This window comes from Isachenkonia alkalipeptolytica (assembly GCF_009910325.1).
GTDB classification, from domain to species: Bacteria; Bacillota; Clostridia; order Peptostreptococcales; family T1SED10-28; genus Isachenkonia; species Isachenkonia alkalipeptolytica.
In genome coordinates, this window is sequence record NZ_SUMG01000007.1 from 115344 (window position 1) to 173014 (window position 57671).

Here is a 57671-nt window from a genome sequence, read left to right on the forward strand (position 1 = left end):
TTGTATGGTGCTTTGCTCTTTTGATACTTCCATCTTTTTTGCTAACGTACTTTCTGACATAAAAAAACCTCCTTTGTATGTTGTATACAAGGAGAAGTCCTGTTGCTCTTCTCCTTTTCCGGCCTCTCGGGACCGATTTAAAAGGTGAACAAGATATTCACTTTTTTACTTCTATTTATACTAACACAGAAAAAGACCCTGCACAACAAAAATTTTTCCGTCAGGATCTGCCGGAGAAAATTCGGCGCAAAGGCCCTGCGCCAAAAGCTCCCGCAGAAAAACACCCGCGGAAAAGCTCTCGCAGAAAAGCTCCCGCCAAAACCACCCGCGGAAAACCACCACACCAAAGCCTGCGCTGCCTTCCTCCTGGAGACGCTCCCATGCAAAAAGCCCCCGGGGGTTTTCCGGAGGCCTCTGCTATGTCTTATTGCAATAAGGAGGCTTGGATCCAAAAGCCCTTTGCTAAGGGATGGATCCTCGCCCCAAAACACTATGTCGATTTTAGGGTGTTCATCAGGTGTTCAGTTTTCTGCAGGTGTTCAGTCTTCTGCAGGTGTTCAGTTTTCTACAGGTGTTCAGTCTTCTACAAGTGTTCAGTTTTCTGCAGGTGTTCAGTTTTCTACAGGTGTTCAGTTTTCTACAGGTGTTCAGTTTTCTACAAGTGTTCAGTTTTCTGCAGGTGTTCAGTTTTCTACAGGTGTTCAGTTTTCTATGAGTAAACAGGCTCGGTTGCCTTGGATTATCTTCATTATTATTACCGTTGGATTATAATCGTTGTACTAAAACAATTAGACTATAACCGTTGGCGTAAAGCCGTTGTACTAATACCATTGTACTAAAACAATTGGAGTACAACCGATGCACCAATACAATTGCAGGCTTACAATCTATGGGTTACAGAAAAACCATCGGAACCTTTGATCATATCCACGGCTTGTCCCTGCTGTACATGGGAAGCGTCGTGGGTGGTGTCGATGATTACCCAGCGACCTTCATCGGCCAAATACACTTCGTTCCAGGCATGGTATACTTCTCCATTGCCCACGGCATCAGAGTATCCCTTGACCATTCGGATGGGAATCCCCCGACTTCGAAGCATGGCTGCAAATAAGGATGCATAGTCGTAGCAAATTCCTTTTTGGTTCCGGAAGGTCTCATTGATATCCGGCAAGTAAAAAGTGTTTAACTGATCCACTTTATCATGGTCGTAGGTTACGTTTTGCACCATATAATCATACACCGCCCGTACTTTCTCCCGATCGGAAGACTTGCCTGCGGTTAAACGGGCCGCTTCCTGAATTGCGGGATCCGAGGTGCTCCAGTTGATCTCCTGAATGGAGTTGAGGTATACGGCGTGCTTTTGTTGACTTTTCAGAGTTACTTCCTTACGGTGCAGTTCCCGGTAGCTGTTGCCCTCCGTATTTTCCATGATCCGCACCAGATAGGTTCCGTCTCCCCGTTCCAGGGGATACGTAGCGACGGCATCGGCGTTTTTTGTTCCGTCATGCAGATTGTAGGCCGACCGTTCTCCGCCTTTTTCAACCAGTACCCGCAGGCGCTTTTCAGAAGCCCCGGGATAAACCACGGTTACAGCCCCTTCATCATTATGATGGATCCCTACCCGGTCCACACTGTAGGAGGGGACGTTGGGAGATCTGGGCGGTGTTACGGCTACGGTTTCAATTTCCTCCGCCGCTTCGTCATTGCTCTCACTTTTGTTTTCTTCCTTGGTTTCAGACCCACTCAAATTTTTCGATTCGGAAGAACTTGAGGCACTGTCCTCCGAAGAATCCTCGCCGGAGCCGTCAGCGGAAGTATCAGTTCCTTCAGCAACTTCACCTTCAGCGCTACCTGGGTCTTCCTTCCTTTCCTCTTGTTCTTTATCTGATTCACCATCTGATTTATTCTCTAATTGAGCCGCTTCATCTTCCCGACTTTCCTTTTCAGCCTTTGAATCGTTGATAATATGCCAATTCCCCTGGTCATCCTTCAACAGGGTTCTGTTATCAAAATGAGGAAGGCTTCGGATTTCATTGGCCCCTCGCTGGATTACTCCCTCCGGAGAATTTTCTTCTATTAATTCCTCTTCGCTGTTTGCAAACAGGAAAGAGGTGGTGGTCAGCAGTGCCCCTATGGTCATTATAATCAGTAATTTTTTCAAAACCTACTCCTCCTTTGGTAGCTGGCTGCCTTCTCAGACCCTATAGCTTTGCGTCCCAATATTCCTATTGGTTTGCCTTTATCAGCGAAAAGTATTCGGGGTTTATCCCAACAAAAAAACCGGTCGTTCGGTAGCTGGCTGCCTCCTTAGGCCCTATAGCTTTGCGTCCCAAGATTTCCCTTGGTTTGCTTTTATCGTGAACAGTTGCTCTTTTCACATATTAAATCAGCAAATAATTATTCTTCTTTATATTATGTAAATCGATTATATCATATTATCAGAAAAATGAAAGGGGGTTTTATGAATTCCTTTATCCCTTCAACTCTTCAAACCCTTGATAACCCAAATTTGTAGGTTTAATTGCCCAGTCGGTTGTATCCAAAACTCTGGGTATTCTTCCTGGAAAAGGGAACCTAATGATTTTCGATCCATGGGTTCCGGCGCCTTAAAAATCGGATTTCCCAATATCTGTTTTGATTCATTGTCAGAATTGAAGTATAATGTGTTTCAGCACACGAAGTATAGTATGTTTCAGCACACAAGGAAGAATATTGAAAAAAACCGACTTTCATAATTCTTATAACATCGGCAATCCTATGAGCTTGGTAGGATTCCCCTTAAACAGCTCCGGTTTGAATCGAAAGGATGGTTTGCAATGGATTTATCTATCTATGAAAAAAAATGGACCCGACGGATGCTCAACTATCTTTGGGTGGCGGTTACCATGGCGATTTTCTCTCCTGTTGTCAATATTTTCTTTACGGAATTTCAGCGTTCCTATTACCTGGTTTATCGAGTAGCCCTTCCCGCAGCGGTGACCCTTTCCATGATGCTCTTCGCCGAATTTCTGGTGGCAAAGCTTCCGAAATATAAGGACTATATTTTGATTTTACATACCCTGCTGATCTCCATAAGCTTAATGCTGATTCACGATACCATTCCCATGGTCCTTTTAAGCCTTTTTCTAATGCCCATATTCATGGCCGCCATCACCTTTCACCGGCAAAAAATTACCTTTGCCCTGATCATCAGTTTATGCGCCTTCATCGCATTTTTGCTATGGTATCCTCCCTATGGGGACTTTACCCAAATTATGATCATCAACTTTCTCTTTCTCATCTGCTCCGTGTATTATTTAAGCATTCAGATCACCGCCAAGGGAAAGGAAATTATTCAAAAGCTGGAGGCCTCCCTGGAAAATGAAAAGGATTTATTCATGAAAAATGTGGTCATGGAGAAAATGTCGAAGATTGATCTCCCCACGGATCTTTACAATCATAAGACCTTCCATGAATACCTGCATCCCCTGTTGGAACAGCTGGAAAACCAGGAATTCCCTCTGTACCTGGCCCTTTTGGACCTGGACGATTTTAAATCCGTAAACGACACCTACGGCCATTCCACCGGGGACCGGGTGATCCAACAGACAGCAACCCTCATTAAAGAACACCTGGGCAGCGATGATTTCGGTGCCCGCTACGGCGGGGAAGAGTTCGGAATCATCTTCACCGACAAGGAGCCGGCGGAAGTCTACCAACTGTTGGAGAGCCTGCGGACTTCCATGGCCGATCACGGTTTTCCCGATATGGAGCATACATCCGTAACCCTCAGTGTGGGCCTTGCCGAGGCGGTCCCCGGCGAGGATAAAGACACCCTGTTTCAGCGGGCGGACCGGTACCTCTACGAGGCTAAACAGCAGGGGAAAAACCGGATTTCCACAGGGACTTCCACCGGGACTGCCGCCGGGACTTCCACCGAAACTTCAACCGATACTTCCGATGAAACTGCCGCCGAAACTTCCGACACTACACCTTGTTCCGTAACATCAGCTCCTTAGGATGGGGGTTTAAGTACCGCTGTTTTTTCAAATAGGTCTTATCGTATTTGTTGATAAAATGATTCAATAGCGTCATGGGCACAATCAGGGGTACCTGTTTCTCATGATACCGGTCCACCAAACCTAATACCTCTTGCTTTTCCCAGGCACTGATATCCTCTTTAAAGTATCCCAGAATATGATGCAGTACATTGGTGTTTTTCTTCACCGTAGCATGAAAGGTCAGAGCTTCCAGGAATAGCTCCTCGAATTTTGAAAACAGCTCTTCCCTGGGAAGATCTCCCGCCTGGGCCGTAAGTTTTCCCAGACTTCGGTAATGCTCCACACTGTGGGCCATCAACAACAGTTTTTCCCGGGTATGAAACTCCACTAAATCTCCTAGAGAGGGCTCCCCGGCTAAAAATTCCTTCCAACGATGATGGGCGAAAACCCGAACAATAAAGTTCTCCCGAAGATGGGGGTCGTTCAGTCTCCCTTCTTCCTCCACGGGAATGTTGGGGAAATGCTTCACAAAAGCTCCGGCAAAAAGACCGGACCCCTTTTTTTCCCCAACGCCCTTATCATTGTAGACTTTTACCCGGTATAACCCGGAACTGGGAGAATCCTTTTTAAAGATAAAACCGTGAAGATTTTCCTCTTCCAGTTTTTCCAGTTTATTCTTCGTATATTCCAGCATACGCTCGGTATGGTCCATATGAGTTTTGTTGGTCACCAATCGGGGGTTTTCTACATCCCCAACCAGTCGCATGGCCTCCCGGGGCGTGGGCAGTCCGCACTCCACCTCGGGGCACACGGGAACATAATCAAAATACTCCCCTAACACGTCCCGTACAAATCGATCCAGCTTATGCTGTCCGTCGTATCGTACCTCCTGGCCAAGCAAACAGGTGCTTACTCCTACCTTAATTTGTGTCATCAGCATTTTCCTCCATTTTTTCAGTATCGTAAATCGCTTTTTCAAAACCTTCGATAAGATCCCGACCGTCTTTAAAGCTCTTTCCCTCTTTCACAAATTCTTTCCCGGTAAGAATCAATACCCGTTCCACTTTCACTCTTTTCTCAAGATCCTTGATGTTTTCTATGTCCTCCACCTTGGCGTCTCCCACGATCCTTCGAATAATTTCCAGTCCCGCCATAGCCATGCTTTCCCCGAGAATTCGGTCCAAATACCAATCCCGATAAGCCTCTTGTTTATACAAAGAGTCCGTAACCCTGCTTTCGTAGAGCCGTTTCCACTTGTGCACAAATCGATCCACCACCGCCACAATGGTTTGCTCCAACCACACGAGAAAATCCATTTCCCGGGTCAGGTTCTTCTCCTCCTCCAAATTGACCAAGCGATGATAGGCCATGGGAAAAAACAGGTTCCCCAGAAAATTTCCAAGATCGTAGGCGATGGGACCATAAAAAGCAAACTCCGCATCCAGCACTCGGGTGGATTCCTCGGTAACAAAGATCGACCCCGTATGAAGATCCCCATGAATCAACGCTTCTCCCCGATTCATAAAAATCTCTTTCAACTTTCCCGCTTCCAAATGGAGATCCCGGTCTTTATAGAGCTCCCGTTCCACAAATTCCATGTTTTCGGGAAGCACCACATTTCGCCCCTTATAATCCGTAAAGGGCTCTGTGAATACCAAATCCTCGGTGATATCGCACATGTCCGGGTTCACAAACTCCCGTTGGCTTTTCTTTTTCTCCTTGGGGTCCATGGCCAGATCCGATGTCAACAGCGTGTTACGAGCAATAAAAGTGGTGATGTCCTCCGACAGTTGAGGGTACACCTTCGCCGCCAGAAGGCCCTTTCGAAGATTTTCGTGGTCATAAAGATCCTCCATGGCAATAAGGGACATTACAGGATCGAACTGATACACCCTGGGAGAAAGGCCGATGCTCCGCTTATCATAACCCATTAAGGCCTTGGCCTCAATCTCGGTTCGCCGGATATCCAGAGGTCTTCCGGAGCTTCTCAGGAGACTGTCCCCCTGTTTTAAAATAATGGATCTCTTCTCCTCCCCTCCCTCTTCCCAGACCCGAAACACATAGTTGATATTGCCGTCTCCGATTTCTTCTCCCTTTAACTTAGCATCCTTCGAAAAAAAATCCAGCACCTCCCGGGTATAGGCTACCGCCCCCTCCAGGTCCAATCGAAAGTGCTGATCATACTTGTTTTCCCTTGACTCTGCCATATATCTCTCCCCCTTGTTTCCATGGTTTATTGTCTTGTTGTAATGGTTTATTTTCTTGTTATCATTGTTTTTTGTCTTGTTGTAATGGTTTATTTTCTTCCGGAACCTAATTATCCAGGTTGTACCGACTATCGATCACATAAAAGATTATTGATTCACATAAGAGACTATTGATTCACATAACAGACTATTGATCCACATAAGAGACTATTGATCCACATAAGAGACTATTGATCCACATAAGAGACTATTGATCCACATAACAGACTATTGGTCCGTCTGCAGGGATGCCGTTGCATCCCTTAATAATATCCCGCTTCTCCCTGCTTAAAATAATCCCTGATATTATAGGGGGTGTAGATACCCCGATCGGTTACTACAGCGGAAACATAGGCCGGAGGAGTGATATCAAAAGCCGGGTAATAGCCCTTAACCCCCTCCAAGGTGGTTTTCACCCTTTGAAATTCCAGAACCTCTTTGGGATTTCGCTGCTCAATGACCAGATCCTCAGTGGAGGTCTTCCCCTGATCGGGAATGCCCGTGACGTAATAGGGGATCCCGAAATGCTTTGCCACAAGGGCCATCTGCATGGTTCCCACCTTGTTTACCACATGACCGTCGAGCACAATAGAGTCCGCCGCTGAAGTAAACACATCGATCTTTTTTTCCTTCATGGTAACCCCCGCCATATTATCGCTGATTACCGTAACGGGATATCCCTGATCCTGAATCACACTGGCGGTAAGTCTCGCCCCTTGCAGGTAGGGCCTGGTTTCCGGACAGTAAAACTCCAGATTCAGCCCTCGCCTCTTGGCTATGCGAAGCATCATTCCCACGATGGTTTCTCCGAAGCATTGGGTCATGATTTTCCCATCTTCGGGAAAGAGATCCACTAAATGCTCCGCCACTTCTTCCATTTTGCTGTACCTTCGGTTTAAGGACTCCAAGGTATGATTGAAAATCATCTCATCCGGGGCCCCGCCCCAGCGAAAACCCTCCTCCGCCGCCTCAATGCAGCCTCTTACCACCAGACGCATTCGATTGGCCGTGGTAGGCCGGGCGTTGGCCAGAGTTTCCCCGGCCTTTTCCAGTTGTTCCAGCTGTTTTTCCATGGGCTCGTGTTCCACTTCCTTCGCCGCCAGGGCCATGCCCATACCGGCGGCGGTAAAGGGCCCCGCACTTTGGGTGACCATATCGGCGATGGCCTTTGCCACCTCCTGATGGGTTTTGCAAACCTCGTAGCGAACCACTCGGGGATAGACTCTCCGGTCTAAAATTTTTACCTGTCCCTTTTCATACCAGGCCACATTTTCATACTGCAACAAAAAAGCTAAGTCCCAGTCTTTTCGAATCATAACTTTTCCTCCCCTCCCTGACCATAGCTGCCGAAACGCCAAACCATCTTTTCCATCTCTTCATCGGAGAGCATTCTGGGCTCCCCTAGGGTTTTGGTGCGGTAATATACTTCGGCGCAAAATTCAATTTCCTCCGCCTTGGAAAAGGCACTGTCCAGGGTATTGCCTCCGGTTAGCAGTCCATGGTTGGAAAGCAGTACCGCAAAGCGCTCCTTCATACTTTCATAGGCCTTTTCCGCCAACTCTTCGGTGCCGAAGGTGGCGTAGGGGGCAACGGGAATATTACTGCCTCCCCCTACGGCAACCAGATAATGCATGGCGGGGATCTCCCAGCCTAAGGTGGCCAGGGTGGTGGCGTATACCGAGTGTACATGCACCACCGCCCGGATATCCGTCCGTCTTTGATAAAAGGTTCGATGCATACCGTATTCACTGGAAGGCTTATGCTCCCCTTCCACCACATTTCCCCGAAGATCCATCACCAGAATATCCTCCGGTTGCAAGGAAAAATAATCCATTCCGCTTGGGGTGATAATCATCATTTCTTCCTTTGGAATATATATGCTGATATTGCCTCCGGTACCCTTTGTCAGCCCTGAGGTAATGAGTTTTCTTCCATATTCGACAACCTGTTTTCTTTCCTGTTCATATATCATTTTATCCTCTCCTTTGCACAAGATGACAGCGGGACGAGATGACAGCGGGACGGAGTTTTTGTCATCTTTTCTTCTTCCGTCCCTCTTCATAATATACCCCACATAAGAGGGTTTCAACAAAAAAAAAGACCGAAAACCTTAAAGTCTTCGATCTCTTATTCCCATGAATTGGGAAGTATTTTAATTTTTACTGGGTTTTTTCAATCTCATCCAGGAAGGTATCTAAGGGCTGATTTCCCACGAATTCAAACTCATCATTGATGACCACCTTCGGCACACTGGAGACATTAAATTTATTGGAAACCTCCCCAAAGGTTTGGGCTTCAATCATTTCTGCATCAATATGGGGATTTTCTAGCGCCAGTTTATGGGCTTTTTCCACGGCTCCCGGGCAATGGGGGCAGCTTAGGGTTACAAACACCTTGATATTTACCGGTTTTGTGATTTTGTCCAGCCGCGCTTGCAAGGATTCCGGCAGACTGTCTAAGGCTCCCGATACTTCCATAATACCCTTAATAAAAGAGTTTACTTCATGTCCTGCGGGAATTCCGTTGAATTTTATCCCACGATGTTTTTTCTCCCCATCCAACAGTACAATGCTGGGAGTCAGGGTTATGTCGTATTCCTTCGCCTTGTCTTGATGGGTATCCAGATCATAGGCTTCCAAATGAATTTTTTCCGATAAGGTCTCCATTTCCTGCATGAAACTTTCCGTTTCCTCGCAGGTTTCGCAGGACTCTTTGTGGGTGAAGAGTCCGATGGTTACGTCCTCCTTCATACCTTCGAAAAATCCTGACAGTTGTTCGCGCATTTCATCATTTAATAGTGCCATGGTAAATCGCTCCTTTTTTATATTTATTATTTGTTCTTTCTTATTGTTGACTTTGTTCTTTCTTATTGTTGACTTTGTTCTTTCTTATTGTTGACTGTTCCTTGGTTGGGGGCTTTGTTGCGGCGCTTCGTTAAGGGTGCCTGGTAGCGTTCCCGCTGTTCGCCTCCCTGCTGCGGATGCCGGGTGCAGTTCCTGCTGCGGGCCTTTCTGCTGCAGATGCCGCTACCGTTCCTGATGCCTGTCTTTCTGCTAAGGTTGCCGCTACCGTTCCTGCTACGGACCCTTGTTAGGGCACTGGTACTTCGCTCCCGGCGGCAGACTTACTTCGCCACCACCTGCTGGGGCGCTTCGATTTTTGCATGAGTGTTTAAATAATCGTTTACGGCTAACGCGACTTTTGCTCCATCTCCTGCAGAGGTAATGATCTGCTTATAGGGAATCGTTGTAATATCCCCGGCGGCAAATACTCCTTTTACGTTGGTTCTGCCGTATCCGTCGACGATGATTTCCTTACGATCATTCACTTCTACGTAGTCTTGAAAGGCATCGCTGTTGGGAAGATATCCGATTTCCACGAAAATCCCGTTGGTATTCATGATTCGTTGCTCTCCCGTATTCTTATCCAGCACTTTGATGCCTGTGACCATAGCTTCTCCCAGAATCTCTTCCATTTGGGTATCTAAATGAATATGGATGTTGTCGTAGTTCTTTAACTGATCCACCAACACCTGATCGGCTCTGAATTGGCTTCGGTGAACCAAATCCACCTTTGTGGCGATCTTCGCAAGATCAAGGGCGGATTCTACAGCGGTATTTCCGCCTCCGGCGATGACCACGTCCAGACCTTCAAAGAAGGGACCGTCGCAGATGGCACAGTAGGCCACCCCTTTTCCGGAAAACTCCTGCTCTCCGGGGATTCCCAGCTTTCTCGGTTTCGAACCGGTGGCAAGGACCAGGGTCCGGCTTTGATATACTTCGCCGTTGTTCAAATGAACCTTGTGCAGTTCGCCCTCTTTTGATAATTTTTCCACCCGAACTTCTTTCAGTATGGGGACCTGTAAATTTTGCACATGGCTGATGAATTTATTGACCAGCCCTTCCCCGGTCATACTCTCATACCCCAAATAGTTTTCCACCATGGAGGTATCCATGACCTGTCCACCTAATCGCTCGGTGATGATTCCTACCTTCATACCCTTCCGTTTTGCATAAAGGGCGGTGTTTAGGCCGGCAGGTCCTCCGCCGATGATCAGTGTGTCGTATAGAACCTCTTCTTCCAGTTTTACCTTTGGTTCCTGGGTGATATCCAAATTCAATTCCATAGATTATGGCCTCCTTAAAATTAGTAGTTCGTCGTTCAATCCAACCTATTTTTACTTTTTTATCATCTGTTCCTTTCAACAGTTGGAATCTTGGCTTTTAAGCACCTTGCAGATGCTGGATTCACTCAGTCCGCCAAAAAGACGGCCCAGCTCCTTTAAAGAAAGAGTGGTCTTTTTTCGATAATCCCAAATCTTTTGGTTTCGAAGCTTTTTATCCTTTAAAAATTCCTTTTCCTCAAGATTCAATTTCGAAAGCTCTTTGTATAGGGTTTCTTCAGCCTTTTCATAGGATTCGATACAGCCTAGGCAGTTCTCCTGCTTTTGGAAAGTATCCTGACACCGGAGTACCACATTCAAATCCTCGGTATCAACCAAGGTCGATGCCTTCAGCTTTTCTTCATTGTAAAAACAGTAGCTGTTAAAACCCTGTTTTTCATGCTTTCCCTCTTGGTGAATCTCTTCGAAAACCCCTTTCACCGCCTGATGATCCGAAAGTAGCCTGCTGTAGTATCGGTCCTTAAACAGGGACTCCCGGGACTTTCGATAGAGGGCGTAGGAAATGTTCATGCTTTTCATCACCTGGGAGATATCCGAGCCGTTGGCATCGATCAGCAAGTGATATACCTCCTCCTGCTTAATGCAATAGGCATACACTTTAAATCCGAAGCGCTGCTTCTTATCCTCCAGAATTCCCAGGAAGGCCTGTCGATCCTTTTCATCCCGAAAAAGGGGCACCTCCTTGGAACCTTGCTGGCGAATGTAATAAATCCCATATTCATCTTTTTCCCTGGACTTTCTCGGCATCTTCTCACCACCCTTCATAGATGACAGCGGGACGGAGTTTCTGTCATCCCACTTTGAAATTTCTTCCTGTTTTTCTTTGTATTTTCCGATAACTGTCCTATTTCTTAATTGCATTTTTTTCATATTCTTTGTCTTGATTGCTATAATTCACATTATACACCCTTTGATATAAAATTCAAGTACCGTCCCCGAAGTTTTTATTTTCTGATAACTTTTTCCTTTGATACCCGAAAATCCGTAAATAAAAACGAAAAAAAAGACCTCGGAAAATCGAGATCTTCAACCACTATAGGATATTGCGTTCTTCCCTTCCCATACCTGCTTTTCTTCACCCTCTATCAATGGAGATGATAAAAACTCCGTCCGCTGTCACGCTGTCATTCTTCGCCCTCTATAAAAAAGATGACAAAAACTCCGTCCGCTGTCACGCTGTCATTCTTCGCCCTCTATAAATAAGATGACAAAAACTCCGTCCGCTGTCACGCTGTCATTCTTCGCCCTCTATAAAAAAGATGACAAAGACTCCGTCCCGCTGTCATCCCGCTGTCATCCTATTTTTTGAACACCAGGCCTTTGACCATTTCCACCTCTTCGATGTTAAAGAAGAATAACATCAAAAGGTACACGGCGGCGCCTAGCAGGATGGTCATAAAAAGCATCAGCAGTTCCGGCAGCGGGGCCTGATAGAGCCCCGCTTCGGTAAACCAGCCAGTGCCGAAAATCCAGGCTACGCCAAGGATTGCCCCCGCCATGACCAGGGAGGCGGCGCAGGATTTCCCGGCGCAGAGAAGCATTTTTTTCCCTCCGGGAAAAGCCATCTTCTTTCTCAGCTCTTTCAGCAGCAAATAGGCTCCCAACAGGGAGGCGATGCTGGTTCCCAGGGCTAAGCCCCCGTGACCGAAGAACGGAACGAAGAGCAGGTTCAAGGCAATATTTAAGGCCACAACGTATATTCCGTTTTCCATCGGGGTTTTGGTGTCCTGCAAAGAGTAAAAACCCCGGATCATCATTTCCCGCAGACCGATGCCCACAAATCCGATGGCGTAGAAGCTGAGGGCATAGGCGGTCATTCCTGTGGACCAGGCATCAAACTCCCCCCGCTGAAACAGCACCCGGATCATAGGCTCCGCCAACAACAAAGTCCCCGCCGCAACGGGAATGGTCAAGAGCAGCATCACATTCATACCTTTTAACAGCATTCGGTTGAAAGTAACCGGATTGTTCAAATCCCCTTCCCGGGACAGGATGGGATAGATGATGGTGACAATGGATAAAATGAACACCCCGTACACCAGGGCTTTCACTTTTTCTGCATAGTTCAGCGCGGAGACGCTGCCCGAAATCAGTCCCGAGGCCAGGGCCCGGTCCACCACCACGTTGAATTTACTGACCATGGTTCCTAATATCACCGGACCCACAAAGCGAAAGGTTCTTTTTACGTTTTGATCCCTCAAGGCTTCCGAAATCCCGGTTTTGGGATCATAGCGCCAGCCGATCTTCCTGCCGAAGCCCATAGTCAGTAGCCACTGCAGAACATTGGCTATCACTGCGGTAATCATCAATCCCGTAAGACCGTACTGGTCCCCCATGAAAATCAGAAAGATAAAATAAGGAATGTTAAAGGGAATACCCATCAGTGCGGGGAAAGCAAAACTTTCCTTGCTGTGGATATAGGCGTTAAACACATCGGTGAGCACCACTGCCACCATGCTGGGTAGCCCAATTCGAACCAGTCGAACCGTAAAATCAAACACCTCTTCTTCAAAACCTCCGGCAAAAAGGCTCACCAAAAACGGGGCCGCTACGTAAAAGACCCCGATGGCTCCCAGAGCACCTATAAAAATCAGCAGACTAAAGCGGCTAAGGTAACGGTTTTCTTCCCTGTCGCCTTCTCGTTTTCGTATCCCGGTAAAGATAGGGATCATGCTTTGCCTCAGGGCCAGGGCGATGATGGTGATTAACACCCCGTTGATAGTAAGCGCCATAAAAAAGGCATCAGTTTCTCCCCCCAGGCCGAAGCGAAAACCGATCAGCATTTCCCGTAGGAAACCCATGATTTTGCTAAGACTTGTAAGAACCATTACCAATATCGCTGATTTTGTTGCTTTTTCCAGTCGACTACCCTGCATATTTTTAGCTCCTATCCCCCACCTTCAGTGGTATCTTTCAGTGGCATCTTTCAGTGTTATCTTTCAGTGGCATCTTTCAGTGGCATCTTTCAGCGCTTATTCCTGTCTTTCAATGGTATCCTTTAATTCGTTTAAGTATACCCAGCGTTCCATCTTTTCTTCCAGAGCCTGTTCTTTTTTTGCCTTCATCGCCAATAACTCCTGCAGCTTTTGAAAGTCCTCGGCAGCGTTTTCAATATCCCTTTCAATGGCTTCCAGTTCCTGTTCAATGGCTGAGATATCCTGATCGATGGTTTCAAACTCCCGCTTTTCCTTATAGGAAAACTTCAGTTGATGACTTTTTCCGGCGATGCCATTGCCGGCATTTCCGGCGACGCCTTTTTCTGCCAACGCTTTCCCTTCTTTGGTCCCCGGTTGTTCTTTGGCATGTCTACCGGCTTTCGGGGCCTCTCCCAGGACCGCTCCCACGGCTCCCCGGGCTTTTCGCTCCAGGTAATCGGAGTAGTTTCCCGGGTGCTCATAGATATTATGAGCCTCAAAGGAGAATATTTTATCCACGGTACGATCTAAAAAGTAACGATCATGAGATACGGAGATTACCGCCCCGGGAAACTCTTCCAAATACTCCTCTAAAATACTTAAGGTTTTTATATCCAGATCATTGGTGGGCTCATCGAGAAACAGGACATTCGGTGCCTGCATTAAAATACTCAGCAAGTACAGTCTTCGCTTCTCTCCCCCGGATAACTTTCGAATCAAGGTCCACTGGGCGTCCGGAGGAAACAAGAACCGTTCCAGCATCTGGGATGCGGTAATTTTTTTGCCCTCCTTCGTGGAAATATATTCCCGTTCCCGGCGGATATAATCAATCACCCGAAGATCCTCAGGAAGGGGGTCCATCTCCTGGGCATAAAAGCCGATGTTCACCGTTTCTCCGATCTCCAAAACTCCTTCAAAATCCGTGATTTTGCCGCCGAGAATATTAATCAAGGTGGTTTTTCCGCTACCGTTTTCTCCGATTATGCCGATGCGGTCTTTGGGAAGTACCGTGTAGGAGAAATCTTTAATCAGTGGCGTCTCTATTAATTGATCCTGCTTCTTCTCTTCAGTTCTTTCTGTAGTTCTATTTGCAGCTCTTTTTGCAGTTCTTTCCGAAGTCATTTCTGCGGGGCTGTGCTGCATCTCTTCTCCATCCGCCGCTACGTCGTCCTCTCCTAGCTCTTCTCCAGCCGTCCCTACTGGGTCATGCTTCGCCTTTTCTATGGCCGTCCCTACTGGTTCATGCTTAGCTTTTTCTTTGGCCGTCCCTACTGGATCATGCTTCGCCTTTTCTCCATCCGTCGCTACGCCGTCCTCTCCCAGCTCTTTCCTAGCTTCTTCCATCGGCTCCCAGAAACTTTTCGAGATGTTCTCCCCTTCAATAACCTTCTTTCCCAGCCGGGTGGAGCCTACGGAGATTTCCATTTGACTGTCCTCGCCCCCGTCTTTTTCCTCTTTCAGTTTATCAAAGCGCTGAATTCTCGCCTTTTGTTTGGTCCCCCGGCCCTGAACACCGGCCCGGATCCATTCCAGCTCGCTTTTATACAGACTTTTTTTCTTCTCCAGTTCCCGGGCATTCTTCTCTTCCCTTACGGCTTTTTCTTCGAGGTACCGGGTATAATTCCCTTCATAACTGTAAAGGTTTCCTCCTTCCACCTCCAGGATACGGTTGGCAATTCGGTCCAGAAAGTACCGGTCATGGGTAACCATCACCAAGGTGGTTTGTTTTTCCTTTAAGTAGGCCTCCAGCCAATCGATGATCTCATTGTCCAAGTGATTGGTGGGCTCGTCCAGAATTAACATTTCCGAAGGCTGAATCAGGGCGGAGGCAAGGGCGATCCGCTTTCGCTGGCCCCCGGAGAGATCCCCTACCCGCCGGCTGAAATCTGTAATGCCCAGTCGGGTAAGAATTGCTTTGGCTTCCTTCTCCAAATCCCAGGCATTTTCATCTTCGATTTTCCCGCTGAGTTCGATGATTTTTTCCCCGGAAGGCTCCCCCTTATCCAATTCCTGCTGGTATCGATACAGGAGCTGTATTTTCCGGTCCTCACCATAAAACACCTGCTCTAATACCCGGTGTTCTTCCTTGAATTCCGGGTTTTGAGGCAGATAATGGGTCCGGATATTCCCCCGCTGAATAACCTCTCCGCTGTCGGGAACCTCTTTTTTAGCAATGATTCTAAGAAGGGTGGTCTTTCCCGCCCCGTTGACGCCGATGATCCCGATTTTATCCCCTTGCTGAATCCCCAGATTTACGCCGTCCAGCAATACTCGTTCCGTATAGCTTTTTGTGATGTTTTCCAAACTCATTACATTCATATTTATCAACCTCGACTTTTCTAAATGGTATATTGGATCTGACAGCGGGACGGAGTTTTTGTCATCTCTAGATGACAAAAACTCCGTCCCGCTGTCATCCTTTTCTTACTCATTGTAACTTGAACCTCTCATTACTGAAGTCATAAGATTCTTGGGAACAGAGCGTACTTGTAAGCCTATTTCTTTACTTACAGCGGTTTCTCTTCTTTACCAAGCTATCCCCGTAGTACCTACGGTTTTGGATACTATTTAAGCTTGCGCTTGTATTCGTAGACCTTCCTTCAAAATATTTTTACTGGCATTGATATCCCGATCATGATGGGCCTCACAAATTGGACAAGTCCACTCCCGGATATTAAGGGGTTTCTTGCCGTCCTTGTGCCCACAGGCTGAACAAATTTGACTCGATGGGAACCATGGGTCCACTTTGATGACTTCCCGACCATACCAGTCTGCTTTGTACTGTAACCGGTTCACAAAACCGGACCAGGATACGTCGGAAATGCTTTTCGCCAGTTTATGATTACGGAGCATCCCTTTCGTGTGTAAGTCTTCAATACAGATTATATCGTGGCTTTTGATAATTTCTGTACTCAACTTATTCAGAAAGTCGCTCCGTTGATTCATTACTTTTTCGTGCAACCGGGCAACCTTGCATTTTTGTTTCTGATAATTTTTTGCTTCAAAAATATTGATTCCTTTCTCTTTAGCCAGGTGTCCACGTCTCGACAACTTACGCTGTTCCCGTTGTAATTTCTTTTCCATTTTAGACGTGAATTTATGGTTATCGATCTTTTGCCCGTCAGAAAGAACGGCAAAATCTGTAATACCAAGGTCCACTCCAATCGCGGAATTGGTCTTCGGTAGCGGCTGAATTTCTTCTTCGCAAAGGAGAGAAACAAAGTATTTACCGCCGGCATTTTTTCGGATGGTTGCATTCAACACCCGGCCCTTAGGATCTTGACTTTTCCGAAACTTCACAAGGCCTAACTTGGGTAATTTAATGGAGTGATGAACGATTCTGATACTGTTGTTCAAATTTTTTGTTGTATAGCTTTGAACCGGGTTCTTTTTACTTTTAAACTGCGGTGGGTTATTTTGTTTCTTGAAAAAACGGGAAAAAGCATCGGAAAGATTTTTTGCAGAGGACTGAAGAGAAATGCTATCCGCTTCCTTTAACCAAAGGGTCCCTTCATTCTTTTTCATTTGAGGAATCATTGCTGAGCAGGCATGATAGGTTAACCCTTTACCGGTTGCAGCATAGGCTTCATTCCACAAACGTAAAAAATGATTGTAGACAAATCGAGAACATCCCATGGTTTTAGCAATTAAGATCTCCTGCTCCCAATTCGGATAGATTCGAAATTTATAGGCTTTGTGGCGTAGCACAACTTTCCCCTCATTTCTTTTTTTGACTTTTTATGTAACTACGGATCTGTTCTTCCGTATGCTCACTGTCAGTCGCTACAAAGTAGCTGGGATTCCATAAGTGGCCACCCCAGAGGCGTTGCTTAAGCTCCGGATGTTTTTTAAACAGTAATCTGGCGGATACCCCTTTAAATGCTTTAACGATACTGGGAATAACGTGCTGTGGCTTACAGTCGATCAGTAAATGGATGTGATCTTTATCGGATTCCATTTCAATAATTAGAATATCATTATCTACAGCGATTTTCCGTAATAACGCTTTAACATCTGCATCAATTTCTCCGTGTAAAATATCATGACGATATTTTACACACCAAACCAAATGGTACTGAATAGAATAGACGTATCCACGCCCGTAATGCATGGTAGCCATGGGAATCACCTCTATTTAATTATAACATATGTAAGTGCTGAATACTATCGTAAATAGGCTGTTTAATGGTTCGATTAAACAAAATATTACGGTTGTTATCCATCGCTACAGCGATGCCACAACCGAAGCCGATTCATCTACACGACTAAAGTCACGAGTATTCTCGGCTATTTGATAAATTTTAAAAAAAATTTCAATCGACATAACCATGACATAATTTCCTGTTAGTATTAGAACCATAATAAGTCACTGACTCAATAGCTGTCATCACTTATTCCCTTTTATTGATAAAGGCAAAATATTTAAAGGAGGTATTCATGTATGAGTCTTAAGAAATTATTAGCAGCAGGAATCCTTAGTTTAGCCTTAGTCGGTTTTGTTGGATGCGGGGAAGCAGAAGACATCGACCCTGAAGAGATGCCGGAAGAAGAAGTACCGGCAGAAGATGAAGGCGTAGATGATTAAACACAGCGAACAGTAACTTATTAAAGATGGACAAACTGTAACTTTTTCTTTACTTTCATTCTCCTTAATGAAATAAAAGTTGTAAACCCTTGGAGCTCTCCCCTCCGGGGGTTTTCATTTTTTGCGGTTGTTTTTTGTTTTGCCGGTTGTTTTTTGTTTTGCCGGTTGTTTTTTGTTTTGCCGGTTGTTTTTTGTTTTGCAAGGTTGTTTCGAAGAATTATTTCCCAGGGATATGCAGAAATATCACCTTATTTTTGTAGAGATATTTCCATGTCCCAAATATTACATTTCCGAAATAATTTACAATTTTGACATTTCAGTGACATAAATTAATGATAGACTTTCTTTAACATGTATTTCAAATTAATTAAATTAAAGGAGGAATCCCGAAATGAAACTTAATATTAAGAAAATGATTATTGCAGGCGTACTTAGTTTAGCTTTGTTAGGATTCGTAGGCTGTGAAAGTGAAAATGATATTGATCCCGATGAGGCTTTCAACGGAGACCCGATAGAGGAAGAGGAAGAAGATTTTGACGATTAAGTCCTCCTGAGTTTTTATGTGTGCTATAGATACTGCGAAAGATACTGTGAAAGATACTGTGAAAGATACTGCGAACTAAATACTATGTAGCAAAAAAGATGAAATCCTTTCAAGGGAAAGGGCTTCATCTTTTTTTATATTTTTTTGCGTATTTTACTTATCGTATTTTGCGTATCGTATTTTGCCTATCTGTCTATTCGGCTATTCGGCTATTCTCCTTGCCAACCGTTTGTAACTCCCTTATAACTTCCTTGTTAAGGGGGCAGATTTTGAGTCCTTAATTCTTTGGAGCCTCCACTGCAATATGGGCGCCCATCAAGAAGCCTTGACCTCTGGAATCTTCAAGATCCTTATCTTTTTCATAGGGTCGAATCACCATCTCGCCCTCGTACTCCCCTAAATTGTAACGATCCACCCGGGAGCGGGCCTGAATTTCCTTTCTTCTGGCTTCCTTTCCCTCCTGGGTCAAGGACAGAATGCTGATGTCCCCTCCATGGGCATCCATGATGTGTTTGCTGATGGTAAGGCCCAGTCCGAAACCTGTGGTCCGCTTCCGACTTTTATCCCCTTTATAAAACCGCTCGTAGACGAAGGGAATCTCCTCAGGACGAATTCCCGGACCGCTGTCAATTACCTCTATGGAAAATTTGTCTCCCCGATCCCTCAGCTCCAGGCGAATGGCCCCTTCCCGGGGCGTAAAGCGAATGGCATTATTTAATACATTGATTAAAACCTGTTTCATACGGATTCGATCCACATAACCGTGCACCTCCGATTGAAGTTCTTCAATCAATTGAATGTTCTTTCTTTCAAAATCGAAATGCAGCTGCATCAGAACCTCTTTGACCAACTTCTCCAGGTTGACCCATTCTTTGTTTAGATGGGACACTTTTTTCTCAAAACTGGACAGTTCCAAGAGCTCATTGGTAAGCTTCCCCAGCCGTTTGGTTTCATCCAGGGCCACTCCCAGGTATTGTTCCGCATCCTCTTTTTCAATCACCCCGTCCAGAATCCCCTGGATAAAGTTTTGCACCGTGGTAATGGGGGTTTTCAATTCATGGGACACATTGGCTATCAGATCCTTCCGGATCTCTTCTAAGTTTCGAATTTTATAGGCCATGGAATTAAGAGAAATCGCCAGATCACTGACTTCGTCATTCCCTTTTACGTCAAGTCGATGACCGTATTCCCCATCGGATATTTTCTGGGCCACGTTCCGCATATCCACTAAGGGCCGGGTAAAGCGTTTCGAGAAAAAGTATAACAGCAGGGTTACGGGAATGGTAATCCCGGAAAAGGTGAGCATAATAATCCGGTTAATCTGCTGGGTTAATAATTGAACATTGGCGATGGGAGTATAAATAAGAATTTCTCCAAAGCGCTGTCCCTCTTCCAGAAGGGGGACAGCCACCGTAAGCATTTGAACGTACTCGTCCTCTTCCTCGCTCTCAAACTGGGCGGTGAAATACTGTCGGACGGGATTTTCCAAGGAGGGGGTGGGACGATTGGACTGTATCGGCAGCCTTCCGATGTTTCCGATGCCCATAATATCCGAGGTATCATCAAAGATAATGGATACATCCACATTTTCCGCCTGCTGCATCACATTCAACGTTTCCATAAAATGTTCCACACTGATGACCCCGCCCTCTAACTGGTCATACATACGGCTTACCCTTAACGCTTCCCGTTCCAATACGCTTCTTCGCTGTTCAATGATCTGTTGCTGCATAAACTGACTGGTTATATAAGCGATCAAAAATAGACTGATAATCAGGATTAAAAAGTAAGTCACCATCATTTTTTGAAAGATGGATTTTCGAAATCCGTTTTCTGTCCAAAACCGATCTTTAATTTTTTTGATAACATTTTCCATCACATTTCTCACTGCTTGTCCACCTCAAATTTATAGCCGACACCCCAAACCGTGGCGATATTCCAGGAAGCTTCTTTCTTAGGGCTTAACCGTTGCCGCAGGCGCTTAATGTAGAGGTCCACCACCCGGTCCTCTCCTTCAAAATCCCATCCCCAGATATTTTCGATCAGCTCTGTCCGGGAAAAGACCCGGTTGGGGTATTCCATCAAATATTTTAAAAGCTGGGCTTCTCTTCGGGGAATCTCCACGGACACTCCGTCCAGGGACACCTCAAAGGCATCTTTGTTAAAAATCAAAGTATCATAGGCCAGGCGCTGCTCCCCGCCCCCTTTGTTTTCCTCCCGGTCCAGCTTCCGTCTTCGTAAATTCGCCGATACCCGGGCCATCAGCTCTCGAACATCAAAGGGTTTGGGAATGTAGTCGTCGGCACCGATATCCAGGCCTTTAATCTTTTCATCCTGCTCTCCCCTGGCGGTGAGCATAACAACGGGTACATTACTGTTTTCCCGAACTTTTCGGCAAATTTCATAGCCGTCCATCCCGGGAAGCATTAAATCCAACACGATCAGATCATAGGCCTTCTTTAAAAAAGCCTCGTAGCCCGCTTTTCCGTCGGCTTCCTTATCCACTTCATAGCCTTCCTTTTTCAGATAAAGACTGACAATTTCCGATATATTCGGGTCATCCTCCACGAGTAAGATTTGTTTTTTTCCCATTTCTTCCCTCCCTTTCCCATGCTTTTTTAGCGGCTGCTGTTGAACTTATTTTTCCCAGGCCGGATTCGACTCCCGCTTACTATTGCTGAAAATTTTATTTAGTATTATGTTTCATTATAAGTATTAATTATGTCATCAGTATATCATACCTTTTCAGAATACGGCCACCGATTCTCTTAAACCTTTCTCCTTAGCCGGTCTCGAGAACCTTCAACGACTGAGTTTCCCGGTGTGTTCCACCAGGGCCTGGGGATATTAACTTTCCCAATAAAAAAGAACGCCGACCCTCTCCGCCGACGTTCCTTGATTTTCCTCGGGGTTATGCCCCTTCATTTTCATAGAACCAACGATGGCTGAAATCTCTATGTTCATAATCCCAAATCATCTCTAAATAAGGGAACCAGACAAAATAGGTGCCATCGGAGCCTTCCCCTATGGGATCCTCTTCGATGCGATTATCCTGGTACTTTTGGGGAAACTCCTCCAAACCGGAGTCCTCATAAATCAGATAGGCGTTAACGTCCTTCTCGTAAAAGTCCGACATCTCCCGGATGATATATCCGTACAGTGTTCGGAGGTCCTCCCGGTATCCTTCTTGAATCACCCTTCGAAGCTTTTCAGAGTTTTCCCCGTCCACATAATATCGGAGGTTTAATTCTTCTTCATCGGATCCTCGGGATATTTCGATGTTTTCAAACTCCACAATTTGGTCCCCAAGTTCAAAGTGATTATAGTCTTTCATCAAATAGGCTTCATAATCTTCAAAGTCCTTGTTTACAGAACTTGTTGCCGTAACTTTCACAACTTCACTTTTAGGGGAACGGATTCCATCCACCACGGCACGTACCCGGTAGTAATAGGTCTGACCTTCCGTAAGTCCCGTGACTTTGAGGGAATAATCCTCATCCCAATATACTTTTAGAGGCCGTCCGTTTCGATCACTGAATGCGTGGAATGGTCCGTCTTCCGACAACGCTTCATACACATGATAGTATTCCCCGTCTTCCACAGGCTCCCAGCCGATTTTTGCTTCTCCTTGATGTTCCTCGGCAAATACGCCGGTAGGGGCTTCCAGGCCTTCGCTGTACCGGTCATAACTCTCTACCCATTGCCGGGTATTATTCCAAAGGGCTTTAATTTCCCCCTCCACTATCTGTTTTTCAGGATTCACTTTGTTCTCGTCTCTTCTGGGAAGGATCTCATAGTAATCCATAAAGGCCACAGCTTCATAGGCATAGTTATCGATACGCTCCACATCTTCTGCAATCAGCTCTAAATCCCCGTCAGGGTACGGTCGGTCCAACGCTCTAAGGATTCGATAAAAGGTATGGGCTCCTTCTTGACGGGTAATACCCCGATCCGGATCAAACTTGCCATCTTCCTCATCAGAAACGATTCCCAGATTATAGGCCTTCAGCACCCAGGTGCTTTGCGTATCTTCAAAGGTTTCCTCCCAGGCCGGCGTGGCTTCCTGGCCGGATAATTGCTCATAAAACAGCACGGATAATTTCGCCAGATCTCTTCTTGTGAGATCCTCTTCTATCTCCTGTAAAAAAACATCCATGGTATCGGAGAAACCTAAGTCTCCCCAGACAATGGTTTCCTCTTCATCATTGCCGTTGCCATCGCTGTTGCCATCGCTGTTGCCATCGCTGTTGCCATCGCCGTTGTTGCCGTTCTCAGAATCCTTATCCTTCTCTTCATCCTTCGACTCCTGAGAGTCTTCGCTTTCTGAAGCGTTGGAATCCTGATCCCCGGCGTTTTCTTCAGACTCCCGGTCCTCTTGATCCTCTTCATCGGATGTGCCCTCGGGATCTTCTAGTTCCGGTTCCTTCGGTTCTTCGTCCCGGTCCAGCGGTTCCTCGGGATTTTTTTCTCCCGTATGTTGCTCGCTGCCTCCGATAGACCCGGAGTTCCCTTCTTCTCCCCGGTCTCCGAAAAGATTTAATGCCGCTACCGGTACCATCGCCAATATCAAGACTGTGACCCCGATAATCAACAACTTTTTTTTCATAGCATCTCCCCCGTTTTCCCTTTATAACCCTTTAGACGGATATCTTCCCAAATTAGTTCCCTTAAAATACGATTGTTTTCCCTGAAATGCTCATTTGTTTTCTGAAATACTATCCCAAATACTAAAGATCTATTTCCAGCCCCACGGGGCAATGGCCACTGCCGTAAATCCCGGGATAAATCTTCCCGTCCTCTAATCGATCTTCCAAAGCTTTGGATACGATAAAGTAATCAATCCTCCAGCCAATGTTCCGGTCCCTTGAAGGTCTCATAAAAACCTTTCTTTACTGCGGCTCGCAGGCCGTTCACATTCCATGAAATCAGTCGCATGGTTTTGCTCCTTATCTGTATGGTATTCTAAATTCAGTAACTTTTCAATATGTACATATTACCCATTTTTCATCTAAATAAAAGGGTTTGTTGGAAATTAAGGCCTTTGACTCATAAGGATTTTTGCCGGTTGATCCTGGGCGGGTGATGCCGGTAGGTTTATTCCAAGGGGGCTCTTCACAGGTGGTATGCTTTTCAATCCAATGATTAATCTATTTTCATATTGGGTATGAATAATTGCAAGGTATTACCATGAATACTCCCACCACTTAATTTCTACGAAATTTGACGTGGGGCTTTCCGGGATGTCGACTCAATGCATGACGATTAACCACCGGTGGAGTTGACACGTTGGTGTGCTAATGACACCCAACCCCGCTATCCCATTGGTTTTCCCTTTGGGAGTACGTTTACTGTGCTCTTGACGTTGAAGATTTTACGCGACAGACGTCTTTCCTGTCACAACCTCTTATCTTCAGTTTTCAAAGAACAGTGAGTACAATTATATTTCACCCTACAAACTTGTTTTTAAACAAAATAAAACCGCCAATTCACCTCCCACCTAAAGGCTATGGCGTTTTGAGGAGGGAGTCCTCTTGACTGTAATGATAGAATAATACATATTTGAAATTACGTCAACCATTTTCTTTTTTGCTTTTATCCGTCATCATCATTGAAATATAAAGTTTTCCCCATGTTTTCTGATGAAATACCAAATAAAAATCAGTACCAAGTCCTAGAAGGAGGTTGAGATATGAAAAAAGAAGTTGTCATTATCGGAGGGGTTGCTGCAGGAATGAGCTGTGCGGCGAAGCTTCAACGGGAAGACCCGGAGACTCGAATCACGATCTTCGAAAAAGGTCCTCACATTTCCTACGGAGCCTGCGGCCTTCCCTATTACATCGGAGATTTAATTAAAGACCCCGGGAAATTAATTGTTCGAACCCCCGAGGATTTTAAAGAAAAAAGGGTGGATGTTCATATTCACCATCAGGTCCTGCAAGTGCATCCATCGAAAAAAACTGTTACAGTGAAGGATTTGGACAAGAATGAAACCTTTGAAAAATCCTACGACACCCTGCTGATTTCCACCGGCGCCGCTCCCATTACACCGAAATTTATGGAGGAGGCTCCGAAAAACGTATTCACCCTTCGGGATATTCCCGACGGCAAAAGAATCAAAGAAGCGGCCTTGCTTTCCGAGGTAAAAAACATCGTCATCGTTGGAGGCGGCTACATCGGCTTAGAGCTGGTGGAGTCCTTTCACTCCCTGGGGAAAAACGTTACCCTGATCAATCGTTCCGGGAAGATTATGAAAACCTACGATGAAGAAATCCGGGAAATTCTTTTAGATGAACTGGAAGACAAAAATATCAACCTGCATTTATCCGATAACGTAGAGGGTTTCAAAAGCAATGCCCATGGTTACGTAACCCACGTGGTAACGGATCAGAAAGCCTATGAAGCGGATCTTGTGGTGATGGCCATCGGTGTGGCTCCCGGCACGAAGTTTTTGGAAAACACGGGAATCCAAACCCTCGAAAACGGTGCCATCATCACCAACAACCGGATGGAGACCAACCTGAAAGACGTCTACGCCGCCGGGGACTGTGCCTCGGTACACCATAAACTTCTGGATATGCCGGTACACATCCCCCTGGCCACCCACGCCAGTAAGCAGGGACGGATTTTAGCGGAAATCCTCGCCGGCAAGGATAAAACCTTCCCCGGCGCCCTGGGAACCTCCGTGGTAAAGATCCTGGACCTTACTTTAGCCCAAACCGGTCTCAATGAAAAACAGGCAAGGGACCACGGGTACAATTTCCAGTCCAACTTTATCAAAGCCCCTCACCGGGCCGGCTACTATCCCGACAACAGTCCCGTATATATCAAATACATTTTTGATAAGGACTCCAAAGTCTTACTAGGAGCCCAGCTGGCAGGCACCAAAGGGGTTGCCCACCGGATCAACACCTTGGTGTTGGCCATAGACCAGGGCCTTACCCTAGAGGACATCCTGCTGTCGGACTTCGCCTACGCCCCGCCCTTCTCGGGAACCTGGGACGCTCTGCAGGTGGCGGCAAAGGCTTCTTTATAACTTCATTGAAAATCAAAAAGTGTACCAGGGGGTCCGACCCTCTGGTACATTTTTGCCCTTATGCCGGTGTTTTCGTTTTCGGTTAATTCGCTGTTTGCTTATAAGTCGGAACGATTTTTCCCATATATCCTTTAATTTCTCCGCCGTCCTTATCCAAGGTTTCCCAAAGAATATCCAGCTCCCGTTGCAGGAACTTAAAGTCCGTATACATGGGTTTTCCCACAAAGATCTTTTCGTGACAGGTATCTTCCAGGCCTTCCCCGTCAAGCAGAAGCTCTTCGTAAAGTTTTTCTCCGGGACGCAGACCCACCACCTTGATTTCAATATCCACATCCGGCTCAAAGCCTGACAGTCGGATCAGGTTTCGGGCGAGGTCAATGATTTTCACCGGCTCTCCCATATCCAGTACGAAAATCTCGCCTCCCTTGGCCATGGAACCGGTTTGAACCACCAGCTGCACCGCCTCGGGGATGGTCATAAAGTAACGGGTAACCTCTTCATGGGTCACCGTCACGGGACCGCCTTTTTCAATCTGCTCTTTGAACAGCGGAATGACACTGCCGTTGCTTCCCAGTACATTCCCAAAACGCACGGCGATAAACTCCGTATTGCTTTCCTTATCCAGAGCCTGAATGACCATTTCCGCCACCCGTTTTGAAGCCCCCATAATATTGGTGGGATTTACGGCTTTATCCGTGGAGATCAGCACAAACCGCTCCGTTCCGTACTTATCCGCACATTCCGCCACGTTCCGGGTGCCGAATATATTGTTTTTGACCGCCTCCTGAGGATTATCCTCCATCAAGGGCACATGCTTATGGGCGGCGGCGTGAAAGACCACCTGGGGTTTATGGGTCGCAAAAATCTCATCCATACGTTCCTTCTCTCGCACCGAGGCGATGATCGTAAACAGATCCACTTCAGGATAAGTGCTTCGAATTTCATTTTGAATGGCATAGGCATTGTTCTCATAGTTGTCCAGTATCAACAGCTTTTTCGGTTGGATCGCCGCAATTTGACGACAAAGTTCGGAACCGATGGATCCCCCTCCCCCGGTAACTAACACCACCCGATCTTTGATATAACCTTGAATTCCTTCCATGTCCAACTTAACAGGCTCCCGGCCCAGCAGGTCGTCAATTTTAACCTCCCGGATGGCTTGAATGGAAACCTCTCCGTCGATCAGCTCCGAAAGTCCCGGAACAATTTTTAGCTTGCATTTGGTCTTATTGCATTCTTCAATAACTCCCCGGATCTCCTGGCGCTGCATGGAGGGGATGGCAATAATAATCTCATCGATGCGGTATTTTTCCACGACTTTTTTAATATGATACCGGTCCCCTACTACAGGAACTCCATTAATTCTTGCTCCGTATTTTTCATCATTATCATCGATTACCGCGACGGGAATACTGTTCAGTTCTTTATGATTTCTGAGCTCTTTGATGACCTGGGCTCCTGCTTCTCCCGCACCGATGATCAAACTTCGTTTCTGCTTTATTTGCCCTTTTTTCTTGAAACCCTTATCCCCCATACGATCTCTTAGACTTCTGCTTGCCCGGAAGCTGAAACGCAGACCGCCGATCAGGGCAATGTCCAGCAGTACCACAATGGCAAAAATACTTCGGGGCAGGGGATCCTGAGTTAAGAACATATAACTGACCACAGCGGTGTTTGCCACAACCGTGGTTCCTACAATCTGTAACACTTCATAAATTGAAGCGTATTTCCACAGATTTTTGTATAGCCCGAAGATGTAATAAATCACCAGTTTAATCAAGGTGATGGTTACAATATTGCTCAAATAGATCTCGAAGTGGCGCTGGGCCACATTGCTGATGAAAAAACTTCCTTCAAACCGTAATAAAAAAGCTATAATAAAGGAAATATTTATAATTGCCGCATCTCCCAGCATAATCAGCGCCGGTATCAATTTCTTCTTTTTCAACACTTTACCCACTCCTATCCCCTGTATCTTAAAAATCTCCATAACTTTCTATTCTATCAATATACTATATTTTTCCTACTTGATGCAACTTTTTTTCCTGCTGCTGATAAAAGATTACCTCAAGCTTCGCTGCGGGTCTGTCTTCGCTGTGGTTCTGTCTTCGCTGTGCGTCTGTCTCCCCTGCGAGTCTGTCTCTCCTGCGGGTCTGTCCAGAGACGAAAACTTCTTTTTTCCTCTTTTTAAGATGTGCGCAATGCTTGAAAGCGGTTGCAGGAAGTTTGCCAGTTCCTATTCACTTGAAATATTTCTTTTATTGTAATATTTCTTTGTTCCCCATTAGGCTCAGCCCCGGGTTATATAGGATTTAGACGAAGAGGATGGCACAGAGGTTCCCGGTGTGGGAATTACTGTTTTCCAGCCTAAAAATATATAACCTTTGACTATATGATTTTACCGAGGGACTTTTAAAACAAAGGGAGGCTTGAAAATTCGAAAGACCTTAAAAACGGCTGCCCTTCGCAAGTAACGACCTGCATAGGACAACCGCCGATTCATTTTTCCCGCTGAAACCAAGGCTTCAGAAGACTTCCGTTTTACGGATGATATTAGATAATATTAGATAATATTAGATGATATTGGGCTGCGGGAGACGGCAATGACGATGCTGAGGATGACAAAAACTCCGTCCCGCTGTCACCCTCGATGCCGGAGATGACAAAAACTCCGTCCCGCTGTCATCTTATTGGGGTTTGCCCAGGAGGCGGAACATGTTCTTTTTGTAGGCCTCTACCCCGGGCTGGTCGAAGGGGTTTACCCCTAGGAGGTAGCCGCTGAGGCCGCAGGCTTTCATGAAGAAATAGACCATGTAGCCGAAATAATAGGCATCCAGTTTCGGCAGGGTCAGGATCATGCCGGGGACCTCTCCCTCATAATGAGCGGCCAGGGTTCCCTGCAGGGCCTTTTCGTTGATTTCACCCAGGGTTTTTCCCGTAAGATAGTTCAGGCCGTCCAGGTTCTTATGATCCTTTGCGATGGTGGTTTCTGCTTCCTCGTCTTCCACCCGCAGGACGGTAACAAAGAGGGTGCGCTCTCCCTCCTGGATATATTGCCCCATGGAGTGGAGATCCGTGGTAAAATTCAGGGTTGCGGGGAAAATGCCTTTTCCCTCTTTTCCTTCGCTTTCTCCGAAGAGCTGTTTGAACCACTCCCCGAAATAGGTTAGACGGGGATCAAAATTGGCCAGGATCTCAATCTTTTTTCCTTTTCCATAGAGGATATTTCGGTATACGCTGTACTGATAGCAGGGATTTTTCTTAATTTCCGGCTCCAACAGTTGGGCGTAGGCATCCTTGGCGCCTTTGACGATATCCTCCACGTTGATTCCCGCCACGGCCATGGGCAGCATACCCACAGGGCTCAGCACCGAGTACCGGCCGCCGATATCATCGGGGACGATGAAGGTTTCATAGCATTCCTTGTCCGCCAGCTCCTTTAGAGCGCCTTTTTCCCGGTCTGTGGTGGCCACAATCCGTTTCGCCGCTTCCTTTTTTCCGTAGCGGTTTTCCATATAGTTTTTCAATATCCGAAAGGCCACCGCCGGCTCCGTTGTGGTTCCGGATTTGGAGATGATGTTAATGCTTACTTCCCCCTCTTCCAGGACCTGGAGCAGTTCTTCCAGGTACCGGCCGCTTAAGTGATGTCCGGCAAAATATACCCTGGGCCCCTCGCCTCGGAGCTTTTCGGAATCGTTGTAAAAGAAGGGGGTGAGCATTTCAATCCCCGCCTTCGCCCCTAAATAGGAGCCGCCGATGCCCACCACCAGGAAAATATCCGTGTTTTCCCGTAGTCTTTTTGCGGTTTCTTGTACCTTTTCAAGTTCCTCCATATCAAAATCCCGGGGCTGATTGACCCAGCCCACAAAATCATTGCCTTTTCCCATCTCATTGTGAAGGTCGTAATGGGCCTTTTCCACCGGATCTTCCCAATCGAATAATTCTTCTTCCCCGATCATGTTTTTTAAGTATCCTGCATCCAACGATATTTTTTCCATAGGTCACCTCGCTTATAAATTATCCTCTACCATTTCTCGCGTACCGTCCATAATGTGCTTCAGGGTTTTTCGGCTTTCCTTTAGGGAATTCTCCTTTACCCCGCCGTAAATTTTTAACTTCGGCTCGGTTCCCGAGGGTCTTAACACCATCCAGGCATCATCCTCCAGGAAGAATTTCACCACATTGGCCCTTGGCAGCCCGGTATCATCAGCGGCGTAGTCCACGGTTTTAAGGACTTTCTTTCCCCCGACCTGCTGCAATCCTTCTTTTCTGAAGGTCTCCAGTACTTTTTGAATTTTTTCCAGTCCTTCTTTTCCTTCCAGCTTAATGGAGTGAAGATCTTCCTGGTAGTATCCGTATTCCTCGTAGAGCATTTCCAACACATCCACCAGGTTTTTCCCCTTAGTTTTGTAATAGGCGGCCATTTCCGTCAGCAACATAGAGGCCACCACCGCATCTTTATCCCTTACATAGGTCCCCGCCAGATAGCCGTAGCTTTCTTCGTAGCCGAAGAGGTAGGTTTTCTCGCCGGTTTGTTCATAGTGCTTGATTCGCTCGCCGATGTATTTAAAGCCAGTCAGGGTGTCTTCCGTAGCCACACCGAAGTTTTTGGCAATATCCACGCCCATTTCACTGGTAACGATGGTTTTGATCATCAAGGCATTTTCCGGAAGTTCCCCCTTTTCCTTTTTGGTCGCTAACAGATCATAAAGAATCAAAGCACCGATCTGGTTTCCTGAGAGCAGCTGGGTTTCACCGTCGGTGTTTCGTACGATGGCGCCCACCCGATCTCCGTCGGGATCCGTGCCGAAAATCAGGTCCGCATTTTTTTCCTGCCCGAGTTTAAGTGCCAGTTCAAAAGCTTCTTTGTCCTCAGGGTTTGGGGATTTCACCGTGGGGAACTCTCCGTTGGGGGCCTGCTCTTCAGGAACGATATGCAGATTTTTCAGTCCCTGTTCTTTTAAAATCGTCTCCACGGGCCGGCTTGCGGTTCCATGAAGGGGGGTGAACACCGCGGCGAAATCCTTCGCCCGGGGGAAAATCCCTTGGTGGACGGATTCCTGTTTCACCCTTTCTAAGTAAGCCCGGTCCATTTTTTCACCGAGATATTCCAAGATGCCTTGTTCTATGGCAGCGTTTTCCTCTACGATTTCCGTATATTCCAAAGTGTTGATCTTTTCAATGGATTCGATGATCCCCTTGGCCCGTTCCGATGAAATCTGGGCACCATCTTCCCAGTACACCTTATAACCGTTATATTCGGGAGGGTTGTGGCTGGCGGTAATGACGATTCCCGAGATACAGTTTTTCTCCCGTAGGGCAAAAGACAGCTCCGGGGTGGTGCGAAGCCCTTCAAACAAGTAGGTTTTGATCCCCATGCCGGAAAGCACCAGAGCCGCCTCCTTGGCAAATTCCGGGGATTTTCGCCGGCAGTCGTAGGCAATGGCTACGCCCCGGTCCCGGGCCTCTTTTCCCTGGCCTCTAATATACAGGCCCAGGCCCTTGGTGGTTCTTCGAACCGTCAAATTGTTCATCCGGTTCGGTCCCGCACCGATGACTCCCCGAAGACCTGCGGTTCCGAATTCCAGGGAGGTGTAGAAGCGGTCTTCAATCGCCGCCTCCTGCCCCTGTATTTCCTTTAATTCCTTTTTTAGTTCCCCGTCCACTAATTCGCTATCCAGCCAGGCTTGGTATTCTTTTTTTACATGGTTTTCCATCTTCATTCCTCCCGTTTGTTCGTTCTACAGCTTTATCCCGTTTATTCGTTCTACAGCTTTGTGGGGTTTTTCCCTTTAATAATTATTAATTGATCCTGTTCTTTGATACCCGGATTCTTTTGACCTCCGGGCACTTGGTAATACCACCAAAGGCGGTAAACCTTCAGCAGTATTTTTGTATACCCCGAAAGCCGCGGTCCAAAACCCTTCCTGGAAACTTGGAAGGAAAAACTGATATTTAGTTTTATTACATTAATGAGATGATTGATGCCGGTTCAACACCTTGATGTGCTTCTATCAATAGCTGTGGCCTATCGGATTATTCCAGGGCTTCCCAAAACTCATGACTGAGCTCCAGGGCCACCCGACTTCCCCCTCGTCCTTCAGTGTTTTCAACCATGATCGTCAACAGTAAGTCCTCGGCTTCGTAATCAAAGCTGACAAACCATCCCAACAGTTCATCCCCCTCGGCCATGTAATCGGATTTCAGTTCCGCTGTACCGGTTTTCCCTGCCAGCTTTCGGCTATGACCCGGGTTTTCCCTATAAACGCTGCCGCTTTCCTCTTCCATAACCGCAATTAGGGCATCCCGTACGATGCCGATATTCTCTGGCGATCCGATGTTTTCCTGAAAGACTCGGGGACTGAATTCCCCGGAGTCTTCCGAAGGGTCGCCGGCTTCTTCTTCGTCGCCGGCTTCTTCGCTGTCGTCTGGGCTGTCACCGGCACTGTCTTCTTCGCTGTCTTCCCCGGCTTCGCCCTCCGGTTCCAGCTCCTGAGCCACATCCTGAAGAAACAGTCGCGGCGTCAGCATGTCCCCGTCATTTAAAAATATGGTAAACATGGCGGTCATATGCACCGGGGATACTTGAATCTGTCCCTGGCCGAAACCGGTATCCGCCAGTAAGGGCTCGCTGTTGATTCCCTCATTGGAAAGACTGGAAATATACATTGGAAACTCGAAGGGCACTTCCCGTCCGAATCCCAGCAGTTCTCCGTAGCGCTCCATGGCGTCGCCGCCCAGAGCCAGGGCCTGCTTGGCAAAATAGATATTATCCGAGTGGACCATTCCCCGGTGTAAATTCACATCGGTGATCCGGTCCGTCACCCGGGTTACCCGGTAGCCGCCCCACTGGCTGCTTTCCTGCCATTGAAGCCCTTCGATTTCGAAGGATTCCTCGGGGTCCAAGGTTCCTTCCTCAAGACCCATTACCGCGGTAAAGGCTTTAAAGATGGAGCCGGGAGCGTAGCGGTTCTGAAAGCGCCGGCTAAAGAGCTCCCCGGCGTCCTCCATTTCCGAGGCCCGGGGGTCCGGAAGCCCCAGGGTTCGAAGGTTCGAATCAAAGGCGGGCTCACTGCTGAGGGCCAGCACCTCTCCGGTTTTGGGATCCATCAACACCACGGCTCCTTTTTCCCCTTCCAGGGTTTCGGCTAAGGTTTGCTGCAGATCCAAATCGATGGTCAGATGAATGTCCTCCCCGTTCTTCGCTTCGGTTTCCGCTATGATCCGCTCATTTTCTCCATCTTCATCGGTTACCGTAATCCGGACACCGGGACTGCCCCGAAGGACTTCTTCGTAGGCCAGTTCCAGGCCGTTCTTCCCGATGGTGGAGGTGCTGGAGTAGCCCTCCCCTTCCCGGTCTTCCAGTTCCTCTGCGGTTATCGGGCCCACATGGCCGATTACATGGCCGGTGTACTCACCGCCGCCGTATTCTCTACCGTCGATTTCCGAGAGCAACACGCCGGAAATCTCCACCAGTTCCGAGACCCTAGGGTCTTCCATGCTGACCCGCTGCACCGGCGCCGCCCAGTCGGGACGGTCGGGATACTGCTTCGCCAAGGAGTCCACCCGGTCCCGGGACAGTCCCAGGACCGAAGCGAAAGCGTCCACGGTGCCCTCTAAGTCCTCAGTGGCCTCGGGCACAATGGAGGCCTGATAGACCCGGCCGTTTACGGCGAGCCCCCGACCTTCCCGGTCAAAGATTTCTCCCCGCTCCGGCGGATCCATAGAAACCCCGATTAGATCCTCGGGAGCTTCCATTCCCTTCAACAGATGAGCTGGTTCCCAAACCACTTCCCAGGGATTTTCCCGGTCCTCCCCGGTTGCTTCCTGTTCTGCAATTTCCATATTCTTAATCAAAGGGACCTCCGTGGTATACTCGATTTCCCCCGCCATGGAAGCCATCCGAACCTGCACTTCATAGGTCACCTCTTCCAGCTCTTCGAGGTCCATTTCTTCCCCGTCAAATTCCACAGCTTCATAACTAAAGGTTCTCTCCTCGATTTCCAAATCACTGTAAACCTTTTCGTATCGCTGAGAAAACTCCCATTCCTGCCGGTCTATCAGCTCCCGGGAATTATCCTCCAACAGTTGAAGCATCTCCGGATAATCTCCCTGCTCCCAGTGCTCTAAATAGGTCCCCAGTGGGTCTTCGGGACTCAAAGGCTCCTCTTCGGAACAACCGGATAAAATCAGGGCTGTAAAAATTATTCCTAGCAACCATGTTTTTTTCATTTACTCCCACTCCCTTATCACTTGATATCCCCTCTATTATAACATCATTTTCCCGGTTTGCAGAGCCCTCTAGCATCTCTGTCCTATTTTTTCATTTTCCTCTTCCCCAATCCTTAATTACCTGCTAAAATGAGAGAGTCCATGCTCTAAGCAGCGGGGCGGAAATACATATCGAAAGCCAAAACCCATCAAGACCCGCTAAACTAAAACCAAGGAAATTAAAACCAACTAAACTAAAGGAGCTAATAATATGTTTGATCACCTATGGAAAAAAACCGTTATCTTTACCTTGTCCGCTGCCCTGATGCTCTCAGCCACCACCGGTGTCTATGCCGTTCCCGAGGAGGAAAGCGATACGGACGATAGCGAAGCCGAAGAAGTCGCAATTATCGACGAAGAGGGTTTTCCCATTATTCGGGGAGAAATGGGCATTACCATCGATGTGGAAACCGGCGAAATTCTCTATGCCAAAAATATCGATAAGAAGGCTTACCCCGCCAGTACCAGCAAGATCATCACCGGATTACTGTTTGCGGAAAACAGCGACAAGGAAGATGTCCTTTCCTATACGGAAAATGCTTTAGCCCAGCCTTCCTACTCCCTTAATACGGATTACGGTCCGATTCCCCTGGGATATGAAATGACGGGAAAGTCCGCCATGGAGGCACTGCTGATTTACTCCGCCAACGATGTGGCCGCTATGGTGGGGGATCATGTGGCAGGGGATGGGGAAAGTTTCGTCCAAATGATCAACGACCGTTTCGATGAAATGGGACTGGAAAACACGAGTTTTACCAATGCCAGCGGTACTCATGATGAGGATCATTACACCACGGCCTACGAACTGAGTGTGATTACCCGGGAAGCCCTTAGTAACCCCTGGGTGGAAGAAGTGCTTTTAACGGAAAGCGTAGTCATCCCCACTCCGAGGGGAACGGTCCCCTGGGAAAATGCCCGCCGGAAAGTGGCCAACGGCGATCCGGTACTTGTGAAAACCGGTTACACACCTGCTGCAGGAAGATGTCTGGTGGCCATTTATGAGCGCGATGGCAGAAAGATCGCAGGAATAGTTTTAAACTCGGAATACAATCATGGGGATACCATGGTATTTGAGGATATGGACCGGATCATGGACTGGAGCTTTGATGAGGCGGAAAGAACTCCCTATTTTGAAGCGGGAGACCGGGTGGACACCCTGGAAGTGGAGTACCGCCCTCTGCGATTCTTCGGACCGGTGCACACCGCCGAGGTTCCTGTAACTATCCAGGAAGAAGTATTGTATTTCGAAAACGATATCAATGAAGAAGAAATCCATGTGGCGGTGGAGCTAAAGGATGTTTCTCCCTTTTCCATGGACCCCGAGGAACCGGTGGGCACTGCCAGTATTCAAGAGCGGGAGGCAAAAGAAAGCTATGCCGTCTATCCGGAAGTCAGTCGGGGAGATATTCTCAGCAATCATATCGGACTGTATATCGGAACCGGTTTGGGAGGCTTAATAGGTCTTGTGGCCCTAGCAGGGCTGATCGGCTTTATTATCCGGTTCAATGGAAGACTTCGTAAAAAGCGACGACAGTATCCCAGATTCTAGGGTTTCTTATGCCGAATGTTCTTTATCCAGGATACTCTACGGATAAACATAATTACGCTTTCTAAATTAAATATGGTCTATGCATTAGATATGGTCTATGAAGCAAGTATGCTCTATGAAGCAAGTATGCTCTATGAATTAAAAGGCCGGGTTTTCACAGTGAAAACCCGGCCTTCTTGTATTTTTATCGACTATTTTTATCGACTTTACTTCTCCCAACCCTCTTCTTTCAATCTTTGAACAGCCCTCGCCCTACTGCCCCTGAAAACTTCTTCTTTTTCTTCTTGCCGCTGTTGCTCTTGTTGTTTCGGTTGTTCTTCCTGATTTCGCTGTTGCTCTTCCTCTTCCATTTGCTGCGCCTCCTGCTTTTGCTCCTGCTGTTGCTCCTGCAACAGTATGTACTGTAGCGTATTCACTCCAGCCGCCGAAGGCAGTCGAATCCCCTTTGCCAGCCAGTACATGGCAATACCGGTAACAGCGCCGACGCTGTCAATTAATACATCGCTAACCTCTCCGCTTCGACCGGGAATAAAGGTTTGATGATACTCATCCACCCCTGCATAAACCGTGGCCAGGATCCATCCGTAGAGCAATCCCCGTTTTCCCGAATATCCCGAAATTTGAAAAGCCCGGACGGAAAGAATTCCCAGCACCGCATAAACCCCGAAATGGGCTCCCTTTCGAAACAGAAAGTGCAGCATCTCTTCATTGATTTCAATAAAAGGTATAATTGCAGCCAGCAGACTTGTGATCGCCCCTACAATGCGACCGCTGGCGTCCCCGGATACATCCCCGGGCTGATGGGAAAAGTAGAAGATAACCCCCATCCAAAGAAGCACCGGTAACCATGCCTTTCCTATGGTTACTAAACTTAATTTCTTTTTCATACGACTTCCTCGCTTTCAGATATTATCACTTCTATATATACTTCTTATATATACCTCTTAAATCCTTGGTTTTCTATTTTCATTCTCTGTATTCATCTCCAGCGTTCTGCTTACTTCTTTAACTCGTTTTTTATTCTTCATTCTTTCTTCATTCTTTCTTCATTCTTTCTTCATTTTTCGTCAACTCGACCATGCAATTATTTTCCGAAACGGTACACCAAAGCCAGTCCCAGTCCAAAGGTTACCAACGGGAAGAACCCGATGGTCCCGGGCATTACCATATTAAAGGAACCGATAATCAACCCGGTAAAAAAGAACAGGATCTCCGACATGTATAAAGTAAACAAAGTTTTTAATACCTTCGCCAGTATAAAGACCCCTGTGGCCGCCCCGGTGACAAAGATAATCAAGGTCCCCATCTGAAAGTCCCGCACCGCCTCTAAAATTTCTTCGTAAAGGCCGAGAACAATCAGCAACGCACTTCCGGAAACTCCGGGAACCATCATCGTGGCACTGGATACAAATCCCGCCAAAAAGGTTTGCCCCAGGGTTAACTCTGTACCGATAAACAGTGTGGGAAGCTCAAGTAGGCTGAAGGATAAAATCCCCCCGGTAACCAAAAGCAACAGCCGCTTTTTCGTATATCCCCGGGTCCGCTTTAAGATTAAGGGAATCGACATCAGCAGGCATCCCAGAATAAAAGCATAGGTCGGATCCGGATGATGATCAAATAAAAAGGACAGCAGTGCCCCTCCTGCAAATACTCCTACTAAGACACCGATGCCCATGGCAATATAGGGTTTGACGTGAAACCTGAGAAGGTCCTGCAGCATTTTCTCGTACATTCCGAAGATCACCATAATGGTACCCCCGCTGACCCCAGGGATAATCACCCCGGCACCGAGGATGATCCCCCGCAACCATAAAATTATCTGGGCTTTACTTCTTAAGTATCCCCTTGTAATCATTTTTACCAAGTTCCCCACTCCTGTTGATTATATTCTCTGTCTCATGACACTATAGCATTTCTTAGCGATTTATGGTACAATATGCCACAGGAATTCTACAATTTACAAAAACTTCCCATAGTACTCTCTATAGGATAGAATACCGCATTATTGAAAAAAAATAAAGAGAAACTCTTAAAGGATGTGGTTACTTGATCCAATCGATGGATGAAAATTTGTTTTTCAGACTTTACTCCCTGACCATGGAAAGCGACTTTTTGGGGGAATGGATGGTGTTTATTACCAACGCCTCTTCCACCCTGTTTGTACTTATATATTTGGCCCTGCTCCTGACGCTGTTAATCAGAAAAAACCGAAATATTGTACCCGCTCTCGGGGGACCCTTTATGGCCTTTATACTGGTGTACGTCATACGCATTTTTTACCAGAGACCCCGACCCTTTATGGCTCTGGATATTGAGAGTCTGATTTATCATGAAGCTTCCGGTTCCCTTCCCAGCATGCATGCCACCAGTGCCTTTGCCATTGCCGCCGCCGTCTATCTGGTCCATGAAAAACTGGGGCTGACCGCCTTGGCTTTAGCCGCCCTAACCGGGATCTCCCGGGTTATGGTGGGGGTTCACTTTCCCCTGGATATTCTAACCGGCACTTTGTTATCAGCACTTGTGGTCTATGGGGCTTACCGTTTTTTCACGACAAAGAGGGTTTTTCACAAGATTATTAGTATTTTGAAGGTTTCATAGGAGGATTTTGATGAGAGAGTTAACAAGAAATAAAGCAAACGAGAAACAATCCCCAATGGAGGATTTTTCCAGAGAGGAATTAGAAATTCGGTACCAACAATCTTTACTGGATTTACAGAATGCAGAGGATTTGAACCGGAAATACCAACTGATTTTGGAAGAGGTGAATGACGGCTACTGGGAGTTGGACATGATAAGGGATGAATTTACCCTCCGCTCCAAGTACTACCGAAGTCACGGGGTAATCCCCACCTTGATCATTCAGCGAAAGGAAAAGTGGCAGCAACTGATTCATCCCGAGGACCGGGAGAATTTTCACCAGGCCCTGGAGGCTTTCTTAAACTCGGAAAAGAAATTTTTCAAGTTCAGTCACCGCCTGAAAACCCGGGATGATGAGTACCAATGGGTACTGGCTACAGGCTTTGGGCTTCGGGATGAAATGAAGGCCCCTAAGCGAATCATCGGAACCCATATGACCCTGTCCGATAAAGGAAAATCCTCCGGTCAGGAAAAATAAAGAGCTAAACGAAGCTAAAAGACCCGGAAAAATCAATCCGGGTCTTTTTTCGAATGTCTTTCAAGACATGTTCATTATCGTTCAGGATTTTTCCAGGATCTTCTCAGGATTTTTTCAGGATCTTTTCAGGATCTTTTCAGGATCATCTCAAGATCTTTTCCCTCCGCAAAACTATTGCGATTGACGATTACTCTGTCACACTGCCGAATCCTCTGTCCGGTTCTAAGAACCATGGTAGGGGATCCACCGCTTGGTTGTTAAGGCGAATTTCAAAGTGCAGATGGGGGCCTGTGGATCGTCCGGTACTGCCGATTCGAGCGATCAGGTCGCCTTTGTTTACATAGCTCCCCAAGGATACAAGCTTCTCATTGTTGTGGGCATACCGCGTGGTTAGCCCTCCTCCATGATCGATCTCCAGCCAGTTTCCGTAGCTTTCTCCCCGGAAGCTTTTTATAACCACACCGGATTGTACGGCAATTACCGGCGTTCCCACCGGTGCCGGAATGTCAATTCCCCGGTGCCATCGTAGATCTCCCTCAAAGGGGTCCCTACGGTAACCGAAGTCCGAGGATAATCGTTGATAGCCGGGTAACGGCCAATACCATGTCTTATCGAAAACCGGGATATGGAAGCGTTGATTTTCCAGTTCAAATTCCTCGTAAATATCCTTTATCCAGCCTCGAATCTCTTGATGTTCCCGGAGTTCCTCTTCCAAAAACCCTTGAATTTCAAGAACAAGAGCTTCGTTGTTTGTTAACGATTCTCCTTGCAGGAGGGTATCGGCCTCCCTTTCCAAGTAGGATGCCACAATCAGTTTGTGCAGCGTGTCCAGCCTCCCATCCTCTTCCCTTTCCAGTGCTTCGGTTCCATGGATCCGATGTTCTAAAATCCATTGAGCCCCCTCCAGGATGGCTTTTTCCGCTGTAAACCATTCTTTATCATAGGCGGTTTCCGCTGCTGAGCTAACCGGTGCACGATCCGATGCCCCTATGGAAAAGAAGTTATATACTGTTTTCGGTTCCACCGGAGATCCTCCGACCTCATCTACCAATATCCCTTCATAAAGCTCTACCTGTGCTTCCTTATAGTTGTTCAGTACCAGCGCTGCAAGATATACCTCGTTCAACCCCGTAACTTCACCGGCTTCCAACAAAGCCTTCCCAATTTCTTCAGGAACATCCTTCCCGGGAGATAACCGATGAAACAGCTGTTGAATTTCCTCCTCAAGAATCCCCGAAGGCATTCCTGTGGCCAATTGCATAAATTGATACATCTCCTCCGGAATTTTTGCCCGGTGCTCCTCGGTATAAGCTCTGTGAACCCAACCGATTTGATGATCTTTTAAAATTTTTACCCAGTCCTCCTGAACCTCCAGCAGGCTGTATACTTCCCCTGCCCCTACCCTTCCAAGAATTTCTCCCGACAAGGAGGGTTCCTGGCGAAAATTTAATACCTTAGCCCTTATTCTGATGGTATTCAGTGAAAGTTCCTCCATGCTTCCTTGTCGGGAAACCCGATCCTTATGAACCCACCCTTCCAGAGTGTCGCTTTGTATATAGAGATAGTCGTTGATTTCATCCAAAACCGGAAGCATTTTATGGTCTTCGGTTATGCTTTCTACTGTAGCAAGGACCGCACTCCCTGCTGCCGGCCCTTCCCGAAGAACGATCGGCTCATTCGCCGGGTCGGAATCCCCGGTTACCAGATCGGGATCCCCGGTGGTTTCTTTCTTAAAGGTTATCCAGCCCCGATTACTTTGTTCCTGAACCCAGCGGGCGGGATGAAAAGCTTCTGGATCCAGCCGTTCATATATCTGTTGCAAAGATGAATTACTATCCGGGCTGAAATTCTCCCCGGCCATCTCCTCGGAAAATTCTTTCCCATAATAGGTGAACTCTACAAAAGTGCCTCCCCGCTTATCATAAACGGATTCCAGTTCCTTGTCCAAAGGATAGGCTCTTGCCAGGGTGGAAAAGCCCAGAATGAAAATTAGAAAAGTAAGGGAGCCTGCCTTTGCAGCCTTTTTTATCATCATCATTTTAGACTTTTTCATGTGAAACAACTCCTCCCAGGCTCCTCACCCGGTTTTATTTTTTTCGGAATTGAAAAACCGTACATCCTGTACATTTATATGTTTAAGATTTTTTTACAACCCGATAAGATTTTTTTACAACCCGATAAGATTTTTTTACAACCCGATAAGATTTTTTTACAACCCGATAAGATTTTTTTACAACCCGATTTTAGAGTATTTACTTATACCCCTATTTCTCCGCTTTAATACTGTTTTTCTTTTCCCTTTTCATTATTTTCTCTTTCCCTATTTAAGTGGCAAAGACCTTTAGCGCTTTTAGAACTTTATTTTACTGTTCGGCTCCGATGCGGCGACGTTCCATAGGATTTTTTTCTTGCGGTGCTGCGCTTTTCAATGTCCGGCAAAAAATATTGTGTATATGTGCAGGAAATGTGCATAACCTCGGAGGGATTTCTTTGCAAAACCCGGAAGTTATCCACAAACAGTCTTTGCGTTCTTAGCCCCCGGCTTTAATCCGGGAATTCAAGGCAAAAAAAGAACAGAGATAACAAAAACTCTGTTCCGCTGTCATAAGATGACAAAAACTCCGTCCCGCTGTCATCCTGTCATCAAAAAAACCCGGAATGATTATTCCGGGTCTTTAAAATGTTTTCAAGGCTTCTTTCTTTAACTTTTCAGGAGTGACTGTATCCCGACAAATTATGAGGAGATGACAAAAACTCCGTCCCGCTGTCATTCTTTAGTCATTATTACTATCATCGTCGTCATCATTGCCGTCGTCTTCATCGTCGTCATCGTCATCGTCGTCATCCTCCGGCGGATCTTCCGGCTCCGGTTCTTCCTCTTCCACTGCTCGATATAGATAGGTTACCCGTTGGGTGCCTTCCTCGATGTTGCCTTCCCGTGGGGCTCCTGAGGGATCGACTCCCACGAATTCGTAGCCTTCAAAGGATCGCTCCCGGGTACTGTAACTTGTCCCGATCCGACCGCTTTCCGCTTCTCTTGAATCCCGAAGGGTACCGATGATCTCTCCGTCTTCATCCACTTCCATATACCGTACACTTACGGAACCGCTACCGTGTTCACTGGGATCGTAGGTTTCCCGGTCATCATAACTTGTGGGCATTCGGTACTCATAATCCCTTGGTCGAATCCCGTCATGTTCATCGGGATCATAGGGCTCCGGCGGAACAATGTAGAGCCGCTCCTCAATTTCATCCGAGGGGGTTTCATCCGTGGCGATGGTACCCGTGGGCTCATGAATTTTAACTAATTGATGCACATCGCATTCTTCCGTGGGCTCCGTCCCCCGGATAAACAGTTCCGTAGTTACTTGAGAACCTCTAGGATCCTGTTCGCACAGCTCCGTGGGCAGTTTTCCCGAGGTGGCGCAGATTTCCACTTCAATAATATTATCCGGCCGTTCAAAATCTTTATTCGGATATTCCTTTTCATCATGGATTCGTCCCATGATTTTTGACCACAGTTCTGCAGAAATTACACTGCTGGAGCCTAATTCCTCCTGTTCATCAAATCCAATCCAGGTGGCGGCGGACAGATAAGGGGTATAGCCTACAAACCAGGCATCCTTTTGCTCCTGAGAGGTTCCGGTTTTTCCCGCCACGGGAATTCCTGCGTTATTCTTGCGAATCGCCGCCTGCCAACCGTAACCCTCATTTGCCGGGGTTACCGCATGACGCATAATATCCGTCATCAAGTAGGCCACATCGGGATCTACCACTCGGTGTTTTTCCGGCCGATTTTCCAAAATCACGTTTCCTTTGGCATCCTCCACATGGGTGAAGGAGATCAGCTCGCTATAAACCCCTTCGTTGGCAATCATGTTATAAGCACGATTCATTTGATAGGGGGAAGTATCCGCAGAACCCAGCACATGGGAATAATTAGGCTCCGGAATATTTATCCCCATTTCACTTAAATATTCCGCCATGATTTGCTGGGAACCCGTCCTGGTTGGAGCCAGTTCATCCAACAATATAGTTGCGGTAACGTTACTGGATATTCTTATCCCTTCCCGAAGATTGATCAGTCCTAAATAACCGGTGTTCCCAACATTCCTTGGACCCCTTTCTTCCGGATCATTACGAAAATATATGGGGATGTCATCAATCACGCTGGCCGCCGTATGGTTGTTATCCAAGGCAGGGATGTATGCGGCTAAGGGCTTCATACTGGAACCGGTGGGTCTTCCCCGTCCCGTCGCTCGGTTAAATATTCTTCTGCCCGAAGTTTCCCGACCGCCCATAAAGGCTTTGATTTCTCCGGTTTCCGGGTCGGAGATCACCATGGCCGCTTGGGGCTGCACGTTACCGTGTTCATCCCTTAGCAGATTGCCGTCATCGTCCAGTACATTCTTCGGGAAGTTGTCCCGATTATTAAACTCCTCTTCGGCGATTTCCTGCATCTGTCGGTCTAATGTGCTGTGTACCCGAAGTCCGCCGAATCCAAGCATTCTTGAGGCTTCCTCTTCGGTGTAACCCTCTTCAATCAGTGCTTCTTTCACCTCATCCTTGACCAAATCCGCAAAATGGGAAGAGATCCCGGAGTCCTCATAACGACCGGGTTCAATGCGGCTGTGAAGATCCTCGGTGTCTCCTAAGGCCTCCCGGTGCTCTTCTTCCGTAATAAAATCGTGCTGCTTCATCATTTTCAATACCAACCGAAGTCTTGGTAAGCTTCGCTCATCAAATATGATGATATAATCCCCGGATTCGTCCAGGACAATCATCTCTTCCGTAACATCCTCTTCGGGAACGTATCGAATCGGAGAATACCGGGAAGGATTACGGGCGATCCCCGCCAGGGCTGCCCCCTCCACTAGATTCAGCTCCGATACGGGTTTGGAAAAATAAGCCAGAGAGGCGGCTTCCACCCCGTAGTTTTGCCCCCCGAGATTGATGGTATTTAAATAGGTTTCCAGTATTTGATCCTTGGCCAGGATGTTTTCGATTTCCACCGCATAATAGGCATCCTGAATCTTTCGGGTATAGGTCTGATCATGGCTCAAGTAGAGGTTCTTTGCCAGCTGCTGGGTTATGGTGCTTCCCCCCTGCTGGGACCCGGTTCGAAAGTTGGTCCAGGCGGCCCCTGCTATTCGACGAAAATCCAATCCGTCATGCTCCCAAAAACGGGCATCCTCAATGGCAATAAAGGCATCAATCACATGGTCCGGGATTTCCGAGTAATCCACGATGATTCGCTGCTCCTCTTCGTCAATCCGTTCCAACTGATTGCCTTCGTTGTCATAAATAAAGGAGTTCTCCCCTAACAGACTGTACATGTTTTGCGGATCGATATCCGGGGTCTCGTCTATGGCGCTTTGTACAAAGCTTAAGGCAAAGCCTCCCGCAAGCACGGCTGCAATCAACAACAAAATCATGATCAGTCCGAAACTTTTTAGAATCGTCTTCAGGGTTTTATTATTTTTCTTTTTCGATTTCGGTGCCCTGGTATTTTTCTCATAAGACATTTTTTCTTCCCCCTAGTATTTAAGGTCTATAATTGCTAATCATAATATATTATACCATTTATTCTCGAATTTCCATAAAAAAAACTAAAAAAGGACCAAAGTAGCACAAAGGGGTGGCCCGAAAAGCCAGGCAATACCAACCCCAAAAGAAATACAAAAGAAATGTAAAAGAAACGCAAGAGAAAAATGCAGTAAAAAAAGAACCCGGCAATTCGGGTCCCTTTTCAAGGAAATTTCTATTTTTTAAATATCTCAACGTAGATCCATTCATCCTTAGGAGTCTGTTCCAGCTTGTACTGAACCTCCACTCCCGATAATTCCTCCCTAAGCTTATATTTTTTTGAGGGATTATAAACAATTACCTGATCCTGCTCCACATCAAAGTTCCAAAGATGCGCCCCCCGATACCCTTGTGAAAGCCCTTCGTTTCGCCGGTGCAGCAGTACTGCATAACGTTGGGGTTTTATGAGATCCACCATGTTCTTAATCCCTTTAATCGGGTCGTAACAGTGGTCCAGTGCATTTCTTGAAAAAGCAAAATCAAAGGTTTCCCCTTCGTAAAGTTCATGGATTTTTTCCGCCTCGGAATTCTTTGTAATGACCGGAGGGGTAATGTTATGTTTTTTAAATAGTTTTTGATATAAATCCCCGTTCACATCCACGGCTTCGATATGAATAATGCGATCCTCCCAGTTATAGCCCAGTCTTGTAATCGGTCCCGCTCCCACGTCCAGAAGCTTCAGTTCCTTTTGATCCTTTGGAAGATACCCCCGCACATCTTTTCGAAGTTTCGCCTTGGAATTGAGTCTTTTATCCATTGACCCTTTATGCAGTTTCTTTTCAAAGAAATCCACACTTCCTTCTTTTTCCTTCGCCCACTCGTTGTATACGCCTTCGGAGTTTTCCAATTTATTTTTCTTAAGACTTTTGTAAACCTTTTGAACCGCTTTTTTTATGGGATTAACCATACTGACATCCCCCTCGTAATTAAGTATATTAGTCCTATACCCATGTTGATAATATTATAACACATATCCTATCGCACAAAGGGTAGCACAAAGGGGACGGAGGTACTTGAGTCATAGATACTCTAGGTATCAGCTGTTACCCTTCTCCCTCACTGCCCACTGCCCACTTCCCACTGCCCACCAATCTGACCACCAATCCGGCTGCTAAACCAGCAGTTGCCCGCAAGCCATCTGTTAAAGCACCAACCGGATCGGCTATACCCTTCTCCACTAGCCGAATCAATCACGAATACCATGCAATTTTGTGACATACTCCCACCACTTATAGAAGCGGGGGCTTCTCGTTCGAGTAGCCTACCGGCTACAGCATAAGCGAGCTAACCCCGTGTGCCCCACGGTTTCATGTAGAAGTTATGCCAATGTCATACGCATCCCTTCATTTTTGATGTTGATACTTGCATTATGATCCCGGTCTAAGGTGAGCCCGCAAGCTTCACAGTGGTATACCCGTTCCGAAAGGTGAAGTTCTGCTTTCTTTTCGCCGCAACCGCTGCAGAGTTTAGAGCTTGGGAACCATCTGTCAATTTTGATGACTGCTTTTCCCTGGTCCTTCAATTTGTAATCCAACATACTGACAAAGAGGCCAAACCCATTATCAGAAACACTTTTGCCAAAGTGAAGAGCCCCAGCCATCCCCTTCATATTCAGGTCTTCGATGCACACGCGATCAGCGGCATTGGTTATCTGCCGTGATAACTTGTGCAAAAAATCTTTCCGTTGATTTCGAACCTTTTCATGAAGCCTCGCCACTTTCATGCGCTGCTTATTTCGGTTTTGACTTCCCTTTTGGCATTTTGAAAGTTTTCGCTGTTCTTTCTGCAGCTTTGCCAGGGATTGATGATAAAATCTTGGGTACTCCGCAGGAATTCCTTCGGATGAGATGAAAAGCTCTTTCATTGAATAATCCAGTCCCAGAAACACCTTCGGCTCTACAACGGGGATCTCTTGCTCACAGTGATACAGCATGCTTGCGTAGTATTTCCCCGATGGTGTTTGGCTAATGGTTACGGATTTCAGTGTATAGTCTTCCGGGATTTGGCGGTGCTGCTTGATTTTTACCGCTTTAAGTTTTGGAAGTACCAGTACCCCGTTTTCTAAGCGGATATTTCCGTTTACCCGATTGGTGGTATAGCTTTTGTGATTCTTCTTTTTCGATTTGAATTTCGGGAACCCGATGGATTTGTCTCGAAAAAAATTAGCATAGGCTTTGTTTAAGTTTAACTGCGCATTGGCCAGCGCTAAGCTGTCCACTTCCCTCAGCCACTCAAATTCTTTTTTATACATGGCCGGGGTGTTATAGAGACTTTTTCCCGTGGATTTGTAGTGTTCGATTCGATCCGAAAGCATACGATTGTAGACAAAGCGAACACAGCCAAAAGTTTTGGCAATCAGGTTTCTTTGTTGAGCGTTTGGATAAATTCGAAATTTGAAGGCTCGGTTCATCCCTTTTCACCCTGGCTTTCCACATAGTTTTTTATGACTTCCAGCAGGGCTCCTCCGGTTGTATGCAAACAGTAACTTCTTGACCAGAAATGGTCCTTCCAAAGTTTACGACGGATGGCAGGATACTCTTTTTTCAAAAGTCTTGAACTAGCGCTTTTATAAGCGTTGATAAATTTCGATAGTTCACTGTTTGGATGCCCTCTGAAAAGAATTGAACATGGTCTTGATCATGATTCCATTAGTGCGATATTGTAGTTCGGTGCAATATAAGAAAAAAATTCTTTTGCTCGTTCTGAAACTTTCTCATCAAAGACTTTGCGTCGATATTTGCTGATCAATACCAGATGATAATTCATCAGAAACACTGAATGTTTGTTGCTGTCCAACTGCATCACTCTCACCTCGTTTAGGCTGAATCTACTGATTTATTTATACCCATTTTCCAAAGGCAAAACCACCGATTCATCTCCCACCTACGCGCTCACTTTGTGAGTAAGGAAGGCTAAGAGGAGGGAGACTTCTCGGCATTGCGGTTAAAATAATTCCCTAGTGGATTTTTTGCTAAACAGGGTATCAATTAGGAACACCAGGAATTTTTCGAAGGAAATCCCTACCCCCGATATCATTTTTCGTAGCTATTACTTCGTAGCTTTTACTTCGCAGCTTTTACTTCGTAGCTTTTACAATGGTAATTAAGCTCATAATATGTAAGCTATGAAAGATATCACATCACAAAAAGAGAGGAGAATTTTCAATGAAAATTGAAATGTGGTCTGATTATGTCTGTCCCTTCTGCTACATGGGAAAACGGCATCTAGACATCGCTTTACAGGAACTGCATCTTACGGATGAGGTGGACATAGAGTTTAAAAGCTATCAGCTAAACCCGGAGATCCCCGCTTATTCCGGCGAAGGGATGCAGGAACTGCTGTCAAAGAAATACAACCTTACCTTGGAGGAAGCCGAAAATAACCTCCGGGAGGTCCAAGAACGGGCGGAAAAAGTGGGGCTTTACTATGATTTTGAAGACATGAAACCCACCAACACCTTGGATGCCCATCGACTGACAAAGTATGCGAGAACTCTGGGAAAGGATCAGGCTCTGGCGGAAAAGATTTTTAAATCTTATTTTGAAAAGGGTGGCTTGATCAGTGATCACGATGAGCTCTTAACCTTATGCAAGGACGTGGGTATAGTGAAATCCCAAGCCTATGAGCTTCTGTCAGATCCGAATATCTATCAGGAGGAAGTCCGCCGGGATATGGCTCAGGCCGAGGAACTAAAGATCCAAAGCGTACCCTTCTTTCGGATCAATCAAGATTATGTGATTCCGGGCTCCGAGTCCATTGAAACCTTCGTCCTGATGCTTCAAAAGATCATCCGGGAGACTTCGTAAAAATCAATCATGAAGGAGGATGGGATCAGAAATGAGTGCATTCAGAAAGGAATATGAAAATCAACAGGGCAACCCCAACAAAAATACCAGCGCTAAGAACGATAAAAGCGATAAAAGCGCTAAGAACGATAAAAGCGCTAAGAACAAAAAGAATCCTGCGAAAACCTCGCCTCAAAGCCTTCAGTTTCATTACCGGATTCATGGTCGAGTGCAGGGAGTGAGCTTTCGCAATTGGTTAGAGGATCTGTCCCATGCCCTGGGGATCCATGGTTTTTGCAGAAACCGCTCCGATGGCACCGTGGAGGTTGTAGCTAAAGCGCCGACGTCGATTATGCTGGAAACATTGGAAAAAGAGCTTCACAAAGGGCCCTCTGCTGCTCGGGTCGATCGGGTGGAAAAGGATCCGTACCCCGAAGAAATCCCCGAAGGCTTTCGCATTTTGCCTAGTAAGTAGCGTTCATTTGCAAAGGGGCTTTCTTTTGCAAAGAGGCTTTCTTTTGCAAAGCAGCTTAGCTTTTGCAAATACAGTCGCAATTTACGGGTATGTTTTTGTTTAGCGTGGATCTCTTGCTGTTGCAAAAAAACCAGTAAAAAACATCTGTCCCTGAAAATCCGGGGCAGATGTTTTTTGATTCGAGATGCTTTTTGATGCAGGATGATTTTTGATTCGGGACGATTTTTGATGCAGGATGGTTTTTGATTCAGGACGATTTTTGGTACCTACTGTGGTACATCTAGCTGCTGGCTTTATTATCGGCGTTTTATTTGGGGCTGATCAATCCTCAGATTTTGATTCAACTCTCCATCTTTATCGAAGAGCTTCTCCAGGGTTACCCGGTAATCCGATGCCAGCCGCCCCATGGATTCATCTGCTTCTATCCAAATGTCGCTGTAATCTTGAGAGTCTAACCATTCACCTTCTTCCAAACCTTCTTCTTTTGGATCCGGTGATTCTCCGGGAATCCTCAGGCTCTCTCCTACAAAAACATGCTTTGGATTTTGTATGCGATTAGCAATCAGCAGGTCTTCCAAGGGGATTTCAAAGGCTTCTGCAATGCTTTGTAGGCTGTCTCCTGCTTGAACGTAATACGTTTGGTCCGGTTCCGGACCAGGGTCGGGGTCAGGATCCGGGTCGGGATCCGGGTCTGGATCGGGATCTGTTTCGACGCCTTCCGGCAGGTATAGTTCCTGCCCTTCGTTTATCACGTTTGGATCTTCCAGGTCATTGAGCTCTACTAGTATATCCACTGTTACGTCGTACATATTCGCAATTTGGTACAGCGTTTCTCCAGACTGAACAATATGAACCTCGCCATCGGGTTCCGGATCAGGGTCTGGCTCTGGTTCCGGGTCTGGTTCCGGCTCTGGTTCCGGCTCAGGATCTAATTCCTCTCCTTCCGGCAACAGAATTTCCTGTCCTTCATAAATCACATTGGGATCTTCAATGTCGTTGATCTCCACTAGAATATCCACAGTGGTTTCATACTGACTTGCGATGCTGTGTAAAGTCTCTCCCCCCTGGACGATGTGAACCTCTCCCGGCTCCGTACCGAAGATCATCTCCGATACCGTCACAAATTCATAACCCTGATCTGTCAGTTCTTCAATAATATTTGGTAGGGCCTCCGGGGTATTTACCGCTTCATGGTTTACATGCAGCAGTACGATGGCTCCCGGTTCGATATCCCTGATTACCCTGTCATAAATGACTTCAGGAGATGGTGCCTGCCAGTCCAAGGTATCGATGGTCCACTGAATAGCATAGGAATAACCGGCTTCCCCAACGAGGTTTAAGACCTCTTGATTAAAGGATCCGTAGGGGGCTCGAAACAGTCTGCTCATCTCCTGGCCCGTTGCCTCTAAGGCCGCTTTCTCCGTTAAATGAAGTTCTTCAAAAATTTCCTCTGCGGATAGTTCTGTGAAATCCCGATGGGTATGAGAATGGTTCGCCATCTCGTGACCTTCATTTACTACTCTTCTTGCCTGTTCCGGGTGATCCTCAATGGCCTCCCCGTTTAAGAAAAATGTTGCGGCAACACCATACTCCGCCAATACATCCAATACATCGTCGGTAATATCCGCAGCATAACCGTCATCAAAAGTTAACGCTACTTTCGGTTCATCACCTGGACCTTGACGAATGACTTCTGATGAAGCGTAAACTTGAATCGGTGATAAGGCGATAATCAAGGTTATACTAAGAATCATAGGAAGAATTTTTTTTATGATGGTTCCTCTTTGTCGTTCTCTCATGAAATTCGCTCCTTTATTTCCGTTCACAATGGGATTTTGCCCTCACAATGGTTTTTTTTCCTCACAATGGGATTTTGCTCGCTGACAATATTCGTTTTTTCTCTTTTGTTATCCGATAATAATCGGGGTTTTTTCTGCCTTTTGTTCTTTAGACGAAAGGCCCTCTCCTTTCGTTCCCTACTCCCTATTATCTTGTTTTTTCAAACTCAGTGTCTTATGAATATCTTTCGTTATGCTATCGATCAACCGATTTTCGACTCTCCGATTCTTCGATTCTCCGGCTCTCTCGATCTGTTCCGTCAAAACTTATTATATTCCATTTATACCCAATTGCTTTGAGGCGAAACCTGCACCATAGTCCTAAGTATTGATTTCAAGTCCTTCAAGCAGTCCTAGTCAGATTATTTTTTCACAAATTTGTCTTTTTCACTATACAGATGGAAGAAATCCCGCTATAATGTTTATAGTTGGTTTTAGTACCTGGTTATAACTTTGATTTATTTCGAACTTATTACTTGCGAATTGCTTACGAAAATTATTGCGGTACTGATCCCCCACTTATTCCCACCTCGTCTTGCGGCGGGTGCAAATCGTTTAAATCAACAAAGGAGAGATGAAATCATAGAACTAATGGATCTGTTTAAAATTCAGGACTATATGGAAAAAGAAATTCAAGACTTTGCCAGCATCTCCGAAAATGCTCTGGGAGAAGAAAATACTTTCGACTTACGTTTCCTGGCCTTGCAGGTGAAAACCGGGGAGCTGGCCAATCTGACCAAATGCTACAAATACAATGCCAAAACACCGGAGATTTCCGAGGAGAAACTGTTCCTAAGAGCCCTAGATGCTTTCCAACTGCTTCTTTCCATCGGTAATGTCCACCAACTGAATTTCATAACCTTGGATGCCATTGAAGCTGTACCCGGGGAAGAAAATCAGATTAAAACCTTTTCAGCGATTTTTGATGGAATTGCAAAGCTTCGCACCGTCCTGGAAAGCGGGGATTATTACCATGGACTGAATCTGTACATCCGGCTTTTTGCCCACTATATCTACCTGGCGCGGCATCTGAAGATTGATTTCGAAAAGATATATCGGTATTTTTTGATGCGGTATCCGATTCCCGAAAGTCTTTTGGAAAAAACTGATTAATTGCACTTTTTGTTATTGTATTGTCAACCCATGGAACGATGGGGTATAATTTTATAAAATTCATGATATCTACGGATATCGAAAGTGAGGAATTATTTATGAGTCAAAGTAATCAAGCCAAAGAGTGGTCTAATCCCACACCGGCAGGCCTGGTGGCCCTGGCCATCGCATGTTTTTGTTTTTTCGCCCTTCTTACGGGAAGAGTCACCGAGGCGGCATTGCCCTTACTGGGAATCTGGCTGCTTGGCGGGTTTGTGGTACAGGTCATTGTGGCCATTATCGACCTTAAAGGCGGAAACACCACCGGCGGAAACACCTTCTTATTTTTCAGCGCCTTTTTCATGCTGGTGGGAGGACTGGAAATGATTTATAAGTTTCAAATGGCCAGCAGCAATGTGGTGCTGGATGCCCGAATTGACGGATGGGCCTGGATGGTCCTGACCATCGTGATTTTACTATGGACCCCGGCGTTTTTAAAAACCCCCTTGGTCCTTAGCTTAATCGTCTTTGCCCTAAACATTGCACTGCCCTTTATCACCCTGATGGACTTAGAGATTTTATCCGCGGATTTCGCCTTCATTCCCGCCTATGCCTTATTAGTAGCAGGCATTTTGGGGATTTATATGTCCGCGGCGATGATCGTAAACGGCGCCTTCGGTCGGGAAGTTTACCCGATGCCCGGTCCGATTTTAAAGGACCGGAAAGCTGAAACCGCTGAAGTGGAAAAAACCGCTGCGGCTGCCCTAGCAGAAGATCGAAAAGCAGCTACCTCGCTAAGCTAGGTAGCTTAGCAAAATAGCGCAGAGATAGCACAAAGGGGACGGAGGTATTTGAGTCATCATGACTCAAATACCTCCGTCCCCTTTGGTTTACCCTTTGGTTTGTCCTTTGGTTTATATTAATCCACCGGGAGCTGATATTCATAGTCCCGGGGTTTGATTCCGTCGTGCTCCGCCGGATCGTAGGGTTCCGGCCGGACGAAGTAGACCCGCTCTTCCAAGAACATGGGAAGGTGGAACCACCTTGGCCGTCCTCCGCTGCTACGGTGGACATGGACCGAAACATGGGCTTCGCAGTGTTCCGTGGGCTCCGTGCCTTCGATGAAAAGCTCGGTGACTACCTGGGAGCCCCTGGGATCCCGTTCACAAAGATCCGTGGGGAGTTTCCCCGAGATCCTGCAGACTTCCACCTCGATAATGTTACCGGGGCGGGCAAATTCCTGATTGGAATAGCCCTCTTCGTCATGAATCCTGCCCATAACCTTCGACCACAGCCGGGCGGATACCTCGCTGCTTCTGCCCAGTGGCTCCCCCCGGTCGTATCCGATCCAGGTGGCGGCGGAAAGGTAGGGAGTGTATCCCACAAACCAGGCATCCTTTTGCTCCTGGGAGGTTCCGGTTTTCCCGGCGACGGGAATCCCTTCATTGTTCGGCCGAATGGCCGCCTGCCATCCGTAACCTTCATTGGCCGGGGTTACCGCATGTTGCATCATGTCCGTCAAAAGGTAGGCTACATCTTCCCCCACCACGCGTCGGCTCCCTTCCCCGAATCCGATTTTTCCCCGGTTATCCAACAGTACATTCCCCGAAGAATCCTTCACATGGGTAAAGGCCACCAGATCTTTATATACGCCTCGATTGGCAATGGCATTATAAGCCCGGTTCATCGCGTAGGGCGAGGCGCTTCCCGACCCCAGTACCGTGGAATAGTCATAGGTATGGTGTTCAATCCCCAACTCATTTAAATACTGCTGCATCACCGCATTGGATCCTGCAACGGTGGGATCCAGCTCATCCAGCAGTTTCGTGGCGCTGACGTTACTGGAGATAGACAGAGCCTCCCGAAGATTGATCAGACCCAAATAGCCGGTATCCCCCACGTTTTGGGGATGCCGACGTTCCGGGTCATTAAAATCGAAATATACCGGAAGATCATCGATTACACTGGCCACGGTGTGGTCATTGTCCAGGGCCGGTAAAAACGCGGCCAGAGGCTTGATCGATGAGCCCACCGGTCGGCCGGTCCCCACGGCGCGGTTAAAACTGCCGCTGCCCAGGGTCTCCCGTCCCCCCATTAAGGCTTTGATCTCCCCCGTATAGGGATTGGAGATAATCATCGCCCCCTGAGGCTGCACATTTCCCTGTTCATCCCGCAAAAGGTTCCCCGCACTGTCCCGAAAGCTTGGCGGGAAATTATCGGGATTTTGAAATTCTTCCTCCATGATATTTTGCATCTCCGGATCCAAGGTACTGTAAATCCGAAGGCCTCCGGTGCTGATCTTTTGCCTTGCCTGGTCAATGCTCATGCCGTCCTCCACAAAGCCTTCCATCACCTCGGCCCGAATAAATTCTCCGAACTGCCCGGAAATATCCTCTTCGTCGAATCGGCTGGGATTGATCCGTTCATCTAGGCGCTCACTTTCTTCTAAGGCCTCCCGGTACTCGTCTTCCGTGATATAGTCGTTTCGAAGCATCTGCCCTAATACCGTTCGATACCTGGGTACCGTCCGCTCATCAAAAATAATTGTATAATCGTGATAATCACCGTAAACCACATGATCCTCCAGAACCTCATCACTGGGAATATACCGGATGGGGGAGTACCGTGCGGGATGCTGGGTGATCCCTGCAATCAGCGCACTTTCCACTAAATCCAGTTCACTGACGGGCTTGGAAAAATAAGCCTGGGATGCGGCTTCCACCCCATGATTCTGGCCCCCTAAATTGATGGTGTTCAAATAAGCCTCAAGAATCTTCTCCTTGGACAGTTGGCTCTCAATCTCCTTGGCGTAATAGGCATCCTGTATTTTCCGTCTTAGGGTCTGTTCATGGGTGAGATATACGTTTTTCGCCAGCTGCTGGGTAATGGTGCTTCCTCCCTGGCGGGAGTCCGTGGTAAGATTATTCCAGGTGGCTCCCACTATCCTTCGATAATCCAGACCGCTATGCTCCCAAAACCGCTCGTCCTCCACAGCCACAATGGCTTCCTGCATGGTCTCCGGGATTTTCTCCAGGGGCACGATAATTCTTTTCTCCTCTTTTCCGACCACTTCCATCTGCTCCCCGACGTTATCATAGATAATGGAGTTTTGTTCAATATAGTCATAAATATTTTTCGCCTGAATCTCCGGGGTCTCATTCAAGATGTTTAAGACCCAAAAAAGTCCCAACACTCCGCCGAGGACGATTAAAATCGCCAAAACAATGCTCAGCATCTTCATGACGTACCGCAGTGTCTCTTTTTTATTGGACGTACTGTATTTTTGTCTCTTCAATCCGGTACTTTTCTGATTTTCCTGATCCCGGTGGTTTTCTTTGTTCATTTTTCCCCTCCTGAATTTCCTCCTCGATCCCCATATAATCCCTTTGGTTCATCCCCTTTGGTTCACTTTGGTTCATCCAAAAATCGAATAGATTTTTTGATTAATAGGATCCGCATAATCCTTTATTTCCGAGTATACTTCCTGAATCACTCTTTCATATAGTTGATGGTGCTCCAGGTTCGGTTCGAAGGAATCCTTGATTTTGACCATTTTCTCCACGGCGGTTTTGTAATCGGGATAGTATCCGGAGCCTACCGCTACATTGATGGCGGCGCCGATCCCCGCGGCGTTGTTGATGACGTTTCGAACAGATTTGATCCCGAAGGCATCAGCAAAGATCTGCATAAATAGTTCACTGTTGGAGCCGCCGCCGGAGACAATCACCTGCTTCGGATACACCTCCAGCTCCTTACACATGGCATCCACACTGATTTTCATGGTCATGGCAATGGACTCCATAATAGAGCGGTACATATGTCCCCGTTTGTGCCGGCCGTCCAGCCCGATAAACAGAGCCTTTCGGTAAGGCAGATCATTCGGTGCCAGAAACTCCCCTACGGTGATCAGCCCTTCACTGCCCGGACCCACCTTCTTCGCTTCCAACTCTAAAAGACCTTCCACGGATTGTCCCCTTTGGGCTGCTTTTTCCTCGATTTCCTCTCCTAAAAGATCTTTAAACCAGGTGATGCTCCACATTCCTCTTCGAATGCCGTTGCTTGTTTCATAGAGATACTGATAGGGAATGGCGGCCAGGTTCGACCAGTAGTGCTCCGCCTCCTCAGTATACTCATCTCCCTTCATCATGCCTCCGATATAGGTTCCCAGAGATACCAGCACCGAATCCTTATTATGGATCCCGGCTCCTAGCCCCTCCGCCGCCTTGTCGTTGGCCGTAGCATAGACGGGGCAGCCCTCCGGTAAACCGGTAGCTTCAGCGGCTTTTTTTGTTACGACTCCCAGCTCTTCTCCCGGCAAGGCCAGATCAAATAACATCTCCCGGGTAAGATTATAGTAGGCATAATCGGAAGGATCCTCACTCCATTTCCAGTTGATACGATCCAGGGGGCCGTAGACCCCTTCATAATTCGCCGCTGTATCCTTAAACTGACCGGTTAAGCGATGGGTAAGATATCCGGTGGTGGTGGTGATATAAGCGGTCTCGGGAATGTCCTGCTGATAAGGCTTCGAAAGCCGTTTATCCATCCAGTTGATCACGGGATAGGCCAGGGTTCCGTCTTCTTTCAAATACACCCGGCAACAGCGGATGCTCCCGAGTCCGATCCCGATGATCTCCCGGTGGTCGCCGTCAAACTTCTCCATCAGCCGTTTACTGACACTTTGTAAGGATTCCCACAGATCATCATCGGGGTGCTCTGCGGTGTCAGCATCGGGGATATATAAGGGCCGAAGTTTTTGCTTCTCCTCTAAAATCAGGTTCCCTTCCAGATCGTAAATCCCGATTTTTGTACTCTGGGTACCGCCGTCGATTCCAATAATATATTTCACAGTCTGTCCCTCCTCTGCCTTTTGGTAAGCCTTTCCGGCAGTTCTTGTTTACTATCTTTACTGCTAACTTCATCGGTTCCATCGGTGCTGATTTGTTTATCGCATCAAATAGCCGCCGTCCACGGTGAGAATATGGCCGTTCACATAGTTCGAGGCGTTGCTGGCCAGAAACACGCAGGCCCCCATTAAATCACTGCCTTCCCCCCATCGATTGGCGGGGATATGGGAAAGAATTTTTTCGTTCTGCTTTGCATCAGATCGGGTTTTCTCTGTCAGTTTCGTCGCAAAGTAGCCCGGGGCAATGGCATTTACCTGGATATTAAATTCTCCCAGTTCATCACACATGGCCTTGGTAAGCCCTGCGATTCCATGTTTCGTTGCAGCATAGGCCGGGGACCACTTGCCTCCCAGAAAGGAAAATAAGGAGGCGATGTTGATGATTTTTCCGCTTCCCTGCTTGATCATATGTTTACAGGCTTCATGGGCCATCTCATAGGCGGCGGTTAAATTCACCGACACCATTTTATCCCACTCCAACCGGGTGAACTTGGTCACATCCTCTACATTGATGGAGATCCCGGCACTGTTGATCACAATATCCACACTGCCCCACTGCTTCACACAAGCATCCACGGCCCTTTTGCACTGACCGTCCTTCGTTAGGTCCGCCTGAATGTAGTGATACTCCACGCCGCATTTTTCCACTTCCTGTTTTACGTCTCCGTTATCCCCGGATATGCTAACGGCTAACACATTGGCTCCCGCCTTGGCCAGGGCTACGGAAAATGCTTGGCCCAAACCGCTATTTCCTCCGGTGACAATGGCATTTTTCCCCTTCAAGGAAAAATAACTCATATCGAAATCCGTCAAATTCATAAGTTGTACCCTCCAGCTTTTAGATTTAACTCTCTCGGCGTCTGTAGACTTCCTGTTTTTTCAGATGATGTTCTTTTTCTTTATGCTTTTTTCTTTTTTCCTTGGTGTTTATGGCTTGGTGTTTATGGCTTGGTGTTTATGGCTTAACCTTTAGGCCTTTCTCTTAATTGTCTTTATTCCTTCGCCGGTTCATCTTGATTCTTCCCCTGATGAATCCGCTCCAGGAGTTTTTCAACAAATACCTTGCCGTCTCCCGCCACTACAATATCGGCGATGCTGCAAATCGGCGCCCGGCTTTTTTTATTCACCGCAATGACGTGCTCCGGAGTTTTCAGCCCTTCAATATGCTGAATGGAGCCGCTGATGCCAATGGCAATGTAGAGTTTCGGGCTGACGGTTTTTCCCGACTGGCCTACCTGGATGCTCCTCGGGGCAATGTCCTGGTCGATGATCTTTCGACTGGCGGCAACCTGTCCCTTCAAGGCTTGGGCCAGGGCCTCCAGCTCATTAAAATACCGAGCGGCACCTCCGCCGCCGGCGATTAGCACCTCGCTTTCCCGAATATCCGCCGCACTTTCCTGCTTTTTTCTTCGAAGAAGCTTGATCCCCGGCTCTTGGATATGATCAAAAGAGACGGTTTGCCACCGGCTTTTTACGGTCCGGGACCGGTCCCACTGAAAAACCTTTTGCCGAACGCTCATCATCAGCGGTCCTGCTCCCCGGTTCTTAATCGCCGCCATCAGCTTTCC

The 57671-nt window shown here is 46.9% G+C and carries 44 protein-coding genes, 1 pseudogene and 2 riboswitches (2 of these 47 cut by a window edge); of the genes and pseudogenes, 12 read left to right on the forward strand and 33 right to left on the reverse strand.

Annotated elements, in window-relative coordinates:
• Positions 1-60, reverse strand: partial view of a uracil-xanthine permease family protein gene (locus ISALK_RS07610; protein ID WP_160720844.1) — the 5' end (the start) only. The gene continues 1230 nt to the left of window position 1, outside the view; the window shows 60 of its 1290 coding nt (coding positions 1-60); its start codon is at positions 58-60; its stop codon lies beyond the left edge, outside the window.
• Between the two features lie 84 nt (positions 61-144).
• Between ISALK_RS07610 and ISALK_RS07615 the strand changes: the two genes are divergently transcribed.
• Positions 145-771: a hypothetical protein gene (locus ISALK_RS07615; protein ID WP_160720846.1), complete on the forward strand. Its 627-nt coding sequence runs from the start codon at positions 145-147 to the stop codon at positions 769-771.
• 109 nt (positions 772-880) lie between these two features.
• Here the strand turns inward: ISALK_RS07615 and ISALK_RS07620 are convergent, their stop codons facing one another.
• Positions 881-2161, reverse strand: a complete 1281-nt coding sequence (locus ISALK_RS07620; protein ID WP_160720848.1) for a transglutaminase-like domain-containing protein — start codon at positions 2159-2161, stop codon at positions 881-883.
• A gap of 13 nt (positions 2162-2174) precedes the next feature.
• Positions 2175-2248: riboswitch (cyclic di-GMP riboswitch) on the reverse strand.
• 39 nt (positions 2249-2287) lie between these two features.
• Positions 2288-2361, reverse strand: a riboswitch (cyclic di-GMP riboswitch).
• A gap of 455 nt (positions 2362-2816) precedes the next feature.
• Here ISALK_RS07620 and ISALK_RS07625 point away from each other — a divergent pair.
• Positions 2817-3998, forward strand: coding sequence for a GGDEF domain-containing protein (locus tag ISALK_RS07625; protein WP_160720850.1), 1182 nt, complete (start codon positions 2817-2819; stop codon positions 3996-3998).
• Here the strand turns inward: ISALK_RS07625 and ISALK_RS07630 are convergent.
• The 11 genes from ISALK_RS07630 to tnpA (ISALK_RS07680) all read right to left on the reverse strand — a co-directional run bounded on the left by ISALK_RS07630 (position 3967) and on the right by tnpA (ISALK_RS07680) (position 17444).
• Positions 3967-4914: a YbgA family protein gene (locus ISALK_RS07630; RefSeq protein ID WP_245394412.1), complete on the reverse strand. Its 948-nt coding sequence runs from the start codon at positions 4912-4914 to the stop codon at positions 3967-3969. The two genes, ISALK_RS07625 and ISALK_RS07630, sit on opposite strands and share 32 nt — an antisense overlap.
• On the reverse strand, positions 4901-6187 hold the full coding sequence (gene mtnK / locus ISALK_RS07635; RefSeq protein WP_160720854.1) for an S-methyl-5-thioribose kinase: 1287 nt from the start codon (positions 6185-6187) through the stop codon (positions 4901-4903). Before mtnK ends, ISALK_RS07630 begins: the two co-directional genes overlap by 14 nt.
• Before the next feature lie 302 nt (positions 6188-6489).
• Positions 6490-7542: an S-methyl-5-thioribose-1-phosphate isomerase gene (locus ISALK_RS07640; protein ID WP_160720856.1), complete on the reverse strand. Its 1053-nt coding sequence runs from the start codon at positions 7540-7542 to the stop codon at positions 6490-6492.
• Positions 7539-8198, reverse strand: a complete 660-nt coding sequence (locus ISALK_RS07645) for an L-fuculose-phosphate aldolase (RefSeq protein WP_160720858.1) — start codon at positions 8196-8198, stop codon at positions 7539-7541. Before ISALK_RS07645 ends, ISALK_RS07640 begins: the two co-directional genes overlap by 4 nt.
• 187 nt (positions 8199-8385) lie before the next feature.
• Positions 8386-9030: a protein disulfide oxidoreductase gene (gene pdo / locus ISALK_RS07650; protein WP_160720860.1), complete on the reverse strand. Its 645-nt coding sequence runs from the start codon at positions 9028-9030 to the stop codon at positions 8386-8388.
• A 320-nt stretch (positions 9031-9350) separates the two neighbouring features.
• Entirely contained in the window at positions 9351-10352 is a 1002-nt protein-coding gene (locus ISALK_RS07655; RefSeq protein ID WP_160720862.1) for an NAD(P)/FAD-dependent oxidoreductase, read from the reverse strand.
• 75 nt (positions 10353-10427) lie between these two features.
• Entirely contained in the window at positions 10428-11279 is an 852-nt protein-coding gene (locus ISALK_RS07660; protein WP_160720864.1) for a transposase, read from the reverse strand.
• A 428-nt stretch (positions 11280-11707) separates the two neighbouring features.
• A complete protein-coding gene (gene murJ, locus ISALK_RS07665; protein ID WP_160720866.1) occupies positions 11708-13285 on the reverse strand; it encodes a murein biosynthesis integral membrane protein MurJ in 1578 nt (525 codons plus the stop codon).
• Between the two features lie 96 nt (positions 13286-13381).
• A complete protein-coding gene (locus ISALK_RS07670) occupies positions 13382-15643 on the reverse strand; it encodes an ABC-F family ATP-binding cassette domain-containing protein (RefSeq protein WP_160720868.1) in 2262 nt (753 codons plus the stop codon).
• Positions 15644-15892: 249 nt separating this feature from the next.
• A complete protein-coding gene (gene tnpB, locus ISALK_RS07675) occupies positions 15893-17032 on the reverse strand; it encodes an IS200/IS605 family element RNA-guided endonuclease TnpB (protein WP_160720870.1) in 1140 nt (379 codons plus the stop codon).
• 10 nt (positions 17033-17042) lie between these two features.
• Positions 17043-17444 (reverse strand): IS200/IS605 family transposase, encoded by a 402-nt coding sequence (gene tnpA, locus ISALK_RS07680; protein WP_160720874.1) that lies wholly within the window; start codon positions 17442-17444, stop codon positions 17043-17045.
• Between the two features lie 321 nt (positions 17445-17765).
• Between tnpA (ISALK_RS07680) and ISALK_RS07685 the strand changes: the two genes are divergently transcribed.
• Both ISALK_RS07685 and ISALK_RS07690 read left to right on the forward strand, forming a co-directional pair.
• A complete protein-coding gene (locus ISALK_RS07685) occupies positions 17766-17909 on the forward strand; it encodes a hypothetical protein (RefSeq protein ID WP_160720878.1) in 144 nt (47 codons plus the stop codon).
• 391 nt (positions 17910-18300) lie between these two features.
• Positions 18301-18453, forward strand: coding sequence for a hypothetical protein (locus tag ISALK_RS07690; RefSeq protein WP_160720880.1), 153 nt, complete (start codon positions 18301-18303; stop codon positions 18451-18453).
• Positions 18454-18730: 277 nt separating this feature from the next.
• Here ISALK_RS07690 and ISALK_RS15350 read toward each other — a convergent pair whose 3' ends face one another.
• The 4 genes from ISALK_RS15350 to ISALK_RS07710 all read right to left on the reverse strand — a co-directional run bounded on the left by ISALK_RS15350 (position 18731) and on the right by ISALK_RS07710 (position 23330).
• On the reverse strand, positions 18731-20341 hold the full coding sequence (locus ISALK_RS15350; protein ID WP_160720883.1) for a sensor histidine kinase: 1611 nt from the start codon (positions 20339-20341) through the stop codon (positions 18731-18733).
• Positions 20338-21045, reverse strand: coding sequence for a response regulator transcription factor (locus ISALK_RS07700; RefSeq protein ID WP_160720886.1), 708 nt, complete (start codon positions 21043-21045; stop codon positions 20338-20340). Before ISALK_RS07700 ends, ISALK_RS15350 begins: the two co-directional genes overlap by 4 nt.
• 319 nt (positions 21046-21364) lie before the next feature.
• The gene (locus ISALK_RS07705; RefSeq protein ID WP_160720888.1) at positions 21365-23059 is read right to left on the reverse strand and encodes an S-layer homology domain-containing protein; all 1695 of its coding nucleotides are present in this window, start codon (positions 23057-23059) and stop codon (positions 21365-21367) included.
• Positions 23060-23180: 121 nt separating this feature from the next.
• Entirely contained in the window at positions 23181-23330 is a 150-nt protein-coding gene (locus ISALK_RS07710; protein ID WP_160720890.1) for a type I restriction endonuclease subunit S, read from the reverse strand.
• An 812-nt stretch (positions 23331-24142) separates the two neighbouring features.
• Here ISALK_RS07710 and ISALK_RS07715 point away from each other — a divergent pair.
• Positions 24143-25486, forward strand: a complete 1344-nt coding sequence (locus tag ISALK_RS07715; protein ID WP_160720892.1) for a CoA-disulfide reductase — start codon at positions 24143-24145, stop codon at positions 25484-25486.
• Positions 25487-25568: 82 nt separating this feature from the next.
• Here ISALK_RS07715 and ISALK_RS07720 read toward each other — a convergent pair whose 3' ends face one another.
• From ISALK_RS07720 to ISALK_RS07735, 4 genes are all read right to left on the reverse strand, one after another.
• Positions 25569-27401: a nucleoside-diphosphate sugar epimerase/dehydratase gene (locus ISALK_RS07720; RefSeq protein WP_236660322.1), complete on the reverse strand. Its 1833-nt coding sequence runs from the start codon at positions 27399-27401 to the stop codon at positions 25569-25571.
• A gap of 772 nt (positions 27402-28173) precedes the next feature.
• Positions 28174-29484, reverse strand: a complete 1311-nt coding sequence (locus ISALK_RS07725) for a glucose-6-phosphate isomerase (protein ID WP_160720898.1) — start codon at positions 29482-29484, stop codon at positions 28174-28176.
• A gap of 12 nt (positions 29485-29496) precedes the next feature.
• Positions 29497-31203, reverse strand: coding sequence for a phospho-sugar mutase (locus ISALK_RS07730; protein WP_160720901.1), 1707 nt, complete (start codon positions 31201-31203; stop codon positions 29497-29499).
• A gap of 319 nt (positions 31204-31522) precedes the next feature.
• Positions 31523-33718, reverse strand: coding sequence for a penicillin-binding transpeptidase domain-containing protein (locus tag ISALK_RS07735; RefSeq protein WP_160720904.1), 2196 nt, complete (start codon positions 33716-33718; stop codon positions 31523-31525).
• Between the two features lie 250 nt (positions 33719-33968).
• Between ISALK_RS07735 and ISALK_RS07740 the strand changes: the two genes are divergently transcribed.
• Entirely contained in the window at positions 33969-35306 is a 1338-nt protein-coding gene (locus ISALK_RS07740) for a D-alanyl-D-alanine carboxypeptidase family protein (RefSeq protein WP_160720907.1), read from the forward strand.
• A gap of 206 nt (positions 35307-35512) precedes the next feature.
• Here the strand turns inward: ISALK_RS07740 and ISALK_RS14920 are convergent, their stop codons facing one another.
• Both ISALK_RS14920 and ISALK_RS07750 read right to left on the reverse strand, forming a co-directional pair.
• On the reverse strand, positions 35513-36193 hold the full coding sequence (locus ISALK_RS14920; RefSeq protein ID WP_201756865.1) for a VanZ family protein: 681 nt from the start codon (positions 36191-36193) through the stop codon (positions 35513-35515).
• A 197-nt stretch (positions 36194-36390) separates the two neighbouring features.
• Positions 36391-37161 carry a DUF368 domain-containing protein gene (locus tag ISALK_RS07750; RefSeq protein WP_236660323.1) on the reverse strand — a complete coding sequence of 257 codons (771 nt, stop codon included), beginning with the start codon at positions 37159-37161 and terminating at the stop codon, positions 36391-36393.
• A gap of 191 nt (positions 37162-37352) precedes the next feature.
• Here ISALK_RS07750 and ISALK_RS07755 point away from each other — a divergent pair, with 191 nt between their 5' ends.
• Both ISALK_RS07755 and ISALK_RS07760 read left to right on the forward strand, forming a co-directional pair.
• Positions 37353-37904 (forward strand): phosphatase PAP2 family protein, encoded by a 552-nt coding sequence (locus ISALK_RS07755; protein WP_160720911.1) that lies wholly within the window; start codon positions 37353-37355, stop codon positions 37902-37904.
• A 10-nt stretch (positions 37905-37914) separates the two neighbouring features.
• Positions 37915-38421 (forward strand): PAS domain-containing protein, encoded by a 507-nt coding sequence (locus tag ISALK_RS07760; protein WP_160720913.1) that lies wholly within the window; start codon positions 37915-37917, stop codon positions 38419-38421.
• A 187-nt stretch (positions 38422-38608) separates the two neighbouring features.
• On the opposite strand, the gene ISALK_RS07765 is transcribed toward ISALK_RS07760, so the two are convergent.
• The 5 genes and pseudogenes from ISALK_RS07765 to tnpA (ISALK_RS07785) form a co-directional block, all read right to left on the reverse strand.
• Positions 38609-40474, reverse strand: coding sequence for a peptidoglycan DD-metalloendopeptidase family protein (locus ISALK_RS07765; RefSeq protein WP_160720914.1), 1866 nt, complete (start codon positions 40472-40474; stop codon positions 38609-38611).
• Between the two features lie 721 nt (positions 40475-41195).
• A complete protein-coding gene (locus tag ISALK_RS07770) occupies positions 41196-43946 on the reverse strand; it encodes a transglycosylase domain-containing protein (protein ID WP_160720915.1) in 2751 nt (916 codons plus the stop codon).
• Positions 43947-44182: 236 nt separating this feature from the next.
• Positions 44183-44914: a methyltransferase domain-containing protein gene (locus ISALK_RS07775; protein WP_160720916.1), complete on the reverse strand. Its 732-nt coding sequence runs from the start codon at positions 44912-44914 to the stop codon at positions 44183-44185.
• Between the two features lie 411 nt (positions 44915-45325).
• On the reverse strand, positions 45326-46417 hold the full coding sequence (locus ISALK_RS07780; protein WP_160720917.1) for an RNA-guided endonuclease TnpB family protein: 1092 nt from the start codon (positions 46415-46417) through the stop codon (positions 45326-45328).
• Positions 46414-46809, reverse strand: a pseudogene (gene tnpA / locus ISALK_RS07785) (IS200/IS605 family transposase). The gene ISALK_RS07780 and the pseudogene tnpA (ISALK_RS07785) overlap by 4 nt, the downstream one beginning before the upstream one ends.
• A 362-nt stretch (positions 46810-47171) precedes the next feature.
• Here tnpA (ISALK_RS07785) and ISALK_RS07790 point away from each other — a divergent pair.
• Positions 47172-47813 (forward strand): DsbA family oxidoreductase, encoded by a 642-nt coding sequence (locus ISALK_RS07790; protein ID WP_160720918.1) that lies wholly within the window; start codon positions 47172-47174, stop codon positions 47811-47813.
• 31 nt (positions 47814-47844) lie between these two features.
• Positions 47845-48267, forward strand: a complete 423-nt coding sequence (locus ISALK_RS07795; RefSeq protein WP_160720919.1) for an acylphosphatase — start codon at positions 47845-47847, stop codon at positions 48265-48267.
• 296 nt (positions 48268-48563) lie between these two features.
• Here ISALK_RS07795 and ISALK_RS07800 read toward each other — a convergent pair whose 3' ends face one another.
• On the reverse strand, positions 48564-50066 hold the full coding sequence (locus tag ISALK_RS07800; protein ID WP_160720920.1) for a LysM peptidoglycan-binding domain-containing protein: 1503 nt from the start codon (positions 50064-50066) through the stop codon (positions 48564-48566).
• Between the two features lie 630 nt (positions 50067-50696).
• Between ISALK_RS07800 and ISALK_RS07805 the strand changes: the two genes are divergently transcribed.
• Together ISALK_RS07805 and ISALK_RS07810 are read left to right on the forward strand one after the other, a co-directional pair.
• A complete protein-coding gene (locus ISALK_RS07805; RefSeq protein ID WP_160720921.1) occupies positions 50697-51218 on the forward strand; it encodes a dUTP diphosphatase in 522 nt (173 codons plus the stop codon).
• Positions 51219-51316: 98 nt separating this feature from the next.
• Positions 51317-52000, forward strand: coding sequence for an acetate uptake transporter family protein (locus ISALK_RS07810; RefSeq protein ID WP_160720922.1), 684 nt, complete (start codon positions 51317-51319; stop codon positions 51998-52000).
• A gap of 116 nt (positions 52001-52116) precedes the next feature.
• On the opposite strand, the gene ISALK_RS07815 is transcribed toward ISALK_RS07810, so the two are convergent.
• The 4 genes from ISALK_RS07815 to ISALK_RS07830 form a co-directional block, all read right to left on the reverse strand.
• Entirely contained in the window at positions 52117-54540 is a 2424-nt protein-coding gene (locus ISALK_RS07815) for a transglycosylase domain-containing protein (RefSeq protein WP_160720923.1), read from the reverse strand.
• A 72-nt stretch (positions 54541-54612) separates the two neighbouring features.
• The gene (locus ISALK_RS07820; protein ID WP_160720924.1) at positions 54613-56046 is read right to left on the reverse strand and encodes an FGGY-family carbohydrate kinase; all 1434 of its coding nucleotides are present in this window, start codon (positions 56044-56046) and stop codon (positions 54613-54615) included.
• A 96-nt stretch (positions 56047-56142) separates the two neighbouring features.
• Positions 56143-56922 carry an SDR family oxidoreductase gene (locus ISALK_RS07825; protein WP_160720925.1) on the reverse strand — a complete coding sequence of 260 codons (780 nt, stop codon included), beginning with the start codon at positions 56920-56922 and terminating at the stop codon, positions 56143-56145.
• A gap of 173 nt (positions 56923-57095) precedes the next feature.
• Positions 57096-57671 carry the 3' portion of an electron transfer flavoprotein subunit alpha/FixB family protein gene (locus tag ISALK_RS07830; protein ID WP_160720926.1) on the reverse strand. The gene runs 537 nt beyond the window's last position, so only the last 576 of its 1113 coding nucleotides appear in the window; the start codon falls outside the window, past its right edge; the stop codon is at positions 57096-57098.

What these genes read in the sequence shown, in the direction of transcription:
- ISALK_RS07790 (WP_160720918.1), top strand. Translation starts at nt 47,172, where the DNA reads ATGAAAATTGAAATGTGGTCTGATTATGTCTGTCCCTTCTGCTACATG.
- murJ (WP_160720866.1), bottom strand. Translation starts at nt 13,285, where the DNA reads ATGCAGGGTAGTCGACTGGAAAAAGCAACAAAATCAGCGATATTGGTA.
- ISALK_RS07775 (WP_160720916.1), bottom strand. Translation starts at nt 44,914, where the DNA reads ATGGTTAATCCCATAAAAAAAGCGGTTCAAAAGGTTTACAAAAGTCTT.
- ISALK_RS07735 (WP_160720904.1), bottom strand. Translation starts at nt 33,718, where the DNA reads ATGAAAAAAACATGGTTGCTAGGAATAATTTTTACAGCCCTGATTTTA.
- ISALK_RS07765 (WP_160720914.1), bottom strand. Translation starts at nt 40,474, where the DNA reads ATGAAAAAGTCTAAAATGATGATGATAAAAAAGGCTGCAAAGGCAGGC.
- ISALK_RS07625 (WP_160720850.1), top strand. Translation starts at nt 2,817, where the DNA reads ATGGATTTATCTATCTATGAAAAAAAATGGACCCGACGGATGCTCAAC.
- ISALK_RS07750 (WP_236660323.1), bottom strand. Translation starts at nt 37,161, where the DNA reads ATGATTACAAGGGGATACTTAAGAAGTAAAGCCCAGATAATTTTATGG.
- ISALK_RS07825 (WP_160720925.1), bottom strand. Translation starts at nt 56,922, where the DNA reads ATGAATTTGACGGATTTCGATATGAGTTATTTTTCCTTGAAGGGGAAA.
- ISALK_RS07800 (WP_160720920.1), bottom strand. Translation starts at nt 50,066, where the DNA reads ATGAGAGAACGACAAAGAGGAACCATCATAAAAAAAATTCTTCCTATG.
- ISALK_RS07700 (WP_160720886.1), bottom strand. Translation starts at nt 21,045, where the DNA reads ATGGGAAAAAAACAAATCTTACTCGTGGAGGATGACCCGAATATATCG.
- ISALK_RS07805 (WP_160720921.1), top strand. Translation starts at nt 50,697, where the DNA reads ATGGATCTGTTTAAAATTCAGGACTATATGGAAAAAGAAATTCAAGAC.
- pdo (WP_160720860.1), bottom strand. Translation starts at nt 9,030, where the DNA reads ATGGCACTATTAAATGATGAAATGCGCGAACAACTGTCAGGATTTTTC.
- ISALK_RS07780 (WP_160720917.1), bottom strand. Translation starts at nt 46,417, where the DNA reads ATGAACCGAGCCTTCAAATTTCGAATTTATCCAAACGCTCAACAAAGA.
- ISALK_RS07685 (WP_160720878.1), top strand. Translation starts at nt 17,766, where the DNA reads ATGAGTCTTAAGAAATTATTAGCAGCAGGAATCCTTAGTTTAGCCTTA.
- ISALK_RS07795 (WP_160720919.1), top strand. Translation starts at nt 47,845, where the DNA reads ATGAGTGCATTCAGAAAGGAATATGAAAATCAACAGGGCAACCCCAAC.
- ISALK_RS07670 (WP_160720868.1), bottom strand. Translation starts at nt 15,643, where the DNA reads ATGAATGTAATGAGTTTGGAAAACATCACAAAAAGCTATACGGAACGA.
- ISALK_RS07740 (WP_160720907.1), top strand. Translation starts at nt 33,969, where the DNA reads ATGTTTGATCACCTATGGAAAAAAACCGTTATCTTTACCTTGTCCGCT.
- ISALK_RS07810 (WP_160720922.1), top strand. Translation starts at nt 51,317, where the DNA reads ATGAGTCAAAGTAATCAAGCCAAAGAGTGGTCTAATCCCACACCGGCA.
- ISALK_RS07655 (WP_160720862.1), bottom strand. Translation starts at nt 10,352, where the DNA reads ATGGAATTGAATTTGGATATCACCCAGGAACCAAAGGTAAAACTGGAA.
- ISALK_RS07645 (WP_160720858.1), bottom strand. Translation starts at nt 8,198, where the DNA reads ATGATATATGAACAGGAAAGAAAACAGGTTGTCGAATATGGAAGAAAA.
- ISALK_RS14920 (WP_201756865.1), bottom strand. Translation starts at nt 36,193, where the DNA reads ATGAAAAAGAAATTAAGTTTAGTAACCATAGGAAAGGCATGGTTACCG.
- ISALK_RS07710 (WP_160720890.1), bottom strand. Translation starts at nt 23,330, where the DNA reads ATGAGACCTTCAAGGGACCGGAACATTGGCTGGAGGATTGATTACTTT.
- ISALK_RS07660 (WP_160720864.1), bottom strand. Translation starts at nt 11,279, where the DNA reads ATGAAAAAAATGCAATTAAGAAATAGGACAGTTATCGGAAAATACAAA.
- mtnK (WP_160720854.1), bottom strand. Translation starts at nt 6,187, where the DNA reads ATGGCAGAGTCAAGGGAAAACAAGTATGATCAGCACTTTCGATTGGAC.
- ISALK_RS07630 (WP_245394412.1), bottom strand. Translation starts at nt 4,914, where the DNA reads ATGACACAAATTAAGGTAGGAGTAAGCACCTGTTTGCTTGGCCAGGAG.
- ISALK_RS07770 (WP_160720915.1), bottom strand. Translation starts at nt 43,946, where the DNA reads ATGTCTTATGAGAAAAATACCAGGGCACCGAAATCGAAAAAGAAAAAT.
- ISALK_RS07705 (WP_160720888.1), bottom strand. Translation starts at nt 23,059, where the DNA reads ATGAAAAAAAAGTTGTTGATTATCGGGGTCACAGTCTTGATATTGGCG.
- ISALK_RS07715 (WP_160720892.1), top strand. Translation starts at nt 24,143, where the DNA reads ATGAAAAAAGAAGTTGTCATTATCGGAGGGGTTGCTGCAGGAATGAGC.
- tnpA (WP_160720874.1), bottom strand. Translation starts at nt 17,444, where the DNA reads ATGGCTACCATGCATTACGGGCGTGGATACGTCTATTCTATTCAGTAC.
- ISALK_RS07640 (WP_160720856.1), bottom strand. Translation starts at nt 7,542, where the DNA reads ATGATTCGAAAAGACTGGGACTTAGCTTTTTTGTTGCAGTATGAAAAT.
- ISALK_RS07690 (WP_160720880.1), top strand. Translation starts at nt 18,301, where the DNA reads ATGAAACTTAATATTAAGAAAATGATTATTGCAGGCGTACTTAGTTTA.
- ISALK_RS07815 (WP_160720923.1), bottom strand. Translation starts at nt 54,540, where the DNA reads ATGAACAAAGAAAACCACCGGGATCAGGAAAATCAGAAAAGTACCGGA.
- ISALK_RS07720 (WP_236660322.1), bottom strand. Translation starts at nt 27,401, where the DNA reads ATGCTGGGAGATGCGGCAATTATAAATATTTCCTTTATTATAGCTTTT.
- ISALK_RS07730 (WP_160720901.1), bottom strand. Translation starts at nt 31,203, where the DNA reads ATGGAAAACCATGTAAAAAAAGAATACCAAGCCTGGCTGGATAGCGAA.
- ISALK_RS07760 (WP_160720913.1), top strand. Translation starts at nt 37,915, where the DNA reads ATGAGAGAGTTAACAAGAAATAAAGCAAACGAGAAACAATCCCCAATG.
- ISALK_RS07725 (WP_160720898.1), bottom strand. Translation starts at nt 29,484, where the DNA reads ATGGAAAAAATATCGTTGGATGCAGGATACTTAAAAAACATGATCGGG.